At 39.9% G+C, this 57,671-nt stretch carries 37 protein-coding genes and 6 pseudogenes; 20 read left to right on the forward strand and 23 right to left on the reverse strand.

The window, feature by feature from the left end; all coding sequences use genetic code 11:
* The first annotated feature begins 166 nt into the window (after positions 1-166).
* From LOC50_RS15450 to LOC50_RS15460, 3 genes are all read left to right on the forward strand, one after another.
* Positions 167-910, forward strand: coding sequence for a ferredoxin--NADP reductase (locus LOC50_RS15450; RefSeq protein ID WP_036983620.1), 744 nt, complete (start codon positions 167-169; stop codon positions 908-910).
* Positions 911-1,000: 90 nt separating this feature from the next.
* Positions 1,001-1,702, forward strand: a complete 702-nt coding sequence (locus LOC50_RS15455) for a nuclear transport factor 2 family protein (RefSeq protein WP_036983623.1) — start codon at positions 1,001-1,003, stop codon at positions 1,700-1,702.
* 9 nt (positions 1,703-1,711) lie between these two features.
* Complete coding sequence (locus LOC50_RS15460) at positions 1,712-2,032, forward strand: hypothetical protein (RefSeq protein WP_036983624.1); 321 nt, start codon at positions 1,712-1,714, stop codon at positions 2,030-2,032.
* A 199-nt stretch (positions 2,033-2,231) separates the two neighbouring features.
* Here LOC50_RS15460 and LOC50_RS15465 read toward each other — a convergent pair whose 3' ends face one another.
* Entirely contained in the window at positions 2,232-3,116 is an 885-nt protein-coding gene (locus tag LOC50_RS15465; protein ID WP_008467888.1) for a tetratricopeptide repeat protein, read from the reverse strand.
* Between the two features lie 632 nt (positions 3,117-3,748).
* Between LOC50_RS15465 and katG the strand changes: the two genes are divergently transcribed.
* Positions 3,749-5,929, forward strand: a complete 2,181-nt coding sequence (gene katG, locus LOC50_RS15470) for a catalase/peroxidase HPI (protein WP_250654132.1) — start codon at positions 3,749-3,751, stop codon at positions 5,927-5,929.
* Positions 5,930-7,079: 1,150 nt separating this feature from the next.
* Here the strand turns inward: katG and LOC50_RS15475 are convergent.
* Positions 7,080-8,682, reverse strand: a pseudogene (locus LOC50_RS15475) (ABC-F family ATPase).
* 883 nt (positions 8,683-9,565) lie between these two features.
* Between LOC50_RS15475 and mntA the strand changes: the two are divergent.
* Complete coding sequence (mntA, locus tag LOC50_RS15480; protein WP_036983630.1) at positions 9,566-9,955, forward strand: type VII toxin-antitoxin system MntA family adenylyltransferase antitoxin; 390 nt, start codon at positions 9,566-9,568, stop codon at positions 9,953-9,955.
* On the forward strand, positions 9,948-10,367 hold the full coding sequence (hepT, locus tag LOC50_RS15485; protein WP_036983632.1) for a type VII toxin-antitoxin system HepT family RNase toxin: 420 nt from the start codon (positions 9,948-9,950) through the stop codon (positions 10,365-10,367). Before mntA ends, hepT begins: the two co-directional genes overlap by 8 nt.
* Positions 10,368-10,528: 161 nt before the next feature.
* Here hepT and LOC50_RS15490 read toward each other — a convergent pair whose 3' ends face one another.
* Together LOC50_RS15490 and LOC50_RS15495 are read right to left on the reverse strand one after the other, a co-directional pair.
* Positions 10,529-10,759: a transporter substrate-binding domain-containing protein gene (locus LOC50_RS15490; protein ID WP_250654133.1), complete on the reverse strand. Its 231-nt coding sequence runs from the start codon at positions 10,757-10,759 to the stop codon at positions 10,529-10,531.
* 56 nt (positions 10,760-10,815) lie between these two features.
* Complete coding sequence (locus tag LOC50_RS15495; protein WP_250654134.1) at positions 10,816-11,259, reverse strand: substrate-binding periplasmic protein; 444 nt, start codon at positions 11,257-11,259, stop codon at positions 10,816-10,818.
* Between the two features lie 728 nt (positions 11,260-11,987).
* Here LOC50_RS15495 and dptF point away from each other — a divergent pair.
* Genes dptF through LOC50_RS15520 form a run of 5 tightly spaced genes read left to right on the forward strand, consistent with a single transcriptional unit; the run spans position 11,988 to position 21,694 of the window.
* On the forward strand, positions 11,988-13,580 hold the full coding sequence (dptF, locus tag LOC50_RS15500) for a DNA phosphorothioation-dependent restriction protein DptF (protein ID WP_250654135.1): 1,593 nt from the start codon (positions 11,988-11,990) through the stop codon (positions 13,578-13,580).
* Position 13,581: 1 nt separating this feature from the next.
* A complete protein-coding gene (gene dptG / locus LOC50_RS15505; RefSeq protein ID WP_250654136.1) occupies positions 13,582-14,892 on the forward strand; it encodes a DNA phosphorothioation-dependent restriction protein DptG in 1,311 nt (436 codons plus the stop codon).
* Positions 14,864-19,942 (forward strand): DNA phosphorothioation-dependent restriction protein DptH, encoded by a 5,079-nt coding sequence (dptH, locus tag LOC50_RS15510; RefSeq protein WP_250654137.1) that lies wholly within the window; start codon positions 14,864-14,866, stop codon positions 19,940-19,942. Before dptG ends, dptH begins: the two co-directional genes overlap by 29 nt.
* Positions 19,943-19,979: 37 nt before the next feature.
* Positions 19,980-20,630, forward strand: a complete 651-nt coding sequence (locus tag LOC50_RS15515; RefSeq protein ID WP_250654138.1) for a hypothetical protein — start codon at positions 19,980-19,982, stop codon at positions 20,628-20,630.
* Positions 20,627-21,694 (forward strand): DGQHR domain-containing protein, encoded by a 1,068-nt coding sequence (locus LOC50_RS15520; protein ID WP_250654139.1) that lies wholly within the window; start codon positions 20,627-20,629, stop codon positions 21,692-21,694. The genes LOC50_RS15515 and LOC50_RS15520 overlap by 4 nt, the downstream gene beginning before the upstream one ends.
* A gap of 31 nt (positions 21,695-21,725) precedes the next feature.
* Here LOC50_RS15520 and dndE read toward each other — a convergent pair whose 3' ends face one another.
* The 4 genes from dndE to dndB are packed head-to-tail and all read right to left on the reverse strand — an operon-like array spanning position 21,726 to position 26,775.
* Complete coding sequence (gene dndE / locus LOC50_RS15525; protein ID WP_250654140.1) at positions 21,726-22,079, reverse strand: DNA sulfur modification protein DndE; 354 nt, start codon at positions 22,077-22,079, stop codon at positions 21,726-21,728.
* On the reverse strand, positions 22,079-24,037 hold the full coding sequence (gene dndD, locus LOC50_RS15530) for a DNA sulfur modification protein DndD (RefSeq protein ID WP_250654141.1): 1,959 nt from the start codon (positions 24,035-24,037) through the stop codon (positions 22,079-22,081). Before dndD ends, dndE begins: the two co-directional genes overlap by 1 nt.
* Positions 24,027-25,694 carry a DNA phosphorothioation system sulfurtransferase DndC gene (gene dndC / locus LOC50_RS15535; RefSeq protein ID WP_250654142.1) on the reverse strand — a complete coding sequence of 556 codons (1,668 nt, stop codon included), beginning with the start codon at positions 25,692-25,694 and terminating at the stop codon, positions 24,027-24,029. The genes dndD and dndC overlap by 11 nt, the downstream gene beginning before the upstream one ends.
* A complete protein-coding gene (dndB, locus tag LOC50_RS15540; RefSeq protein WP_250654143.1) occupies positions 25,684-26,775 on the reverse strand; it encodes a DNA sulfur modification protein DndB in 1,092 nt (363 codons plus the stop codon). The genes dndC and dndB overlap by 11 nt, the downstream gene beginning before the upstream one ends.
* Before the next feature lie 136 nt (positions 26,776-26,911).
* Here dndB and dndA point away from each other — a divergent pair, with 136 nt between their 5' ends.
* Positions 26,912-28,039 (forward strand): cysteine desulfurase DndA, encoded by a 1,128-nt coding sequence (gene dndA, locus LOC50_RS15545; RefSeq protein WP_250654144.1) that lies wholly within the window; start codon positions 26,912-26,914, stop codon positions 28,037-28,039.
* A gap of 265 nt (positions 28,040-28,304) precedes the next feature.
* On the opposite strand, the gene LOC50_RS15550 is transcribed toward dndA, so the two are convergent.
* Complete coding sequence (locus LOC50_RS15550; protein WP_250654145.1) at positions 28,305-30,362, reverse strand: DNA phosphorothioation-associated putative methyltransferase; 2,058 nt, start codon at positions 30,360-30,362, stop codon at positions 28,305-28,307.
* Between the two features lie 603 nt (positions 30,363-30,965).
* Between LOC50_RS15550 and LOC50_RS15555 the strand changes: the two genes are divergently transcribed.
* On the forward strand, positions 30,966-32,063 hold the full coding sequence (locus LOC50_RS15555) for a Fic family protein (RefSeq protein ID WP_250654146.1): 1,098 nt from the start codon (positions 30,966-30,968) through the stop codon (positions 32,061-32,063).
* Between the two features lie 1,586 nt (positions 32,064-33,649).
* Here the strand turns inward: LOC50_RS15555 and LOC50_RS15560 are convergent.
* The 3 genes from LOC50_RS15560 to dgt all read right to left on the reverse strand — a co-directional run bounded on the left by LOC50_RS15560 (position 33,650) and on the right by dgt (position 37,998).
* Positions 33,650-34,498, reverse strand: a complete 849-nt coding sequence (locus LOC50_RS15560; protein WP_250654147.1) for a substrate-binding periplasmic protein — start codon at positions 34,496-34,498, stop codon at positions 33,650-33,652.
* A 162-nt stretch (positions 34,499-34,660) separates the two neighbouring features.
* On the reverse strand, positions 34,661-36,142 hold the full coding sequence (locus tag LOC50_RS15565; RefSeq protein ID WP_250654148.1) for a hypothetical protein: 1,482 nt from the start codon (positions 36,140-36,142) through the stop codon (positions 34,661-34,663).
* Between the two features lie 392 nt (positions 36,143-36,534).
* Positions 36,535-37,998 (reverse strand): dGTPase, encoded by a 1,464-nt coding sequence (dgt, locus tag LOC50_RS15570; protein ID WP_250654149.1) that lies wholly within the window; start codon positions 37,996-37,998, stop codon positions 36,535-36,537.
* A 150-nt stretch (positions 37,999-38,148) separates the two neighbouring features.
* Here dgt and LOC50_RS15575 point away from each other — a divergent pair.
* Positions 38,149-39,370, forward strand: a pseudogene (locus tag LOC50_RS15575) (alkaline phosphatase family protein).
* 83 nt (positions 39,371-39,453) lie between these two features.
* Here LOC50_RS15575 and tnpA read toward each other — a convergent pair.
* Positions 39,454-39,882, reverse strand: coding sequence for an IS200/IS605 family transposase (tnpA, locus tag LOC50_RS15580; protein ID WP_250654151.1), 429 nt, complete (start codon positions 39,880-39,882; stop codon positions 39,454-39,456).
* Positions 39,883-39,938: 56 nt separating this feature from the next.
* Between tnpA and LOC50_RS15585 the strand changes: the two genes are divergently transcribed.
* Complete coding sequence (locus tag LOC50_RS15585) at positions 39,939-41,081, forward strand: RNA-guided endonuclease TnpB family protein (protein ID WP_250654152.1); 1,143 nt, start codon at positions 39,939-39,941, stop codon at positions 41,079-41,081.
* Positions 41,082-41,170: 89 nt separating this feature from the next.
* Here the strand turns inward: LOC50_RS15585 and LOC50_RS15590 are convergent, their stop codons facing one another.
* The 5 genes and pseudogenes from LOC50_RS15590 to LOC50_RS15610 form a co-directional block, all read right to left on the reverse strand.
* Positions 41,171-42,499 (reverse strand): HAMP domain-containing sensor histidine kinase, encoded by a 1,329-nt coding sequence (locus tag LOC50_RS15590; RefSeq protein WP_051498255.1) that lies wholly within the window; start codon positions 42,497-42,499, stop codon positions 41,171-41,173.
* Positions 42,492-43,181, reverse strand: a complete 690-nt coding sequence (locus LOC50_RS15595; RefSeq protein ID WP_036983655.1) for a response regulator transcription factor — start codon at positions 43,179-43,181, stop codon at positions 42,492-42,494. Before LOC50_RS15595 ends, LOC50_RS15590 begins: the two co-directional genes overlap by 8 nt.
* Positions 43,181-43,714: a PepSY domain-containing protein gene (locus LOC50_RS15600; RefSeq protein WP_036983656.1), complete on the reverse strand. Its 534-nt coding sequence runs from the start codon at positions 43,712-43,714 to the stop codon at positions 43,181-43,183. The genes LOC50_RS15595 and LOC50_RS15600 overlap by 1 nt, the downstream gene beginning before the upstream one ends.
* Before the next feature lie 141 nt (positions 43,715-43,855).
* Positions 43,856-45,172, reverse strand: coding sequence for a DUF5666 domain-containing protein (locus LOC50_RS15605; RefSeq protein WP_250654153.1), 1,317 nt, complete (start codon positions 45,170-45,172; stop codon positions 43,856-43,858).
* Between the two features lie 177 nt (positions 45,173-45,349).
* Positions 45,350-45,721 (reverse strand): annotated as a pseudogene (locus tag LOC50_RS15610) (M12 family metallo-peptidase); the annotation flags it as partial.
* Between the two features lie 318 nt (positions 45,722-46,039).
* Between LOC50_RS15610 and LOC50_RS15615 the strand changes: the two are divergent.
* Positions 46,040-47,197: a benzoate/H(+) symporter BenE family transporter gene (locus tag LOC50_RS15615; RefSeq protein ID WP_250654154.1), complete on the forward strand. Its 1,158-nt coding sequence runs from the start codon at positions 46,040-46,042 to the stop codon at positions 47,195-47,197.
* A 158-nt stretch (positions 47,198-47,355) separates the two neighbouring features.
* Here LOC50_RS15615 and hemH read toward each other — a convergent pair whose 3' ends face one another.
* Both hemH and LOC50_RS15625 read right to left on the reverse strand, forming a co-directional pair.
* On the reverse strand, positions 47,356-48,375 hold the full coding sequence (gene hemH / locus LOC50_RS15620) for a ferrochelatase (RefSeq protein WP_036983660.1): 1,020 nt from the start codon (positions 48,373-48,375) through the stop codon (positions 47,356-47,358).
* Positions 48,376-48,453: 78 nt separating this feature from the next.
* Positions 48,454-48,847 (reverse strand): annotated as a pseudogene (locus LOC50_RS15625) (HD domain-containing phosphohydrolase); the annotation flags it as partial.
* On the opposite strand from LOC50_RS15625, the pseudogene LOC50_RS15630 reads away from it, so the two are divergent.
* From LOC50_RS15630 to arfA, 3 genes and pseudogenes are all read left to right on the forward strand, one after another.
* A pseudogene (locus LOC50_RS15630) lies at positions 48,843-49,277 on the forward strand (IS982 family transposase); the annotation flags it as partial. The pseudogenes LOC50_RS15625 and LOC50_RS15630 overlap by 5 nt on opposite strands.
* Positions 49,278-49,547: 270 nt before the next feature.
* On the forward strand, positions 49,548-52,076 hold the full coding sequence (locus tag LOC50_RS15635) for a TonB-dependent receptor plug domain-containing protein (RefSeq protein ID WP_250654155.1): 2,529 nt from the start codon (positions 49,548-49,550) through the stop codon (positions 52,074-52,076).
* 373 nt (positions 52,077-52,449) lie between these two features.
* The gene (gene arfA / locus LOC50_RS15640) at positions 52,450-52,650 is read left to right on the forward strand and encodes an alternative ribosome rescue factor ArfA (protein ID WP_013462885.1); all 201 of its coding nucleotides are present in this window, start codon (positions 52,450-52,452) and stop codon (positions 52,648-52,650) included.
* A gap of 456 nt (positions 52,651-53,106) precedes the next feature.
* Here the strand turns inward: arfA and LOC50_RS15645 are convergent, their stop codons facing one another.
* The gene (locus LOC50_RS15645; protein ID WP_036983666.1) at positions 53,107-53,832 is read right to left on the reverse strand and encodes a MauE/DoxX family redox-associated membrane protein; all 726 of its coding nucleotides are present in this window, start codon (positions 53,830-53,832) and stop codon (positions 53,107-53,109) included.
* Between the two features lie 428 nt (positions 53,833-54,260).
* On the opposite strand from LOC50_RS15645, the pseudogene LOC50_RS15650 reads away from it, so the two are divergent.
* Positions 54,261-54,525: pseudogene (locus LOC50_RS15650) on the forward strand (glucose/galactose MFS transporter); the annotation flags it as partial.
* Positions 54,526-54,580: 55 nt separating this feature from the next.
* Here LOC50_RS15650 and LOC50_RS15655 read toward each other — a convergent pair.
* Both LOC50_RS15655 and LOC50_RS15660 read right to left on the reverse strand, forming a co-directional pair.
* Complete coding sequence (locus tag LOC50_RS15655) at positions 54,581-56,080, reverse strand: phospholipase effector Tle1 domain-containing protein (protein ID WP_036983668.1); 1,500 nt, start codon at positions 56,078-56,080, stop codon at positions 54,581-54,583.
* Between the two features lie 94 nt (positions 56,081-56,174).
* On the reverse strand, positions 56,175-57,479 hold the full coding sequence (locus LOC50_RS15660) for an NAD(P)/FAD-dependent oxidoreductase (protein WP_214552363.1): 1,305 nt from the start codon (positions 57,477-57,479) through the stop codon (positions 56,175-56,177).
* Between the last annotated feature and the right edge of the window lie 192 nt (positions 57,480-57,671).

The raw sequence follows: 57,671 nt of genomic DNA on the forward strand, positions 1-57,671 counted from the left end.
AAAACTTGCTTTTAAAATGAACCACTTTAAAGTTTTAGCTGATAGCTGATAGCTGATAGCTGATAGCTGATAGCTGATAGCTGATAGCTGATAGCTGATAGCTGATAGCTGATAGCTGATAGCTGATAGCTGATAGCTAAAACACGTTTTACACTCTGGAGTAATTATGTCTAATTGGATTGATGCCACAGTAAAGTCAGTTAAATGGTGGAATGAATCGTTATTTAGCTTAACGGTTAACGCCGATGTAGAACCGTTTAAAGCAGGGCAATTTACAAAGCTCTCTATTATGGACGGTGAAAAACGCATTGCTCGTGCTTACTCGTATGTTAACGCACCAGATGATCCAAATTTAGAATTTTATTTAATTAATGTAGTCGATGGCCAATTGTCATCGCATTTAGCACAACTTACCCCAGGTGACACTGTACTAATGGAGCGTCGTGCTAGCGGTTTTTTTACCCTTGACGAAGTGCCAGCGAGTGAACAACTTTGGATGCTTAGCACCGGCACCGCCATTGGCCCGTTTTTATCTATATTGCAGCAAAGTGAGGTATGGCAAAAATACAAACATATCAACTTAGTGCATGGGGTACGGCAAAATAGCGATTTAAGCTATCAGGAGCTTATTAACAAACTAATAAAATCACACCCTAGTCAACTGAACTATATTCCGGTTGTTAGCCGTGAGATGCCTTTACAAGGCTTAGCAGGCAGAATTACCACTGTGATTGAAAACAACGCTTTATATGAGCACGTGGGGTTATACGCTACACCAAATAACGCCCAATTTATGCTGTGTGGTAATCCGCAAATGGTTAAAGACACTACAGAGTTATTATTGGCTCAAAATTATAAGCGTAATCGTCGAAAAGAGCCGGGACATATCACGGTTGAGCAGTATTGGTAGCGAGCTATAACGTTATAATAACTATCTCATGAGGGTAAAATTTGCTATGTTGCGCTTTAATTGTATTTAGTCTTCGTACTTAGGAAATCCATGAAATCTTTATTTATTATTTGTGCCTGTTTATTGGCCGCTTTCACATTTAACAGTCATGCTATAGAGCAATCAACATCGCTGAACGAGACTAAACAAACACAGCAAAAAAATGCAGCGCAACAGCAAGACGCGCTTGATACATTAAGCCAAGAGGCTAATACACCAAAAAAGCCAGTTGTTGAGAAAGTTAAAGCCGATGACTCTCAAGTACTTGGCAGCGAATCAACAAAGCCGGTTCAGCAGCCTAAAAGTAAAGTAGATAAAGCACAAGCTGTTGCGCAAGCTGAGCAAGCGGTTACACAAGCAAAAGAAGCACTCACAGCAAGGCAACAAGCCAAAGCAAAACAGTCGCGCGAGTCACTGGCTGTTGTTGAGCAATTAGTAAATGCTTACAACGCACGTAACATTGAAGAATTTATTCGTATGTATGATGAAGATGTTGAGTTTTATATTTTCCCGAATGAGCTATTATTTAAAGGCAAAGAAAAACTAATAGCGCGTTATGGCATTATGTTTAAAAAGCTAAAGTGTCTTCACTCATCACCTATTAAGCGTATTGTGCATGGTGACATTGTGATTGACCATGAGCTATCAGAAACCTGCTCTAACGATCCGAACGTGATAGATAAACGTTCAGAGCTTATTTCAAGCTATCAAATTAAAGATGGCAAAGTGGTTAGGGTATTATTTTTTAGGTAATTCTTAATTATGCAGCTAAGTGACGAGAAAAAAATTCGTGTAATGTATCGTGTAGAGCCCGGCTGTTTAGGCCCTGAGGGCGCAGGCCACATTGAAGACTTTTGTCGCTTTGCGAACAAGCATATTAAGTCGCCTTATTATGCGCAGTTATTATTTTTACCTCGATACGACAAGCAAAAAGATGAGCGGCAATACAGCGTTAAAAACCGCAACTTATCTCAAGTGCAGGCTAAAGCGTATTTAAATCATTTTGAAATCAACATAGAAGACTTTGAAGAGCAGCTCGACGAGCTGCTTACTAAAGCAATAGATTTGTACTTTAAACGCTAAGCTCTATTGACCTTTGTAGATTGATATTTATTTAATCTAGAGGCAGTTTAATTGCGGCTCGAGGCTCTAACCTAGTGGGGTCGATAACTGCGCCTAAGTGATTCTACTGGCTTACATCCTTGTAATAATAAGTAAAAACTGAGCAAAACTTTTGCGTTCTGCTCACGCTTTTTACCACCCTCCCTGTAGGCTACGAAGTTTAGGCTTCGTTTGAAACTATCGCATTAAAGCTATCGTTATCATGCAGGCTGGCAAAGGCACTTTCATGAAGTAGCTCGTTTCGTAAGTTGGGTGAGTATTCAAGCGACATTTTTATATCGGCTAGAGCATCTGCATGCTCATGCGTTAAAGCATACGCACAGGCGCGCTGCCAGTATGCGTAACCATAGTCGCTATCTATATCAATTGCTTGATTACACAGCTCAATAGCTTGCTCAGTCTCATTTAATTCTAGTAAAGCATCCGCTTTGTAGGCAATGGCTTCTACATCTTCTGGTTTACGTTTTAAAATTTCATCGAATATTTCAATTTTATTCGCAATATCACTTTCAAGGTTGGCTCGCATCCATAACGAATGAACTTCATTAGTGATTGATATGCGTTCTTGGTTACTGAGTATTTCTTCAGAGCGTACTCGCAGTTTTTCTTCTAATATTTTCAAGCGATCTTCATATTCATCAGTAATAACACTCACTCGGGTGTTTACTATATCTTCTACTTTGTTCTTTACATCACGTAACGAGTTCCAACCTACTAAAACCAAAATAGACGCGGTGGCGGTAATAATAAAAAATACATTATTAATGGTATCTGTGGTGTAGGTAAGCGCCCGATCGGCGGTGTCTAACTGTGCATGCGTAACTTGTTTGGTCACGTCTTCACGCAGTTTTTGTTGATCTTGGCGTACTGACTTTAATTCGTCGAGAATATAACGTTCAAGTAATGGCTTGTACAAAGGGGCTTCTAGCTGTGCTAATTCACGCTGTTGTTGCTCGTTGAGTGCTGCGGTGTTTTTATCAGCAGCTTGCACCGCAGATGAAAAAACACCAATAAATACAATAAATAGTAAAAAATAAAAACGCATTGATATGCCTAGTTAAAAAATTAGTTAATCGCTTTGTTAACTTTAACATGCGCACATCATTGGTACTAGGGTGAGGATAGGGAAGCTGGAATTAACTCAAAATCTTTTATTACAGGCAAAAAAAATCCAGCCCAAGGTGGGCTGGAAAAAACTACATCAACATATCAAGGGAATAATAGGAGATAGGTGCTATTGTATGTTTGCCTACCTGAATTTTTACTTAACTAAATTCAAATAGATAAAAATTAGAAAGAAATAAAGGTGCATAAGTAACTTATACACCTTTTATAACTATAATTTCATGGCGAAGGGGGGTATTCCACTGTGCACTTAAGAAAACCTAAGTCACTTTCAAACCCTTCAGCGGACATTACGTGGCTATTTTTAATAACGATCATCTATTTTATAAAAAGTTTTAATATTAAGCACACCGCTGGCAGCATCATCATATTTATAAATGAGATTAATCGTTTTAAAGCATTACTTTTCCCTAGCGTATCAAATCAGCTACACGTATATTGAATAAGCAGAAACCATAAACGTCATTCATTAAAATAATAGCGCTCCCAATTGGTGAATGCCAAAAGCAGTAAGCATGGGCGTTTTTACTTATATTTAAAAAGGAGCTCAATATGGATAATCATAAAGCGGGTAAATGCCCGGTTATGCACGGCAGTAATACTACAACCGAAAACACCAATACAGATTGGTGGCCAAACTCACTTAATTTAGACATTCTTCATCAGCACGATAGCAAAACCAGCCCCTACGACAGCGACTTTAATTACGCCGACGCTTTTAATTCACTCGACCTAGAAGCACTTAAAACCGATTTAAAAGATTTAATGACTCAAAGCCAACCTTGGTGGCCAGCTGATTGGGGGCACTATGGAGGCCTGATGATCCGCATGGCATGGCACTCTGCGGGCTCGTACCGTTTAGCTGATGGCCGAGGCGGTGGTGGTACCGGTAATCAACGCTTTGCACCACTTAATTCGTGGCCCGATAATGCCAACCTAGATAAAGCGCGCCGTTTATTATGGCCAATTAAAAAGAAATATGGCAACAAGCTTTCATGGGCCGATTTAATTATTTTAGCCGGTAATATGGCGTACGAATCAATGGGATTAAAAACCTTTGGTTTTGCCGGTGGCCGTGAAGATATTTGGCATCCAGAAAAAGACGTTTATTGGGGCGCAGAAAAAGAATGGCTTGCGCCAAGTGATGAGCGATATACCCAAGTTGATAAACCCGATACCATGGAAAACCCATTAGCGGCAGTGCAAATGGGTTTAATTTACGTAAACCCAGAAGGGGTAAATGGTAAACCTGACCCACTTAAAACCGCAGAACAAGTGCGCGAAACCTTTGCACGTATGGCAATGAACGATGAGGAAACCGCAGCGCTAACGGTCGGTGGCCATACAGTAGGTAAAACGCATGGTAACGGCAAAGAAGAAAACTTAGGCCCAGAGCCAGAAGCTGCCGATGTGCACGAGCAAGGCCTTGGCTGGAATAACCATAAAACCCGTGGCATTGGCCGCGATACCATGACCTCAGGTATTGAAGGCGCATGGACAACCTACCCAACTAAATGGGACAACGGTTATTGTAAACTGCTGCTTAATTACGAGTGGGAGCTAACCAAAAGCCCTGCTGGTGCTCATCAGTGGGAGCCGGTTAATATTAAAGAAGAAGATAAACCCGTCGATGTGGAAGACCCATCGATTCGTTTAAACCCAATAATGACCGATGCCGACATGGCAATGAAGCTCGACCCAGCGTACCGTAAAATTATTGAGCGTTTTAATGACGATTTTGAGTACTTTACTGACGTATTTGCCCGCGCATGGTTTAAGTTAACCCACCGTGATTTAGGGCCAAAATCACGTTATTTGGGCGCCGATGTACCCAGTGAAGATTTAATTTGGCAAGATCCTATTCCTGCAGTTAATTACACCCTAAGCGACGCTGAAATAACCGATTTAAAAGCGAAGCTACTTAATTGTGGATTAAGTGAAACCGACTTAATTAATACCGCATGGGATAGCGCACGTACTTATAGAGGCTCCGATCACCGTGGTGGTGCAAATGGCGCCCGTATTCGCCTTGCTCCGCAAAATAACTGGCAAGGTAACGAGCCTGCACGTTTAGCTAAAGTACTTAGCGCACTTGAAACACTGCAAGCGAGTTTAACTAAGCCTGTTAGTATGGCCGATTTAATTGTACTTGGCGGCACCGCTGCTGTTGAGCAAGCGGCTAAAAAGGCAGGAGTAGATATAACCGTACCGTTTGCCCCTGGGCGTGGCGATGCTAGTGATGATATGACCGACGCAGAGTCATTCGATCCATTAGAACCCATTCATGACGGTTTTAGAAATTGGCTGAAAAAAGACTATGCTGTATCCGCCGAGGAGCTATTACTAGAGCGCAGCCAATTGATGGGGCTAACCGCACCAGAAATGAGCGTATTACTGGGCGGTATGCGCGTACTAGGTACTAACTATGGCAATAGTGAACATGGCGTATTTACCGATAACGTAGGCGTACTCAGTAACGACTTTTTTGTTAATTTAACCGACATGAACAACCGCTGGGAGCCTGCAGCTAAAGGCGAGTACAATATAGTCGACCGCGCTAGTGGTAAAACTAAGTACACGGCTACGCGGGTTGATTTAGTATTTGGTTCAAACTCAATACTCCGTGCACTGGCAGAGTTTTATGCTCAAGACGATAACAAAACTCGTTTTGTACACGACTTTGTCGCCGCGTGGGTAAAAGTGATGAACGCCGACCGGTTTGATATTAAATAAACCTAAGTAAAATTTAAAAAGGAGCAGCAATGCTCCTTTTTTTATATTACTTAAAGGTTAAAGGTTAAAGGTTAAAGGTTACGAGCTGCGAGGCGCGGGTATAGTTTAATGACCTAGGTCTGACGCGATATAAAATCGCTGCTACCAAGAATTATCACCACGTAGCAGCGGGTTTACCCCGCGTTTTTGTGTTTAATGACCGAGGCCTAAGTAAAATTTAAAAAGGAGCAGCAATGCTCCTTTTTTTATATTATTTGAAAGTTACGAGCCGCGGGCAACGGGCTGAGAGACGCGGGTATAGTTCAATAACCTTGGCCTGACGCGATATAAAATCGCTGCTACCAAGAATTATCACCACGTAGCAGCGGGTTTACCCCGCGTTTTTGTGTTTAATAACCTAGGCCTAAGTAAAATTTAAAAAGTAGCAGCAATGCTCCTTTTTTTATATTATTTAAAGGTTAAAGGTTAAAGGTTAAAGGTTAAAGGTTAAAGGTTACGAGCTGCGAGGTGCGAGGTGCGAGGCGCGGGTATAGTTCAATGACCTTGGCCTGACGCGATATAAAATCGCTGCTACCAAGAGTTATCACCACGTAGCAGCGGGTTTACCCCGCGTTTTTGTGTTTAATGACCTAGGCCTAAGTAAAATTTAAAAAGGAGCAGCAATGCTCCTTTTTTTATATTATTTGAAAGTTACGAGCTGCGGGCAACGGGCAACGGGCTGAGAGACGCGGGTAAAATGCAGCGCCTCATAACCTTCAGTGGTAAATAAATCTCTTAAAAGTTATTTGCACAAAGAGCAAAGAATGAGTGCAAATGAGCAAAAAAACACAGCCTTTCTTTGCTTTTTTATAAATAAATTACTAATTGCGTTTTAATTAATACTAAGCATAATTTTGGCGAACCCCGAACCCCGAACCCCGAACCCCGAACCCCGAACCCCGAACCCCGAACCCCGAACCCCGAACCCCGAACCCCGAACCCCGAACCCCGAACCCCGAACCCCGAACCCCGAACCCCGAACCCCGAACCCCGAACCCCGAACCCCGAACCCCGAACCCCGAAATACAGGCACAAAAAAACGGCGCTTAAACAAGCCCCGCTTTTAAATGGTTTAGGCTATTTCTTCAACCTTTAACCTTTAACCTAGCACTTAAGCTACTTTTTTCTCTTCTATGCTCGCAAGGTATTCATCAAACGTGCCTTGGAAGTCAATTATCTGCTTGTCTTTAATATCAACAATACGGGTTGCCAGTGACGATACAAACTCACGGTCGTGACTTACAAAAATAAGCGTGCCTTTAAAGTCTTTTAGCGCATTGTTTAGCGCTTCAATGGCTTCCATATCCATGTGGTTAGTTGGTTCATCCATTATCAGTACGTTAACGTCTTGCATCATTAATTTACCAAATAACAAACGGTTTTTTTCACCACCTGAACAGTTACGGGCTTTTTTATTTGCATCGTCTGCGGTAAACAATAAGCGGCCCTAACATACCACGTACCATTAAATCGTTGTGCTTAGCGGTACGCCATTGCGACATCCAATCAAATAAGGTTAAATCGTTATCAAAATCTTTGGTGCTGTCTTGTGGGCAATAACCAAACGTGGCGTTTTCTGACCACTTAACTTCGCCCTCATTGCTTTTAAGCTCGTTAACTAAACAGCGTAAAAAGGTGGTTTTACCCACGCCGTTTTCGCCGATAACCGCCAATTTAGCACCGGCTTCGAGTAGTAAATCGCCACCGGTAAATAACGTTTCGCCATCAAATCCATGGCCAAGCTTGGTTAGCTCAAGCGCTTGGCGATACATTTTTTTGCCCTCATCAAAGCTCAGTGATGGGCTCATACGACTCGATGCTTTAACGTCATCAAGCTTAATTTTTTCCATTTTTTTAGCACGCGAACTGGCTTGTTTTGCCTTTGACGCGTTAGCCCCAAAACGGTTAACAAAGTCTTGAAGCTCGTCTATTTCAGCGCTTTTTTTAGCGTTTTCGGCTAGTAGCTGCTCGCGTTGTAAGCCTGAAGCTTCAAGGTATTTTTCGTAGTTACCTGGGTAAATACGCAGCTCACCGTAATCAATATCGGCCATGTGGGTACATACCGAGTTTAAAAAGTGACGGTCATGGGAAATAATGATCATGGTACATTTACGTTGGTTAAGCTCATTCGCAAGCCACGTAATAGTATGAATGTCTAAGTTATTGGTAGGCTCATCAAGTAGCAATATGTCTGGGTTTGCAAACAAAGCTTGCGCTAACAGCACACGTAGTTTCCAACCTGGGGCTACGTTTGCCATTAAGCCATAATGAAACTCTTTATCGATACCCGCATCAAGCAGAATTTCTTCTGCGCGGCTTTCTGCTGTGTAACCGTCCATTTCAGCAAAAACGCTTTCAAGCTCGGCCACTTTCATGCCGTCTTCTTCGCTCATTTCAGGCAAAGAGTAAATACGGTCGCGCTCTTGCTTTACTTTCCAAAGCTCAACGTCGCCCATAATTACCGCATCAACCACGCTGTATTGCTCAAATGCAAATTGGTCTTGGCTTAGGTTACCCACTTTAAGCCCCGGCGTAATCGACACATTACCCGAGGTAGGTGCCAATGCCCCGCTTAAAATTTTCATAAAGGTCGACTTACCACAGCCGTTAGCGCCAATTAAACCATAACGGTTACCGTTGCCAAATTTAGCTGAAATGTTTTCAAACAACGGCTCTGCGCCAAACTGCATCGTAATATTTGCGGTGGAGATCAAAAAAAGGTGTCCTAGAAAAATACTGACAGGGTTATGGGCGCAGCAGGTGCGAAAATAGACCAGGCAATAGGTGTAAATAAGGCGGCAAATTATACAGGCCAAGTATACTAAAGGCTAGCCTATTTAAACGCTAACATACGTGATTGTTTTTAAGTGCGACTTTATTGTGGTAAAAATATCAAAAAAGAGTGAGTTATGTCGCCTACAAAAATTCGCAGTGAAGTTATAAAACTTAGTAAGTTAAGTGTAAAGCAGCCAGACTATGACTTCATTCAGGGTTACTTTTTTAAGATTAGGCTTACTGCCCGACATAATAATGCCCACTAAATGCAGCTTGTTTTGGCTGAGAAAAAGTAAATGAAAATGAAAAAGTGAAAGGTTGAAATGAAAGGTTACGAGCGGCGGGCTTCGAGCGACGAGTAGCGAACACAGCCTAGCGCCTTTGGCTTTCTCATTCAGCGCAGCGCCTCTTTTTCCTCTGTGGTGAATAAATAAATTAAAACATAAACTGGTAGCAGCGGGTTTACCCCGCGTCCCTATGCTTAATGACCTAAATCTGACGCGATATAAAATCGCTGCTACAGGATAATATTTGGCTTTTTTATTTCCTCTTTCAGCGCAGCGCCTCTTCGCTCTCTTTGTAGAAAGTTCACTTGAGAGCAAATTGCACAAAGAGAAATAAATGATGGTAAACGAGATGAAAAAAGCAGGGGCTTTGGGTAACGGGTCTGCGTAAACAACCTAGCGTCTTTTATCTAGCGCTTCTTTAGTGAATACATCATTTAAAATCAACTTCCACAAATAAGCATGCATTATCGGTTTTAGTGTCAGTATAAAATAGATAAGTTATGATTATCTTAGTTTTTACTAATGGTTTTTTGTTTTGAGCAATAATGTTTTTCAACAAATAGTTAATTACTTGCAGAAAAATAGCGACATTGAAGTGGTGTGGCTGTATGGCTCTCACGCCAAAGGTACAGCGCAACCTCATAGTGATATTGATCTGGCGATCGCTTTTAAAAATTTTGACCTTAGCTCTTTTGATAAACGACTAAGGCCAAAAGAGCTCGAATTAGAAATCAGTAATGAACTTAGTTTAAACGAACAGCTTATTTCAATCGTTGATATAAACTTAATCCCCAGTTACCTTGCATTCAATATCGTGGAATACGGGGAGGCAATTTTAGGTAAAAATAGCCTTAGAGCGATGAGAGAGCAGCAGCGTATTTATAGCCAGTTTGAATTTGAGATGATAGCGAGTAACCATGACTGATACAGGAATAGCGCTTTATATAAGAGAAGTAACACGACATATTGATGAATATATGCAAGAGCTCGACGAATTAAGCCAAGTAGATCAACTTAATAATAGAGACTATCGTGCCGCAGAGCGTTTGCTACAGTTAATGACAGAAGTATGTATTAGCTTATCTAAACATTGGCTTAAAAAGTATAAAAATACGACAAGCAGTAACGCCTACCAAACATTTAGCGAACTAACTCAACTCGGTGCTTTAACTGATAATGAGTTGCTTTCATGGCGTAAAATAATCGGTTTACGAAATGCGCTTGTGCATGATTATTTGAATATAGATCAGGAAATTGTGAAGACGATTATTAAAAACCAACATTATGTAACTATGCACTTGTTTAGCCAAAAAGCGATGGCCGAATTAGCAAGCTAATTTAGATTAAAGGTGGAAGAGTAAAAGTTCACGAGCGGTGGGTATGAGGTTTTCTATTGCTTATTCTCTTTGTGAAACTTGTAAGCTTAGAGCTTGCTCGCGCGAAAGGACTTAACGTTTGAATGTTGGGTTATAAATAAACAGTAAGGGTAAGCCGCAATTTAATCGAGGCTATAAATGCGTTTAATTGCAGCCTTGTTATTTTTAATCAGGCGATTAATTACCGCGACTTCGTCAAGCGTTATCGTTTTTTTACTCATCATAAAATGTACGCCATTAACATTAATAGCTGGCGCTGTTTTTACCGGTAAAATTGTGTTGTAGCGTTTAGCAAAATATTTTGCAACAACAGAGTCGTCAATCACGTAATCAACGCGCTTTTTGTTAAGCATGCCAAAGCGGGTATACGCTTCGCTAGTAAGTACTATTTGGTTGGGGTAGTGTTTTCTTATTTTTCAAACTCAGCGCCAAAAAAGCTGCCACGGTTAATCGCAACCGTGGCGCCATTTTCAAAAAGAGTGACCAAATCAACCACATTTTTAGCGTTTTTATGCTTATAAAGCAGCATAATTTCATCGCGATAAACATCAGTAAAATAGGAGTACTCGGCGCGCGCTTTTGTATAACTTGCCGCAAAGGTAATATCAATATGGCCAGTTTTTAGCTCTTGCTGAACCCGCGATAAGCTCGGAAAATAAACCCACTCAATACAAAAAAGCGAATTTTTAAAAACAGCGTTAACCGTATCCACCTCTGCGCCTACAAAGGTATTACCCTGCTTAATTAAATAAGGTGCCCAGTTGTTTTCATTTGTGCCTACTTTAAGCGTTTTAAAGCAAGCAAATACGTCACAGCTGCTAAGCAGTAATACAACAAAAGCGACTTTAAGCATTTTATTACTCTAAAAAATGACTACAGCTAAGTATATACACTAGCTGGCAGATTTATCCCGCTTGTAATAAATTAAGAGCGCGCAGTGCAGCAATAAATGACTAGGTTGTTGGTAGCTCAGTAAAAACAAATACGGGGGCTTAAGAGCCGACACTAACTTTTAAACGCTGGTAAGCTTATAAGCTTGAATAAGCCTTTATCAAGCCGTTAGACTGTAGGGTAAATAACAGCCATTTTTTTAGTGTGGGCTAAGGTAAGAGTTTGATTATCGCATTGGCGATGGCAACCAAAAAGCGAATAAGCTGCAAATAAACTAATTCATTTATGAATTTAGGAATCCGTCAGCACACCCCATATGGTGTAGATACTCAGCTACAAAAGCCAGTCATACCAATAATTACTCATCAATTACTCAATCAAAGTTGTAGTTTTTTTCTATTGAGCAATGAAAAGCGCTTTATGGACCTTATTTTTATAACCTAAATACTTTCAAGAGCATAGAGCTATTAGGTAAAAGTGTAAATAACATGATTTTATAACATTAAACTGTGCTTTTTTATAATAAAAACATACTGCTTAGGGCGTATATATATTGCCGTAGCTCTATATTTTTAAATGTTGATACTGTAGATTAGTTATAAATGAATACCAGATTAATAGCTCGCGCTGTTAATAAATAAACCAAGGAGCGGTTTTATTAAACCGCACTACGTTGGATAAAGGTCAATTATGCGGTTAAAAGAAGCCCTCAGCGTTTTATCAAAATCATCACCCTATGCTGTGTCTACAGAACGAGACAGCAAAAATAAAAGTCAGCTTGATGATGTAAAAGAATATTTGTACATCAAAATGCCAATAGCTATTGATGTAGAGAAGAAGATATCAAGCTTTTCATCAAGTAGGCCTGAAGTATTGTTTTTATGTGGTAGTAGTGGTGATGGTAAATCAGAAATATTGACTGACTGTAAAAAGCGTTTTAGCAATCGCGCTCACTTTCATTTAGATGCAACACATAGCTTTGATCCTCGCGAAAATGCAATTCAAACTTTAGATAAAGTATTTGACCAATTTGAGTCAGATACTATTCCGCTTATCGTTGGTATTAACACCGGAATGCTAGGAAATTATGCTGAAGAGGGCTCAAACGAAAAATTCAAACATGTAATAAAAAGTTACTTATCAAACAATCTCTTAACTGAAGAAATAACCTTTATAAATTTTGAAGATTATCCTAAGTTTTTTATAGATAAAGAGGGATATACTTCTGAGTTTGCGCAAAAATTACTGCAAAAACTAACAGCAAATGATGACAATATTATTCGTCAGATTTTCGATAAAGAAAAATCAGAACAAACGAGCCAAGCAAGTAAAAGACTCCAAGCTAATTATGAACTTTTAAGTATTCCAGAAGTACAAAAAACGATAATTGAATTACTGTTTAAAGCGCGCTTAATGCGTGACCAATTCTTAACTGCTCGTGCATTACTTGATTTTATTTTCATGCTACTGGCTGGTCCAGGTCACCTCTTCGATAACCTTTTTTCAGGTGGTGATAATGAGCTTGCAAATAAAATAATTGAGTTCGACCCTGCGCATTTAAGAACAAAAAAAATAGATCGTTTTATATTAGCAAATGATCTACATCTACCAGATCAAGAGTTTACTGAATTTAAAGAGTTTTTAAAAAGCTTAGGAATAGAGACGCTAGAAAGTAGTCTTTCTTACTTGCGTTTATTCTACACCCTTAAAGGAGGTCATTTCTCTAATGATTATCATGTTAAATTCGAACAAGATTTCAATGAATCCCTTATAGAACAGTACATAAATGTGTATCAATTACACAGAGATTTTGACAATAGCCCGGAGCATAAAAGACAAATTAAAGATTTTTATAATAATACACTTCGCACAGCTATACGAAAATATAATAACCGCAACGCGCCAAATTTAGATAAAAGTCATTATTTAATATCTGAGCTAAACGGCTTTCAGTTAGTTTCAGAGTTAGAAATCAAAGCTGATTTAAAGAGTATTTCAAACTTCTCACCAAAGTCATCTGCAAGTTTTACGGCTTTTATTAAAGTACAAGAACGCTCACTAGCAATCCCAGTAAACATTAACTTATTACGGTTAATGAAAAGAATTGCTGATGGTTACCGACCTAATAAGCACGATAAAAATACCGTTGTACTATTAGATGAATTTATAGATGAAATTGCGCAAGTCGCAAATCAAGTTTCAACGTTACATATAATCAAAGAAAATAAACACTTTACTATCAAAAATATTGATGACGAAGAGTTTGAAGTGAGTGGGCTATAAAATGATTAAAGAAACTTTAACACCACCAAACAATAATGCATTTAATACATTTTTACCTTTAAGAACAAAAGACAAACACTATAAGTTTTGCTGGGATACCGTACTAGGCTATTTTGTACATATTTTATATGCAAAGTCATTGGTAAATGGTGACATAGAGCATTTCAAAGATTTATGTGAAAAGCGTTTTTCAACAAAATTAGACGAACCTGAATTTTGGACGGTGCTGGAAAAAATGTATTTTGATAATGAGCAGTTATTTAAAATATCCCCAGAGCTCCTCATATTTAAAGCGCTAAAAAATGAAGTCGATACTAATAGCAAAAAGTTGGGTGACATGTTCGTTGGGCTATTAAATGGTTTAACTCTCGATAGCTCTTCAGTTAACGATTTAAATTTTTTAGAAAAAGAAATAAAAGCTGAATTTGATAGTTTTTTTGTATCAGGTAAATCAAAAACGGCGCTTAAAACAGAGCCCGCCTATTTGCCATTTTTAAGTGAATTGTTTAAACAAGATTTACAATTTTTAAATAAAAGACCTCACTACTTACTCAACAACTTTAATTCTGTTATTCGTTTATATGGGTTTTTATATATCTCGCAAATGGCGCTGAATATAAAAAATTGGGCAAATGGGGCTCCATCAAGCAAGCCCTGCTTTTTTATTATTGATAACGAAAAGGCAAGCGACGAACGCTCACAAGTTAAAAACTTTGGTTATAGCCAGCTTCATGAATACTTAGAATACCTATTCCCTTACTTATTTATGAATGAAGCTATACAAATCAAAGGTGAGGTTAAACCCCTTTGGCAGCTATTTGAATCTATCAACGAAAGTGAAGTTGCTAAGCTAAATCAATTTGGTCGTGATTTTGTAGGAGATCGTACTCAACGCAAATGGTACAACACCGAGCAAAATTGGTTAGATACAAGCGATAAAAAAGAAGTCCTACAGCAATTACTTAGCTTATCCCATGCGCAGTTCGATAACAAAAAAGGGCGCTTAACTGAATATAACGACACCGTGGTCAAAGGCACGTTGGGTAATATTTTAGACCCATTTATTCAGCGACGAGGCCGTGCAGGTCAAGTACTTACGTTTAACCAAGATTACATAGTGCTACTAACAAACCTAGCCATTGGCGAGCGCGATAAATTACGTTTTCACGAAATTATTAAAGAATTTGAAGCAAGAGGCGTGTTTTTTGATAAACAAAGCCAGCAATCTTTAATCGATTTTTATGAGCGAATGGGTAACGTAGAAAGAATGAGTGATAGCGGAGATGCAGTATATGTTAGAAAAACAGTTTGAAGAATTTTTAGTTAGCCACTTTAATGTTTGGGCAGCTGAAGAATTAAAAGTTGGTTTTCGTTATCAGTTCACAAGTCCTGATAGTGATAAAGGCTTTGCACTTTATCAAGCCTTTATGAAAATTGCAGACAATAGCGTAACTGTAAAAGGCATTGAGTTAAAAACGGTGCAGTACGGTGATGTCGAATTAATTCCTGTGTACGAAGGTGAAAACTTTACAGAAAACTACATAGCGCATTTACGTGATGTTGTTTCAGCTATGGAAGGTGAAACAAAAGGCACAGCTTTATTAATCATCCATAACTCTATGCTAGATACGTTAAAAAACTCGACAGAAGACGTAGCGCAGCCTGGCGTTGTTTGGGACCCAAAAAACATAAAATTATTGCTGCATAAAGAAATAGATCAAACTGATGAAAAAGCGAAAGTTTCTGAATGTTTACTCGACTATCACTTTGATGAAATAGTTGAAGACGAAGCCACTATGTTTGGCTTTGAAAAACTATATTACGCAATTGCAGATGGTGACTTACAGTTCCATGAACTTGGTTTATTAAACGATGACCAACTTTCGCAAGAAGGCTGGGAAGGCGAGCAAATTAGCTTGCGCTTAAAAGAAAATAAAGAGCTAAGCGATAAACTCGACTTCATCACTCATCATTTTCCAAACGAACTGCAAGACAAATTAGCCGCTTTAGATTTTAGTGAAAAATTTATTAAAGAGCATTTTCCTGAGGGGAATGTAGAAAAGTACAAAGAAAGCCTCGACATAGGTGAATGCTTTACAGAACAGCAAAAAAATAGAACTAATTTGTTAGAGCTTGAAAGCGAAAAGGCCCCATACATTGAACTACTTGCAAAGGCAAAGTCAGAAAAAGGAGCTGGTGTAAGAGAGCGTCACTTAATATTAGTTTTAGAGCCAGAACAACACACATTCGAATTAGAGCTTTGCTTTATCAATCAAAAGTTAAAAGATAGCTTTTGTAAAATTCAGCAAGCTAAAGAACTGCCAAATGTTGATATAACAATTAAAAACCCAGGCGGAATAAGAAGTAGGGCAGTGCTTACGAGTAGTTTTGACGGACAAGCTCGCTACTTTAACTTTCGTGTTAAAACCGACAAACCAAAAGAAACACATAATTTCAAAGTACTAGTTATTAGTAAAAATGACTTTTACATTGACGGTTTTAAGCACACTTACTTAGTTGATCCCGCAAAACAATGGTTAACGCTGCAAACTGATGAGCAATCATTACAAATAAGCGATTTAACAAATGCCAGTGTTCTTGCAGAAAACAGCCAAATATTTGATTCAAATGCAGTAGGCATTGTTGATTTTAAAAAGCTAGCAACTGAATCTGATGAAATAAACTTCACCGTGCAAGGTGCGATTAGCCAATTAACATTTAATGTTGAAGGGGAAGTATCAACCGATACTTTATCGTTACCTTTATTATTAGACCAAGGCCGCTTTAATCACTTATTTAACGATGAATACTACGGGCAATTCAATCGTAGTAAAAACAAAGTACTTATTGACGGAAAGGAAGTAGCACCTAAAGCCAAGCGGCTCACGTTATTACAAAACGAAGCTGAGTTACTTGATAGCTCAACCTTAGCTAAGCTTGCTAATGGCAATGATATTAAACTACAAGACTTAGAATCACATTATGCTGATTTATACTTTGCTTATCGCGATTTATTTGATTATTTAGCGCATACAAAATCGTTGTTGAGCTTATCGGGCTGGGGCGAAAAACTTAGAGCGCTTGCCACTCAGGTTGTGGATACTTATCAGGCTGCTATTGATGAAATACCCTACCACGCACCACTTTTAGAACAGCACAAGTTACTTGTAAATATAGGCTTTGCAGATTTTGATGAGCAAACTTATATTGCGCCATATCACCCGCTGGTACTTGCTTATAATTGCAATTTGGCAGGTGTATTAAGTAAAGATAAAAAGGCAACAGGCAGCTTTAAAAAGCTACCACCAGTTACTATTCAGCGCTTAACCGTACAAGGGCTTTTACCTTTTGTATACGACCCTATGCATGACTTTTCATATAATCACGCCGAAAAAGAAAATGTATTCTGGTCCAAACTTGTTCCACAACAAGAAAGTAGCTATGACTTTGTGCGCACGCTCGTAAAAGACAAAGTAGGCAAATTTACCACAGCCTTTAAACATTTATTTGTAGCAGGTAGTAAAACAACGCTGATTATTAACTCTGTCAATAATCAGCAAAATAAAGAGTTGTTTTTAGGCTTAATTGACTACATCAAACTCAAAAAAAATAAAGTTACCAATATTCATGTAAATTTATATGACGAAGCGCAGTGTTATACCTGGTTCGACAAGTTTGCTGACATGGCAAGCTATGATGACTTAAAAGAACTTTGTGAGTTAAACAAAGGGGCTGCTCGCGAGCAAGCTGATAGCATAATCGATTTGCTAAGAACACGTTTAACTTACAGTAAATTTGAGCACGAAAAAGGCCAAAAAGAGCAGCACTACGCTCACATGTCGTTTTTTAAAAATAACGAACGTGTGCAGGCGACTGACGTTGATTTATTAAAACAAGAAACGGGGGTTGTTTGTCATGGCTTAATGCCAGGTGAGTCTGCATCAAATAAAAATGGCAGCTATTACACATCGTTTGGTCTTAAAGGCATTGATGTTGACAGTGCACCACAATTAAAGCTAGTTGCTAAATATAGTGGATTAATCAAGCCTGCCAAGCGCCACCATGAAGAGTACAGCGAGTCTAAATCTCAAGCTCTTGTAGTTACAGAAAACTTTAAAACGTTATTAGAGCGCTCTTACGAGAACTCAATTTGGACCACAATAATCGATCCTAAAGTAACCTTAGAGTTTTTTGAAAATCAAAAGAATATGGTGCTTATTCATTATTCTGATAACTACACAAACTCAGTTAATTACGATGCAATAACCGTAACTAAACAAACCGATCTATACCACAAAGTACTCGAAAACGACGAGGGCGGTATAATCGAGGAGTTTAATGCGTTTAATGGTGAATGGTTGCTAAACCTAGTCACGGCCAACGATAACGAACGAAAAGAAAAGCGCGGCATTATCTGCGCTTATAAATACATTAACTGCTTAGTGGCAGACTCTGATATTACGTGGGTGCCCCTTTCTATTGCAGAAGTCATTCGCGTGGCTGGTAACTTAGGCTTAAACATGGCTGATAGCGATTTATCGCGCCATGCACAAGGCTTTAAAAAAGGTGTTATCTCAGACGATATTTTATTTGTAGGCTTTAAAGGCCAACAAATGATTTTACTGCCAGTTGAAGTTAAAACAGGTAAGCGCCAAACCCACAGCAAAGGTGTTGAGCAAGCCAAAGAGCTGAAGCAATATTTTGAAGCACTCCTTGGGCAGCAAACCCTTGCAGGGCATTTATACCGAGGCTTATTTATGCGCCAAGTATTAATGCAAATTGATAAGTACAAACTTTATAAAGTGTATAAAGAGGGTTACTTCAATAGCATTGAGCAACGCAGTGCACAGTGGCTACAAGGTGATTATGAACTTGCAGAACTTGTTGACTATCCGGCAGGGTTCTTATTTGTAAATGTAGAAGATGATAACTTTACTAAAGCATCATTCTTAAAAGTGCACAACATACTAAAAATAGAGCTACCAGCGGGTAATTTATCTCACTGGGTTAAAACACCTATGCAGAACTTATTAGCCGACTTAACCCCTGCTAAATTACACCATATTGATGCGCAATATATTTTAACTAAGAGCGCAACAACGCAAAAAGTAGTACTTGAACAAAATGCCAAAGCTGACGAGCAAACTGAGCTTACAAAAACGCAAGGTACAAAAATTACAGCGTTAGATGATATATCACCACCTAGTAACAATAGTAAAAGTGCAGAGCAAACAAACCCTACAGAGGTTAAAGAGGCCAATACAAATAACTTAGATATGGCTGCAGCATCGGCTCGCAAAAAAATGAGTGAGAGTGATTTAAGTGCAATCTATCAGCAAATTATTGATTGTTACTACAGCCATAACATTACGTTACTCAAACCAGATAATGTTGAACCTTTTATTGAAGGGCCTGCCTCTATTTTATTCCGAGTTGGCTTAAATTTAGGTGACAAGCCTGAAAGCGTATTTGCCAAATCGCAATCACTTAAGCTCGCGTTAAAACTTGAGCAAGAACAAGATGTAGGCTTTGGCATAGATAAAGGCTGCATTACGATTGATGTGCCAAAAAGCCAAGAGCAACGTTACTTTGTAGACCAAAATGATATCTGGCCAAATTGGCAGCGGCCACAAAATGCGCTTGAGGTACCGCTAGGTGAAGACCGTTTTGGTGAAGTAATTAAACTTAACTTCTCATCTTCAAATTGCCCACACCTACTTATTGGTGGAACAACCGGTAGCGGTAAATCAGAAGCGCTAAATACTATTTTATATGGCATGGTTGAGCATTACACGCCAAGTGAATTAAAGCTGATGCTAATAGATCCTAAAGGCACCGAGCTTAATGATTTTGAGCGCTATCCACACTTAATCGGGCGCATTGGGTTTGATGATGAAGATGCGCTAGAACTGTTAACCCAAGCGGTTTCTGAAATGCAATCGCGCTATGTGCAATTTAAAGCGCAAGGTGTACGCTCTCTGCCAGACTATAACGCCAAAGTAACACCAGAAGAGCGTATTCCGTGGTGGGTATTGGTGCTTGATGAATATGCCGATTTAACATCAGATAAAGACATGAAAAAGGATATTGAATCTGAGCTAAAGCGCTTAGCGCAAAAGGCCCGTGCTGCCGGTATTCATTTAATTATTGCTACACAAAAACCAAGTGGCGATGTAATCAGCACAAATTTACGTTCTAATCTCCCAGCACAGCTCGCACTGCGAGTTAAAAATGGTACTGAAAGCCGTGTAATACTCGATGAGCAAGGCGCAGAAGTACTCAACGGTAAAGGGGATGCTTATCTTAAATCAGAAGGTAAGTTGGTTAGGATACAGTGTGCAAGAGTTGCGCTTGAAAGTTGATTTTTTGAAAATTAGTTATTTAGAAGGAAAATAAAAGTTGGAAACTTTAAAAATTTATAGCAGGAGGCGTGAGTATTGGTTTGAGAGCTTAAAAGAGCACTGGATCATTTGGACTTGCGTCAGTACATTTATAGCAATCGCTTCGTTTTGGAAATTAGACGCATCTAAAGATGTACCTGGTTGGATTTTTTATTTATTGTTGTTCGTTTTCTTTTGTTATTTAACGTTATCAACAGTAGCGTTTAATACAGCTGTTAAAGCGGTCAAAGATTTTATAAATAAAAAAGAATATTCGCCTAGTTTTAGGGAGTTAAAACATGTTTCTTTGATTGAAGGAACGAATAATTATAGAGTTGTTGCTTTGCCTCCACTCGGTTTAAGAGTCCCAGTAAATACTCTTGTATGTATCTATAAGAGAGATCAATATCAGCAAGTAATAGGTCTTGGAAAAATTATTAAAGAGAATGAAGATGGAAGTGTGGAAACAACGGTTACTACCTCTGAAGCTACAAAATCAGTTTGGAATGATCTTCAAGAAAAACAAAAATTTGAAAAAATAATTATTTCGGTGCTCATACCTAAAGAAGTTATTCCGAAAATTGATGATTACTTAAATAGTGAAAATGTTGCAATCCAGCAGTTACTTACTACAAATGTCACTGATGATGGCGAGGACATTGATTTATGATAAAATGCAATTATATAAAATTTGAACAACCTGCAGGTACGTTCTATTTAAGTAAGATGACACCTAAAGAAATAAAATCTATTTCAAAGGTAGAAACTAGAGCACATTCTGGAGGCCCGCAGCGTGAAGCTTCTACTAAACGCAAGGCTGAAATAGCTAATTATTGTAAAGACCCAGACGCAACTTTTCCTACGCCGATTATTTTATCTATTAATTCAGAGTATATTAAAAATTTTAATGCCACATCTTTCGAAATACAGAAATCTGAAGAGATCGCTTCAATTTTAGATGGGCAGCACAGGGTTGCAGGTATACTTGCATCTGAGCACATCGATGATTTCGAATTGCCTGTTGTTATAGTTATGGATTTAACAGAGGAGGAGAAAGCTTATATATTCTCTATTATTAATAGTAAGCAAACAAAAGTGCCGCCTTCTTTAATCTACGACTTGTTTGATGTTTCTACGTACCGTTCACCACAAAGGACGTGCCACGAAATTGCAAGGTCATTTAACTCTGATAGTGATTCACCTTTCTATGAAAGACTTAAGATGCTTGGTAAAGGTGGTGGGGAATTGGCATCTATTTCTCAAGGCTCATTTATAAAGTCATTATTAAAATTAATTACAAATAAGCCTGAAATCTATGCTATAAATATTAAAAATAATGTCGAATTAATCCCTGAAAATAGGCCTTTTAACAAATATTTCAGGGAGGAAAAGGATGATGTAATCCGTAAAATATTAATGAATTTATTTAATGCAGTTAGAAAAGTATTCCCTGTAGAGTGGGAGCAGCCTGACAAGTATATTCTTTCTAAATCAATAGGTTGTGGCGCTTTATTGAAGGCATACCCAAAAATACACGAACTAGGTCAAAAGAATAAAACCCTTTCTTTAGACTTTTTTACGGAGATAATGAAAAAGCTTAAAGTTGAATTGGAATTAAATAATTTGGAGTTAACATCACGCCACTTTTCCTCTAATGAGCAATCGATTAATAGGTTGGCACAACTTATTAAAACCGTTGTTGAAAGAGAGTTGGGGAGCATGCAAGAAACCTAGCTTCTGCATGCAAAAGAAAATTAAATGTTAATTAATCTAGTTTTGTGTAGTAAAAACTAATCCCTCGATTCAAATGCAATTTAACAAAGTCACCAAAGTGCACACCTACTAGGTGTGCATTTTGTTTTTGATACGCTTCACGTAACACTGCTAAGTACACATCAGCATACTCACCAGCAAACACTTTCCAGCTCATTTCTACGTTGCTGTCTGATGGGATTTCCTCGACCGGGGGGATTGAATCTTCAGCGAGCGACATACACAGTGCCCAGCGGCATAATACATTCCAGTTTTCGATGCCTGTTTTACTTTTTAGGCGAACGAGCTGCTGTTTTTGTTTTTCAGAGAGCTTAATAGAGTCAATTGTATGGAGTGTTGTATTCATTAAAAGTACCCCTCAGTAAAGGTTGAGGTTTGTTCTTGCTCGTTATAACTAATGTGATACTCACGACAAATAGCAGGTTTTAATTGCGTGTAATATTGTCCTGTAATTTCTTCGTCAGTTGATAGCAATATCACTTGGCTTGACGCTTTAGGGAAGTAGTTATTAATTAGCTTAGTACGGTGTTTACCATCTAATCGCCCAAGTGGTGTATCGATCACGGTTGGAATTTCTTTGCCTGATGCTTCAGCTAATCCCCATAAAATAGCGATGGCGAGTAATTGTCTCTCACCAGCTGATAATCGGCTTGGCGACATAGGGTTTTTATTGGTATCGAGTAACGTAAGTTTGAATGAATCTGGGCAAATTTTAACGCCGGTAATTAAGTTGTTTTTACGAGAAAGATCAAAAAACTTAGCAGTAATGTGTTCTTCAAGCCCTGTTACATTTTCACGTATTAACTCATCGGCAAATGACTTCATGGTATTTTTAAGTTTACCAATATGCTCAGCCACTTGAATTGCACGTTTTTGCTCGAACGTATCTTTGCTTTGCTGAGTTAGCAAGTTTGCGTAGCGAGTGTTTAATACTTCGTCACGCGCTTGCGCTTGCTGTAATAACTGCTGTTTTTGTTTTATTAAAACAAAGTCGTTTTTAAGCTCGGCTTCAAGTCCTGCAAGTTCACTCAATAAATGTTGCACAGTTTCATAGTCAGGGATCGACTCTAACTTTTTATCAAAAAGTGCTTGCTGCTCTAGGAGGTCTTCGCGCGCTTTTAGTAAGTTTTCACGCTCTGACTTATCTTGCGTAATTTTTTCATCAAGGCCATTAAAAATGGCTACATTACTGCCAATGTAGCACGCTGTACTTGCGAGCTCTTCACGCTCTTGAGCCAAACTAGCCATTTTATTATTAAGTGCTTTAAGTGCGCTTTGTGGCACATTTTCGTTAATTAGCGTTTGTGTAATTGTGGTTTCGTACTCAGTAATAGCACTTTGAATAACATTAGCTTGGACTGCTTGCTCTTCTTTTTTAATTTGTGCTTGTGTGCTTGCAATTAAATTAGGTATTAAACTAAGCGGTCCGCACCCGGCATCCAATTTTACGCGCTCGGCTAAATTGGCTTTGAGCTTTTCTTCAATAGCACCGAGTTCAAATTTAATAGAGTCGCGCTCTTCAATTAAGTGAGCGCCCGCAGAGCGTACCTTTTGACGGGCTTTATTAATGCTTAAATTAGTATCGCTAGCGCGTTTTTCGATGCCTGCTATTTCTGTTTTAAGATTTGAAACAAGTGTTGATTGGTCGCCAATTTCAGCCTCTAAGGCTTCAACTTTGGCAATTACGCTGCTTTCTAAATTATCGCTTTTACGCTTACGCTCAACGTTATTTAAATCGATATGCAGTTGCGAAAGAAGGTCTAGTCCAAGTAAGTTTTCAATACCTGTTTTTATTAAATCGGCGCTTCTGTCTGGGTGTGCCAGATTTTCGATTTTTTCGCCATCAAAAAAGAATAAGTCAGACAGGCTAAGTGGAATAAACTCATTCACAAACTCATCCCAGTATTGGCTTAAATGGCTATCTTCTTCTTTGTTACAGTAAACCGTTACTTTGTCTTTAACGTCTTTTGTGTTGGTTTTCCAATTACGTACAACAACAAACTCTTTGGTTGTGGTATCGGTTGTGTGTGTAAACGTAAGTGAAATCTCAACGGTGTCGTGATCGCCAACATAACGGTTTTTGGTGCTGCTTAAAAAGCTGCTATAAGACTGATGCCCACGGTTAGAACACTTTGCATGTTTACCATAAAGCACGAGTTGCAATGCATCTAAAAAGGTTGTTTTACCGCCGCCGTTTAAACCACCAAATAAAATAATAGGTTTATTTTTTGCGGTGGTTAAATCAACTTCGTGTCGCCCCTGATAAATACCAAAGTTTTCAAGGGTAAGTTGTTTAATTATCATCGTGTACCTCTTCAAAATCGATAAGTAGTGAGCTGTAGCCTTGTTCTTTTATCGACTTAGTTACCATGATGATTTTCTCTTGAATTGCAGCTTTATCATCTTCAGTTAAATTAGGAGAATTATTTAGTTGTATTTGTAAGCGATGGCGCTCGCGCTCTAATGCAAATTGCTTTGCTTCGAATAAATTATTAAATGCGCCTTTATCGAGGCTTTGTGCAAGCTCGTCAGAGAGTTTTGCTCTACGTAATTGGTTTTTATGCTTATTAGCAATGCTCATTACTGAGCGCATTTGTTGATATAGTAAGCCGTCTTCGTCGCCTTGCTCTTGGCAATGCGCTTTTAATTTATTAAGTACGTCTAAATTAAGAATAGGGTGGTGTGCGCGTTGCTTACCCGGGTATTCTTTTTTAAGTACTTTTTGGTAAATTTTTGGCACGCTGTCTTCTGCCTCGTGCTTTTCTTCTAGCCAAATTCGGCGAATTTCTTCAAGGTCTTCTAGTGGCAGTAGTTCAAGATCTTTAACTTCTTCTGGCCCAAGCTGTTGTACAGCCTGTTGCGCTTCTAATACTTTGCCAAGTAAATGCTCTCTAAAAGATTGAATATAAGGGCCTGGAACTAAATCTGCACCGTGTTTAGATACATGCACGGTTAGGTTGCCGTTCATACGTCTAAAGTCGCGATTAGCTTTATCGCGAGTTAATTTTTCAATTTTTTTAGCGCGGTTGGCATCGTTTACTTCAATTTCGTTGCGAAGTGCTACAAGTGGATACATCCACTCTTTTTCTTCATCGTTTGAGATCATGGCATTCATTGATTTATCTTCAGATACCATAGTGCACACGTAACATCCAAAACGGCTATCGCCACAACTTTGCGTTGATTTATCAACAACAAGAGGGCATTCCCCACCTTCTGTAGCGCCTTGGTACATCCCCATTAAGTCATGATTTGGGAAGTTCCATGGGTTATCTACACTATTTAAATACACCCAAACATCGTCGTTACTCCAGCTAGCAATAGGGGTATAAACCCACACGCGCTCAAGCGATCCGTTTTCAGTTAAACCAAGCGCCTTACGTGTATTGGTAGTTGAGCTTTCGAAACGTTCCATACTTGCCGCACGCGCTGTACTTTCGGCTTTACGCGTACCAAGTACTAAAATAGCTTCGCCGTTTTTATCAGCCATGTTTTGTATAAATGTATTCGATGGCGATATTTTTAAACGATCTGTACACCAGCGAAATTTATAACGAGGGGCTGGGTAACCTTTACCTATTAGGTTAACCCAAAAACGGTCTTTAACTGCTGGAGTTAAGCGGTGCGGAACGATAGGTAAACCTTGCTTGTCTGCTTGCTCTTTCATGCGTTGCAGAGACTTACCTACCCACATTGCTACAATTGGGTTTTCTACAAGGGTATCTGTACTGATTACATGTACTTTTTTTTCGCATTTACCTTCTTGCGCTAACTCTTGCAGGGCATACCAAGTTAATTGAAGTATTGCCGTTGAGTCTTTACCGCCGCTGTAACCAATTACCCATGGGATGGAGTCACTTTGGTAAAGCATTTTTATATGATCGATGCTTTGGCGAATAGAGCTTTTTAAGCCAGTTTCGCCAAAGGCCGAATGGAACTGTACATCGTTATCAGTAGCCATTTCGTTCCTCTATGAATGATTTTTCTACCGACTTTTCTTTGTCGGTAAGGGGTATTTTTAAATAAGTTTTAATTTGAATACAGGTGAGCTCAGCTGCTTTTCGATTATTTGTCATCGATTTGTTATTTACGCAGCGGCGGTTCCAATCAGGGTTTTGGCGACTCCAGTTTATTTTTTGTAAGCCTTTTAGTTTATTGTGCCATTTGGGCTCGTTGTTAAGTAAATAAAACCCTAATAGCCCGAGGGCATGAAAAGTTACTGCGTGGGCGTGTATTGACTCGTCGCGTAGCTCTCCACCTGATGCTTTGTCATCGCATATAAGTTGCCAGGCCGGCATATTTTTGAGTACCTCATGCCAGTATTCACTGGCTATAGGTATTAGGGATTCGTAGTTACTTTTGGTTATTGTACCAAGTAAGTATTTACTCGCTTTATTTACTGCGCTATGGCTAATTAGTTTTTTAGAGCGAGGTCCTAAATTACTTTTTTCCATATGCACTAATTTTGTAAATGAATCACTTCTGAAAATTACAGTTTTAGATAAAATTGCATCTGGTTTGTCGTCGTAAGTAATACTCAATGAACTATCGGTTTTAACTGGATAAAGGTTGAGATCTTTAAAGATCCTTTGACGTTCTTCTAATGATTTATGAGTGAAAAAAACCACCGAAATAGTTTCATCAGCAAGTGTTGGATCTGCTTTTAAAGCTTCTAATATTGCTGCATTTCGATGTTGCCCATCAGTAATATAAATCTCGGCGTCTTCATCAATAACAAGAGTACCGATTTTTTGTTCGTGCTTAGATTCACCTATTGCTACAAACTCACTTAATCCATCTATACATGCTGTTAGAGCAGAAAAAACATAGTTATCTCTACTATCTAGTATGTAGTTTGCAATATCAGGAATACGCTCTTCGTTGATAATACGTTGGGCGCGTTGATCTACAGGTAATTGCCCCTCATCTAAAGTAAATATCTTACTAAGTCTTTTTAGTGGGCACATTACAATGTAATATTCTGTTTTTGCTTGCATTCCCTTTATTGCAGGGAATGAAGTTCCTGACACTATTTGGTTCATATCTTTCGTAATTAAGTTATAGTTTAATCTGTTCGTGACTTTTGTTGCTTTGTTCGTACGAACATTGTGGCGGGCTATTTTACATGAATTACTTAACACTGTCTCGCATAGAATATGAGTTTATTTTGGGGATTTGATGACAACTTATTTAGATATGAATGCTACTTCGCCAGTACTTGTTGAGGTAGCTGATTTAGTTAGAAAAATGTTTTTAGAGGAGTATGGCAATGCTGGCAGCCGTACTCATGAATTTGGTGCAAGTGCAAAAAAGGCTGTTGAAAATGCCCGCAAACAAGTTGCTGACGTAGTTGATGCAGACAAGTCTGAAGTGATTTTTACCAGTGGCGCAACCGAAAGCAACAATATTGCAATTTTAGGTTTAAAAGAGTTTGGTGAAGCAAATAATAAAAAGCACATCATTACAACTCGAATAGAGCATAAAGCTGTTTTAGAGCCAATTGAGCACTTAGAGAAAAACGGTTTTACTATAAGTTATTTAGAAGTTGATGAAAGTGGAGTAGTAAACCCTGCACAACTTAAGAACCTTCTTCGAGAAGACACCTTGCTAGTATCAATAATGCACGTAAATAATGAAACAGGTTCAATTCAACCAGTTAAAGAGATTTGTGATTCGCTTGAACTTCATGAGGCTTACTTACACATCGATGCAGCGCAAAGCTTTGGTAAGTTAAGTGATGATTTAAAAAATGACCGAGTAGACTTAATAAGTGCAAGTGGGCATAAAGTATATGCTCCCAAAGGTATTGGTGCGTTAATAATTAGAAAGCGTGGCTTTTTAAAGCCACCACTTAAACCAATTATGTTTGGTGGCGGGCAAGAGAAAGGGTTGCGGCCTGGAACTTTAGCCGTTCCACTTATTGCGGGTTTTGGTTTAGCGTGCGAGATTGCACAAAAAAATGCAGTCTTATGGCAACAGCACGCACAAAACTTAAAAGATGAATTGATTCAGGCATTGAACACACTTGATACGCAATACAACGGTGAAAATACATCTCCTTTTGTACTTAATTTTTCAGTTCCAGGTATAAACTCTGAGGCTGCTATGGTTATGCTGAAGGGGATTGCAGCTGTATCTAATGGCTCAGCTTGTACATCATCAAGTTATACGCCTTCTCATGTTTTAACTGCAATGAAGCTAGATGAAAAGCGAATTGCAGGTGCAATAAGAGTTTCATGGGGGCATATGACAGAGTCATTACCTATTCCTGAAATAATTGAGAAGTTAGCTCAGCTAAAGTTGTGATATTGATTTAGTCGATTACTAGCTCCATAGCTAAGATAATTCCCCTTCAACTTCACCTGCGAAACAGATAATTAATGAGTAATTACCTCGTATGGATGCGAGAAAAGCGATGCATGCACATGGATGTGCTTTCATCGTGTTTACGCTCATATTAATTATTTGTTTAAAGGAAAGTGAAGTTTTGGGGCGCCGTGGGGTTCCAAGGGGCGGACGGCGGTATTCGCCCTTTGGTTGCCGCCAGCAAGCTGGCCTTTTAAAAATATTTTTATTTTTTAAAAAATCTACCCTCCTTAAATTCCACTCCCCAATAATCAAACACCTTTTGTAATATGGGCCAGTTGGGCCACTCTGCTTTGGCTACGCCTTTGAGCATATCAGCTAACTTTTTGTTAAAACGTTGCTGGCTTTTGTACTCGCTACTGCCTTTTTGTAAATAATCTATTTTGTTATAAAAGGGCTGATATGGGTAAATATCGCCGTAGTAAAAATAGTCTATATCTTGCTCTAGCATTTTTACTTTTATGCGCTCAGTGAGCAGTGGAAGCTTTTTATTAAAGTCATCGTATTTTAAAAACGTTACTTTGCCTGATCGCATGTGTATTTTTACTAAATCTACGTCGTCTATATCGCCGTACAACTGCACCGCACAGCCTATATAAACACGCAATATTGCTGGGAGTTGATTTAAGTAACGAGTGGGTAATATATACGAGTGGTTATCGTGTAATTCACCGAGCTGAATTTGCTCGTAAGCTTGGTAACAGGCATTACCAATATTAGCGGGCTCTGCAATCGAGAAAAGCTGTTGTTTTGCTTGTTCTAATGCTTGGTTGTAATCACTAAAATGTACTTTTAAGTCTCGCGTTAGCCTTGCAGGCATGTGGCTTTTAGCTTGGCGTTTACCAAATAGGCTAAGTGCAAAATAAACCAGTAAATCGTGTTTTCGTTTTTGTTGCGCTTGCTCAAATTCACTTTGTTCATAGTAATTTTGCAGCAGAGTAAATACTTTGTTATGGCTGGCAAAATATTTGCGCAGTGTTGTACTTTGCTCAAACTCATCGTTTGCTGGTAAGCGGCCAAAGTGCAGGCAATGTTGCCAAAAGTCCTCAAGCAGTGTTTGGTGTTTTTCAAACAGGGTTTTTTGCTGAGCTTTGGGAAGTGCTTTTTGCTGTGGCCTTTGGGTAATATGTTGCCAGTTATAATTTTGGAATTGCAGCTCTAAATGATGGGCTTCTTCTAATTGTGGGCATTTAAAAATAGCGATAATGCCTTGCCCAAACGCCATAGTTTTAGCGTTTAGGGTTTGTTCTATGTAAGCCCTTATTTGGGCTTGGCTATAGTATTTTTGAAAGGTATTCCATTTAGTAATTACGCCGTCTTTATATTGTTTAAAGTGTTCTTGTTTGGCTTCGTTGGCGAGCATTACAGATACTAAAAGCAACTTTTTAGTGTGTTTATAAGCCGCTTTTAAAGTGTCTTTTCGCTCTTGTTGATCTTCAATAACATTGAGTACAAAGCCCAAATTAACAATATCACTCGTTTGTTTGTTCCCGTTTGGCCTGTGTACTGGATCCCATGCGTTAATATTTAATCCGTGGGCCTCAAGCTCGGTTGCGTCATCTGCTAGGCCGCAGCCATAATCTAGTATTGAGTAATCACCATTTAAGTAGCCATACTTTGCAAGCTTTTGAAAAGGAGCAGAAAGTCTATCGCGATTTATTGCGGTTAAATGGCGCTGTATTGCTTGTGGTTTATGTTCAATTTCAGGTTTTGGTATTTCTGCTACTTTATGCAGCCGTCCTTGCTCATCAAGCTTATAGCCTTTGCGTTTAATTAAGTTATGCCATTGTTGTTTAAAACCAATACTTTTGGTGTTTTGGTACAGGCCTATTTGCTCACCTTCCTCGGTAATATCTTTAAATAATTGGTATTGAGGGTAACTTGGCAGAACAAAGGTTTCTTTACGGTGCAAAATAGGCGGATTATTTGAGCTACTGTAGTTAGTTGTTTTTATAGTTAGCTCATCAACATCAACTGTATAGCTGGTGTGAAGTACAGGGTATGCATATTCATCAAAGTCAGGGTAGTTGAGTAGCGTAAATTTTAAATCACGTTTATAAAGCTTTATTAAGTTCCAAGATTCTTTTACATCAAGTTTGTTTATCGTGCTTGTTATAAAGTTGAATAACTCAGGTGGTAGGGCTGCTTGTAATGAGCTTTTATGTAAATAGATAGCTGTTGGTAATGATTTACCATGTTTGAGCTTTTTTACTAAATCACGGTATTGAGTGAAGTTTAGCGTTGAAGGTAAGTTAGCAGCCATTAAAATTACTCAAGCAGTTAAGATAACTTAATATACATAATGCTTTTAATAACAACAAATTTGGAGGCGAGTGCTGAGTTAAACCCCTCGTGATAACACCCGAAATTGAATGAATGATGAATAATAGCAGCGCATGGCGGAATTCTGTTCCCGACAAATTCCAAGTACCTAAATCCCTTTAGGCAATGCGCGTTAAGCGATGCTTACACACGGACGTGTTTCATCGCGTTTACGTTCATATTATTAATTTAAATTAAGGAAGTAGTGTGATCCTCGAGGCGCCGTAGGGTTCCAAGGGGGCGGTCGGCGGTATCCGCCCCTTGGTTGCCGTCGCCAACGCGACATATATTAATAAAGGCGACGAGCATCGAGTTGCGGGCATCGAGCTTAAATATTAAAAGCGGCGCTTTTCGCATCGTTCGTTGCTCGTCGCTTGCTGCTCGAAACCGAAATTGGCGTTTAAAATAATCACAGCTAAAACTGGTTTCTACGATTTCAACTTACCAATTAACACAATAAGGCAATTAAGCTCATTATTCGCCTCATTGTGTGAGGCGAATAAATCATATAGACTAAAGCTAATTAACTTAAGGGCACACGCTTATGTGGATATGGCAACAACAAGATTGGCCGAACTTTACGTGGGATGAAAAACAGCTTGCGCCGTTGTTGAGAAAGCTTTGTTTTAACCAAGGTGTGCTGGTTGGTCGCATGGATGGGCAAAGTACGCAGCAAAAACAGCAAGCACTTGATACTTTATTGGCTAATATTATTCATTCAAGCGCAATTGAAGGTGAAAAACTCAATGCGTTTTCGGTACGTTCGTCACTAGCTAAAAAACTCCACATTGATGAGCAGCCTTATCCAACCACAGTGCAAAGCGATAATCTTGCAGAGATCATGTTGGATGCAATTAATAACACCGATACACCGCTTGATTTAGAACGTGTGTTGAATTGGCATCGTTTATTGTTTACAGGTGAACAAGGATTATTTACTCAAATAGCGGGCGGTCAATTACGTGGCAACGAGCCAATGCAAATTGTATCAGGGCGATTAGATAGACCCGTATTACATTTTACTGCTCCACCAAGAGATGTTATCGAAAACGAACTCGCTGTTTTTTTTAATTGGTTTAATGCAGGTTATAATGATCGACACGAAGACCCTTTTATTCGTGCTGCTATCGCTCATTTGTGGTTTGTAACCTTACACCCATTTGAAGATGGTAACGGGCGTATTACGCGTCTTATTACAGATTTAGCGCTTGCTCAAGAGCATAAAGAGTCGATACGGTTCTATGCGATGTCGGTGGCAATTTTAGAAGATAGAAAAGGCTATTACGAGGTCTTAGAGGCAACACAGCGTGGTGATTTGTGCATTACACAGTGGATTACCTGGTTTTTAAATACGCTCAATAAAGCCGTTGAATCTACCCTGAAGAATATTGAGCAAACTGTCGCTAAAACTAATTATTGGTTTAAAAAAGATCAAACTAGACTAAATGAACAGCAAGTAAAAGTGCTTAATAAATTACTTGATGGCCAATTTGAGCAGGGCATCAGTGCGAGTCAGTATCAAAAAGTGGCTAAGGTAAGTCGTGCGACGGCAACGCGCCACTTATCAGATTTACAAACACTGGATTATATAAAGAAAACCGCAGCGGGTGGTCGCAGTACTCGTTATAAAATAGCCAAATGATTTTAAAAAGCCTAAAGCTTTTATCTATAATTCAAAGCCCTACTATTTCAAACACGATGACACTAAGGTGAGGCAATTAAGCATGCTATTTGCCTCATTTTTTGAGGCAAATAATGGCGTAAAAGTAACCTAATTTAAAAGCGGTATTTTTCGCGTCAGCAAGCTTAACGCCTACGTTGATAAAGGCCGCGGGCTTCGAGCAGCGAGTTTTACAAACAGCCTGATATCAGCCCTGAACCTAGAGTCTACTCTTTTAGCGCAGCGTCTCTTTGCCTTCTTTGTGAATAATTTACTAAACCCTATTTGAACACAGAGAAGAAAATAAGGAGTAAATGAGAAAGTGGAACATCAAACTGGTAGCAGCGGGTTTACCCCGCGTTTTTGTGTTTAATAACCTAGGTCTAAGTAAAATTTAAAAAGGTTAAAGGTTAAAGGTTAAAGGTTAAGGGTTAAGGGTTAAAGGTTACGAGCTGCGAGGCGCGGGTATAGTTCAATGACCTAGGCCTGACGCGATATAAAATCGCTGCTACGAAGGGCGTTTACTGCTATAAAAATTTTTGCACCACAGAGGTTCTCGAGGCGCTTTGCGCTGCAAGGAGATGTTGCGGTATTTTTTAAGCATTTCTCTGTGAACTCTGTGTTCTCGGTGGTAAATACATATTTAGGTTTAACACTGACGCGATATAAAATCGCTGCTACCAAGAGTTATCACCACGTAGCAGCGGGTTTACCCCGCGTTTTGTGTTTAATAACCTAGGCCTGACGCGATATAAAATCGCTGCTACCAAGAATTATCACCACGTAGCAGCGGGTTTACCCCGCGTTTTTGTGTTTAATAACCTAGGCCTGACGCGATATAAAATCGCTACTACCAAGAATTATCACCACGTAGCAGCGGGTTTACCCCGCGTTTTTGTGTTTAATGACCTAGGCCTGACGCGATATAAAATCGCTGCTACCAAGAGTTATCACCACGTAGCAGCGGGTTTACCCCGCGTTTTTGTGTTTAATAACCTAGGCCTGACGCGATATAAAATCGCTGCTACCAAGAATTATCACCACGTAGCAGCGGGTTTACCCCGCGTTTTTGTGTTTAATGACCTAGGCCTGACGCGATATAAAATCGCTGCTACCAAGAATTATCACCACGTAGCAGCGGGTTTACCCCGCGTTTTTGTGTTTAATAACCTAGGCCTAAGTAAAATTTAAAAAGGAGCAGCAATGCTCCTTTTTAAATTATTTAAAGGTTAAAGGTTAAAGGTTAAAGGTTAAAGGTTAAAGGTTAAAGGTTAAAGGTTACGAGCTGCGAGGTGCGAGGCGCGGGTATAGTTCAATGACCTTGGCCTGACGCGATATAAAATCGCTGCTACAGGATAGTAGTTGGCTTGTTTTTCCTCTTTTAGCGCAGCGTCTCTTTGCCCTCTTTGTGAATAAATCACTTAAAACATGTTTGCACAAAGAGAAGACAATGAGGGGGAATGAGAAAATATAAAAACAGGGGTTAGGTTTTACCATCCCCCCGTAGCTCGTAGCCCGAAACCCGCGTTCCAAACATAAAACGCGCTGCATAAAGCCGCGCCTGCAGGTCAGTCATCCAGAGCACTATTTGTGGGTTGATAAGCGCCATTATCTAACGCATCAAAGTAGGCTTGATAACGGCCGCTTTGTTTAAATTTAAGTAATTGCTGGTTAAATATTTTAAGCCGCTGTTCACTGAGTGGGTTATTTTTAGGGAACATGACAAAGCTTTTATTGATTAATAGTGGCCTTGGGTGATGCACAATGGCATTTTTTATTGTAGGTAGTTGACCTGCCAATATGTGATAGCCTACGCTTTTTTCCTCGGCAAAGGCGTCTATTCTGCCCATAGCTAAGCGTTTAAAGTTTTGCTCTGTGGTACTTACTCGCGACATATCAAATAGACCCGCTTGTAGTGCTTTATCAAACTCTTCGCCATAGCTGTAAGCAAGCCCACCACCGAGTAATAAGCCTTTTAAATCGTTTAGATTTTGCCAATCAAAAGGGCGTTGTTTATGATAAAAAAATACAAAACGCTCGTTTAACACTGGCTCACTGTAAAAATAATCCTCAGCACGTTGTTGTTCAAACATCCATACGGCAGTGGCTGCGTATTTATCATTAATGGTGTCGTGGTAAGCACGCGGCCACGGTAAAAAGGTAAAGTTAACTTTAATGTTAGCTTGTGCAAATATATCGGTAATTAAATGCGCAACCACGCCTTTGTGAGGCAGCGATTCGCTTAAAAAAGGCGGCCATTCGCCTGTACTTATATTTAAAGCAGCATGGTGATTAGCCGCTTTGCTTGAGGGTTGTATTGCTTCAATTGCGTGCGTGTAATGACTGGTAAAAGCCATCAGCAAGAAAGATGCGATATAAATACGGTATCTTAATTTAGCTGATAACATAACATTCATGTGTATAAGTCTCTCCTTTTATTAAATATACCCTTTTTGGATATAAAGCGGCTTTGAATGCTGCTTAAAAAATAAACTATTTTAAAGGCTTTAACTGAATCTAAGCTTAAGGGCTATACCGTCGCTTTACAGACTTATTTTAAGTATTTTTATGTTACCGCGTTATTCTTTTGTTTGCATTTTTTTTGCGCGTTCTTCTGCATCGATGAGTGCTTGTGATTTAGGCGCGCGTTTTTTTTCTTCTATTTTTGGTTTTTGTGGTGAATTTGGATCCCAGCTTTCATCAAGCGATAAATTAGCAAATGGATTGCTGCTTTGTGGTGAGTTATCGCGCGTACTTGGCTCTTCAGGGGCAACCTTTACTTGCCCTGCCGTTACCGGTGTTTTTTTAGTAGGTAGTGGCGCGTCGGGATCGAAAGTGCGTACTTCTGGCTCTTTAAAGTCGTGTTCAGTGGTTGAGCTTAATGATGAACGCTGCGTTTTTGCAGGATGGAAATCAGCTTGTGGCTGATGGGGTGCAATGGGTTCAGGTGCGCTGTGTGAAGGCTTTATAGGCGCTTCATGTTGACCCTTTTTGATTGGCTGATTTATAGGATTACGCTGTATTTTGCTTTGTTTGGCTTCGGGGTCAAAATCTCTTACTTGTGGCTCGGCAAACTCTGTTGCATTTTTTATCCGCTCTAAGGTTGCTTTAGCAGCTGCTTCAAACTCTGCCGTGTTAGGCTCCGACTTTATTTTCACTGTATTAACTCGACGAGAATCAGGCTCTTTACCCTTGCTTTCGACGGCTGGGTTTTGCAGATCAGAGCCAGTCACCATCGGCTCAGTAACAACACTGTGAGTTTGATCATTGTCGTGACTTGGGGGCATTTGCAATGGTATGCCAGTATCAGCCACTTGTTTATTTTGCTTAATATTGCGCAGGCGCATTAATACCACAACCGTAATTACCACAATTAACAATAGTGCCACACTTGGTAATACTAGCGAGATTATATTAGCCTCTTTGGGAATAGAAGAGGCAATAACGGCTGTTTGCTCGCTGGTATTTATAGTGATAGGTACGGCGGTTTGTGCAGGCTCAACGGTGGCTTTTTTTACCTTTGGTTGCGTATTTTCCTCAGTGTTTGATAATTCACTGGCCGGTATTTTGCTGGGCTGTGCATTTTTTTCAGAAGCGCCGCTTTGTGCAGTCGCAGCTGTTACATTGACTTGTGACTCATCAGGTGCTGTTGTGGTTGATGCTACTGGGGCATTTTTTTTAGCTTGCTCTATAGTTTGAGTGGCGCTTTGTTCGATTACATTATTTTGGGGTGCAGTTGCACTTTGCTCAGTTGCAGCGTCTGGCAACGTTGGCTGTAAAGTGGGTTCTATTTGTTGTGGTTTTACAACCTCCGGGGTCGATTGTTCAATAACCGGCTGCGGTTTAGGCTTTGCTACTGGCAAAGTGCGTGCCGCTTGCGGAACACTGCAGTTTTTTTCAAAGTCTCGCGCAGCATTACGGTATTTACGGCTGGCTTTATTATTGCTGTGTTGCTGCATTTCTTGTTTTATAAGAATACACATAGCTTCGTTATAAGCGGCACTGCTGGCACTATAAAACAAAGCAAAACAAAAAAGTAAGCAACTCAGTAACGGTTTCATAAAACTCAAAAGTGGTTAAGCATCAATGCCCTAATCTTAAGCGTAAAGTGAAAAATTATCTAGAAGCGCCTAGCGTTAATTAGGGTTTGTTGACCTTTGCGGATTACAATTTGTTCAAACTAGGGGCGGTTTAATCGCGGCGCGAGGTTTGTAACCTAGTGGACTAAGTAAAAACCGAGCAAAGCTTACGCGTCCTGCTCACGCCCCTTACCTACATCCATGTAGGCAACAAAGAGTAAATCGCTCCTAGGCAGAACCCGAAGGGCAGCGCCTGTTTGGCATTGATGCTGCGTTATCGCCTATTTATGGGGAAAAACCACACCACATAGGCTCTGCCTTGCCTAAATACCAAACAGACTGCTGCAAATTTAACCTTGAAAGGTCAACAGACCCTAGTCAATTACCATTAAGCTTTGGTACTCGTCGTAAGCAAATTGGTCGGTCATACCGCTAATGTAGTCTTGAATTAACCGACAACGATAATAAAATTCATAGGCGGCAAAATGATCGGGCTCTTCTTGCATCGCATTTATGGCATGCTGATAGCTACTTAAATGCTTTTTAGAGAGCTTTTTAACGAGTCTCGATTCTATTAATAAGCGGTTGTCGCCATGCAATGCACGTTTAAAGTCATCGCTACTCAAAAGCAGCAAAGGTTTATAGCAATCGAGTAGGCCATTAATAATACGGTAGCCTTGCAGTTCGAGTTTTTCGACTTCTTTGTGCGAAAATACATGCTCAAGCGCGACTTGTTTGAGCGCTTGGGTTGCTGCATGCAGGTAGCTGCGATCTTCTAATAATGCATGGTTAAAGTCGCCATGATAAATTGGCTCTATGTTTTCAATAAAGCGCTTTGCGGCATGGTTTACTAGCGGGTGCAGTAATGACACACGTAAATAAATAAAAAACTCACTATTAAAATTAAAGGGCTGTGCTTGTGCCCGTTCTATGGCGTAGTTTATGGCGTCGTCCACAAAGCTTTGGTGTTGAGTGTCGTTAAGAGCAAGGTTAATTAATGCTTTTTGATACTGCTTATTTAGTTGCTCGCATAATAACTGTATGGTGATAATGTCTTTTTCTACGGCGTCTTCTATGTCGGCAAGGCAATAAGAAATATCGTCAGCGGCTTCCATAATATAACTGGCAGGGTGACGGCAATAGGGCTCCATTTTCAGCTCAGTTTGCAGTGCTTCAATAAAGCTTTTTTCACTGTAGTAATACCCCACTTTTTTCATAATGTAGTTTTTATTTTGAGGAATATCTTGCTTCGCTAAACTTGCTGGACGGGTGTACTTTAAAATAGCGGCAGTTTGGCTATAGGTTAAATTTAGGCTGAGCAATGAGTGAATAATGCGTATGCCTTGAGCGTTGCCTTCAAAGCTGCAAATATCTTGGGCTAAATGTTTAAAAATAACGCCAATGCTGCTGTTTGTGATTTGGCAACGCTCAGGCGTAATGCTGGCTAAATTAGCATTAAACCAATTATTAATAGCCGCTTCGCCAAAGTGACCAAACGGCGGGTTACCTATATCGTGCATTAGGCAGGCCATTTCTACTAGGGTTTCTAGTGGGCGCTCTAAACCCGACAAACCATATTCTTTTTGTTGCTGGTAATTTAAATTGGCAAAAATGCGCTGCACAATAAAGCGGCCAACTTGCTGAACTTCTAATGAGTGGGTCAGGCGCGAACGCACAGCCGCGTTGCGCTCCAGCGGAAATACTTGGGTTTTTTGCTGCAGCCGACGAATGGCTGCACTATTAATAATTCGGCCACGATCGCTCTCAAGCGCCATTTGTAAATTGGCAGTGGTGCGCTGCATACGTGCAGGGGTTACTTTGCTACTGAAGTTGATCATGGTAATCCTTTTTTATGTGAATTAAGCACTTATTAAACGCACGATTATTTATTTTTAATAGTTTGCTTTAATTTATCAACATGTATCATAAAGTAACAACTTGCTTTAGTATTATTTTTTATAAAATTAACATACATCTAGGTATTTAAAATGAAGTTGTGGATCACTAAGGTAATGTGTTTTTGCCTTTTATTGGGTGTGAATAGTGCGTTTGCCGCTAAAGAGCAAACGGTTGTTATGATCTCTATTGATGGCTTGCGTTGGGATTACATTGAAAAGCACGGTGCGCCTAATTTAAAAGCAATGGGTGAGCAAGGCGTAAGAGCGCAAAAAATGCAGCCTGTTTATCCTACTAAAACGTTTCCAAATCATATTTCGGTGATCACCGGTTTACTGCCTGTTAACCATGGCATTGTAGATAATAAGTTTTGTGACAAAGCGCGCAATAATGAGTGCTACAGCATGGGGAAAGGACAAAAAGACAGTACCTGGGTACGCGGCACACCACTGTGGAATTTAGTTAAAATGCATGGGCTTAAATCGGCGGTATACTTTTGGCCTGAGTCGGATGCGCGCTTTAATGGTATGACGCCTGACTATTATTTTCACTACTCTAAACAAGGTGACTACCAAGACCGAATTGATCAAATCATTCAATGGTTAAGCTTACCTAAAGCACAGCGCCCACGTTTTGTGGCGAGTTATTTTTCGTTAGTGGATAGCATGGGGCATGAATATGGCCCCGATGCGGTGCAAACGCGTGATGCCGTTAAACAGCTAGATGCGCTGATGGGGCAATTAAAAACCCGCTTGAGTAAGTTAGAGCAAGAGGTAAATCTGGTGATTGTGTCTGATCATGGTATGGCACAAGTTGAGCCTGAGCAGAGCATTGTTGTGAGCAGCTTACCTAAAGATGATAACTTTATGATTGTTAATACCGGTCCTCGATTACTTATTTATACTAAAAGCGATGCTAAAAATGCAGATATTGAGGCTTATAAAGCCCGTTTACACCATGCAGCAAAAGGACGCTACACGGTACTAACAGAGGAGCAGCTTGCAGGATATCACTATAATAAAGGCACTCGTGTGGGCGATATTGTAGTACAAACGACAGCGCCTGCGGTATTTAGCAATAGTGCGAAAGTGCCGTACTTAGGAACGCATGGCTATGCCTATACCGATGATATGGCAGCAACATTTATTGCTACCGGGCCGGCGTTTAAAAAAGGGGTGAGCATTGAACGAGTGAATAATTTAGATATTTACCCTGTGCTTGCTAAGGTGATGGGTTTAAAGCTAATGAGTAAAGTGGATAGCGATGGCAAAGCGTTAATGCCTGCTATTAAATAAAAAAATAGCAGTGCATTAATTAGCTGCGCATTTTTAGCAGTTTCGCCGTAAACCCTCGCCCGATCTGAGGGCGGGGATATAAGGCGTAAAGTTCGAAGAACTTTAATCTGGTGTTGATTGGCTATCAACATAAGCTCGAAGCGTTTCAATCGTTGCTCCACCCGCACTGCAAGCAAAGTAAGACCTAGACCACAAAGCAGCACTCTTACTTTGTCTTGTTAAATGCGTATTTTGTAATCTCAGCATCCGTGATGAAACGGCTTTAAGATTATTCACCATTACACTAATTGAAAGTTTTGGCGGGTACGCTACAAGTAGATGTATGTGGTCTTGTTCTCCGTCCATCTCAATAAGTTCACATTCTAATTTTCCGCAAGCTGACTCAAGTGCATCCCTTAACTGTTCGATCATTACGCCAGTAAGTAACTTACGCCTGTACTTCGTTGTGAAAACTAAATGCACTACCAACTTGCTTACGCTGTGGCGCTTTCTCAGGTAATTACTCAATAGCTCATCATTGTGCGCACTCACTTTACAAATCCAGTTTAACTTAATAATATATAGATATTATACAGGTGAGCACTAAAATGTTAAGAGCAACAAAGGTACGTATTTACCCAACGCAAGAACAGGCTGAGTTTTTAATCTCTCAGTTTGGCGCTGTGCGTTTTGCGTATAACAAAGCTCTTCATTTAAAATCTCACATGTACCGCAAGTATGGTGTCACTCTGAATCCTAAAAAGGATATAAAGCCACTACTTGCAGTTGCCAAGAAATCACGAAAATACCACTGGTTGAAGCAATACGACTCCATCGCTTTGCAGCAATCGGTAATTAACCTTCATCAAGCCTTTGATAACTTTTTCAATCCGAAGTTAAAAGCTAAATACCCGCAATTCAAGCGTAGACAGGGCAAACAATCTAGTTACCACTGCGTAGGTGTTAAGATGCTTGATGGCGCAATCAAGCTCCCAAAGATGAAGCCTGTTAAAGCGAATATCCATCGTGAAATTATTGGCTCAGTTAAAAGTATCACGGTAAGCCTAAGCAAAACGGGTAAGTTTTACGCCTCGCTCCTTGTTGATGATGGAGTTGAAGCGCCAGTACTGCTTCACACGGTAAGTAAGGTTACAGGTATCGATCTAGGTTTATCTCATTTTGCTATTCAATCTAATGGCAGAAAAACCGCCAACCCAAGATTTGTAAAACGTGCTGAGAAAAACCTCAGACGCAAACAGCGTCAGTTATCCAGAAAAGCAAAAGGCAGCGCAAACAGGGCAAAAGCACGTTTGCTGGTAGCCAAATGCCATGAAAAAGTAGCGAATGCTCGCGCTGACTTTCAACACAAATTCTCTCGAACTCTCGTTGACGAAAACCAAGCGGTGATAGTTGAGACATTGAAATCAGCCAATATGATGAAAAACCGCAAACTGGCGAAACACATAGCGGATGCCTCATGGCATGGCTTTGTCGTTAAGTTGGAGTACAAACTGAAAGAGCAAGGTAAGCACCTAGTGAAGCTCGACCAGTGGTATGCAAGCTCTAAAACTTGTCATTGTTGCGGTCATAAAATGGATGAAATCCCCTTATCAGTTCGCAAGTGGGATTGTCCATCTTGCGGCACTACAGGTATAGATCGCGACTTAAATGCCGCCCTCAATATCCGTGATAAAGGTATTCAGGAATTAAAGGCGGCTGGACAGTCGTCTCTGCTTATGGAAGCTGCGTAAGTCTCGATACTACCGAGCAACGGCTAACGAAATAAGAAGCATCGCCTGATAAGGCGGTGAGTAGTCACGCTTTTAACTTACTCCATTTGTTAATGACTAATAGTGCTGCTAAATCCGTTTTCATCACTTTGCAGGGTAAGTGTAAAGTGGTGACGATCGCAAATAGCTTTTACAGTGGCAAGGCCTAATCCAAAGCCGTCTTTTTGCCTTGCAAGGTCGCTTCTGTAAAAGCGTTTGGTTAACTGGCTTAGCTGTTGTTTATTTACCCCTTTACCGTTATCGCTAATTTTTATACTGCTTTTAGAAAGCGTTATTGTAATTTTAGCGTGGTTACCTGCATATTTAATGGCGTTTTGTAGCAAGTTATAACATGCTTGAAACAGTAAGTTTTTGTCTCCTTCAAAAATAGGCTCGTGGTTTTTATGCAGTATTATGTGCTGCTGGTTTTGCTCTGCTGTGGGTTCAAGAATATCTATTATGTCGCTCATTAAAGTAAAGCCATTAACGGGCTCTAATTTTAGTGGAAATTGCCCATGTTCTAAACGTGTTAGCTTTAGCATGGCATCAAAGGTATGTAATACGCTTTCTAATTGCTCTATTGCTATGCCTAGGCTTGGCTGCTTAATGGCTTCCTTTTCTAAATGTAAACGCAAGCGGGTTAGCGGGTTTTTTAAATCGTGGGCAATGTTGTCGGTAATCCCTTGTACTAAAGCAAAGTTTTCTTCAATGCTTTGTAGCATGGTATTGATATGCTTGGCTAAAGTAACAAATTCATCACCTTTTTGTTTATGCACTACTCGCGCCGATAAATCGCCTTTTTGTACTTGCTCGGCCACGTTATTAAAATAATTTACGCGGCGTAAATGTCGTCTAGCAAATATATAACCAAATACACATGTGAGTACTAAACTAAGTAAACACGCCCATGTAGCAATGGTTTTAAACTCTGTAATTAAGCGACTTAAATGCTCAGTAGCTGTAGCAATAACTACTTTGCCGTGTTTTGTTTTTACTATGCCTGTGGTTAATAAGCGTATTTGGCCGCGCTGCGTATCGAGTACTGGAAACTCAACGGTTTTTGGTAGTTTAGGTATATCGCTTGGGAAAAAACTCAACCCTTGGCTTTGAGTTTCGTCGTTTTGCCAAAAAATTAAAATATCGCCTTCGTTTCTAAAAACATTAAGTTGCTTAAAAAACGAGGCTTTATCAAATTTATTAGCTAGCCCCTCTATACGCACTTGCTCGGCGTTTAACTGCCTTTCTACTTGGCGTGTTTGCTCTCCAAGTAATAACTGATAAATAAGCACAATACATAAAACCAATACCACAGAGGTAATGGTCGCAAAGGCGAGGGTTAAGCGCCAAACCGAGCTTACCCGTGGGTTAAATTGCCACCATAATGAATGCTTGTTATTCATTGGCGTGCGCTTTTTGTAAGCGGTAGCCTACACCTCGAATAGTTTCAATGTTTACATGGGCGTTATGCTGTAAAAGTTTTTTACGAAGCCTAGCAATATGTACATCAATTACGTTGGTGCCTGGGTCAAAATGGTATTCCCACACTGATTCAAACAATAAGGTACGAGTAACTAATTTACTTTGATGTTCTAACAAAAAGTGTAATAACTTAAATTCTTTTGGTTGTAAGTTTAGCGGTTTTCCATTTACTTGAGCTTTGTAGTGGCGAAAATCTAGGCTTACATTTTCAAATTCTACGGTGGTTGTTTTTTGCGTGGATTGCGAAGGACGTTTTATGAGTTTTTCTACTCTTATTGCAAGCTCAGAAAACGCAAAAGGTTTGGTAAGGTAATCATCTCCACCGGCTTTTAAACCTGTAACTCTTTCATCTACTTTATCAAGTGCTGAAAGTATAAGTACGGGAGTGTTTTTACCGGTTGCTCTAAGTGCTGCTAGTACTTGTAGTCCATCGAGTTTTGGTAACATACGGTCAAGTATTATTATGTCGTGTTCTTCGCAGGTAGCCATAAGCAATGCTTGTTGGCCGTCGGCTGCAGTATCTACAGTGTAGCCTTGTTCGTTAAATGCTTTATATAAAAATTCGCGATTTTGTTTATCATCTTCGACTAAAAGCAGCTTCATTAATTACCCCATTGCAGCAGAGGTAAGTTTTTACCTGTGGCTAAATCAATGGCTTTTTTGTGTCTGCCTTTTTCTGTAATAAATGTAGCAACTAGATAGGTTATGCCAGTATCTTGCTCTAATTGCGACTCTAATAAGTAATATGGTGGGGCTGGGCTTATTGATTTTACCAGTTGATGCATGCGGTAGTTTTTTTGCTTCATTAACTTGGCTGCGGCTACTTCGTCTTCTTCGTCAAGTTCTGGCTGTTCGTATTCTTGTTCAATTACTTTACCTTGTGCGTTAACGATTAACTCAATAAAGCGTTTATTTTGCTCATCAAATAAAGTCACTTCGTAAACTGTAATGCCTTTTTCAAACTCAAGTTCAAATTCCACAATTACACCTTGATTGGCATACTTGGTTTCTATTTTATTTAAAATGCTTTGAGCCGAAGGATCTTTAGCTGTATTAAGCTTATTAAATATGGCAGGGTTACTTGCTTGGCAAAATGCGCTAACAAAAAGGGTCGCGCTTAATAAAATATATTTCATAAATAGGCTCTTGTGGCTTGAACGTTATTTTAATGCAAATTAGTTTATCAAATAAACTTAAGGACATGTTTAACTTTAGTAGGGCATGTTACCGCGAAAAGCAAACAGGCCCTTTGCAAAGTCAAATATAACTTATTGTATTTAATCGTCTAGTACGCAGGCTCTTACTTGGTTAGTGTTTACCCACTGGCACTCAAGTTCTACGTATTGGTTTGTAAATTGCGATAGAGAGCTATCTTCACTTATGTAGCCCCATATTTCAGCTTGGTTATTTGTATTTAATGTAACATTGCCTTTTAAGTCTAGCGTGCTGGTGTTTTCTTCAATTTCGGCCTCAGTAATAAGAGCTTGGCTGTTGTTGTAAGTGCCTTCAAGCTCCAACCATTGCCCGTTTAGAGTTTGTGCAGTTAAGCCATCTTCGTAACGTGTTTGATTAGTAAGCGTAAAGTTATTGCCATTTATAGTAGCGATGTTGTCGCTAACCGACACCTGCCCTGATACTGAAAACGTATAATTTGTTACGGTAGACTCGGTGTTACTACTGTCAAATTCAATATTTGTGGCTAACAATTGGTTGTTATTTTGTTGCCACTGAGCGTCTACTTCAACCCATTGGCCGGTGATTAAATTAGTGGCTGTGCCATCTTCAAATTGAGTTTGATCATTAATAGCAACTTGCCATTTTGAGTTGATAGTTATTAGTGTTTCATCGTTATTTACAAAGGTGATTACGCCTTCAAGCTCTGTTTGCGTGTCATCATTAAAATTAAGGTTTTGCTCGGCATCTACCTCTGTTGCAATAATATGCCCTTCATTTAAAACACCTTCTACCTCTACAAACTGGCCGTTATTTAACGCACCTTCTACCTCGGCTTGTTGGTAGTTAATGAGTAGGTTACCTAAATTAAAAGTGCCAGATTGTGTGTTTAAATTACTTATATTTCCTAGTAATTCAAGTTCTTCTTGACTGTTACTAATTACTGCTTGGTAAGTCACTGCAATGCTATTCGTTGAGTCGATGTATCCGCTTACTTCAAGTAATTCACCTTGGCTAAAGTTTGTGTTTTGAGCATTATTTAAAGTAATGCCTGCAATGCTTAGGGTATCGCCATCAATATACACTGGGCCTTTTAATAGCGGATCGTATTCTATTTCAGTTGCTTGCGAGCCGTTGGTTTCTACTTCAATGTACATACCTACTTTTATGTCTGAAAGGCTGGCGTTGTTGCCATCTAGCTCTACCTTGGCAGAGCTTGCAGGCACTGTGTGGCTGTTTATGGTAATTGCATTACTTGTGACTTCAGATACTTGGCCAATAATAACGCTTGGAAAGTTATTAACCTTAGAAATGACATTGGTTTTATTACTTGATGAGCTGCTGCCACATGCACACAACGCAAGTGAAATTGCAGATAAAGAAATGAGTTTAACAGTACTTTTAATTAGTGAATTATTCATAGCTTACTCCTAGTTATTTATATAGGGTAAGTGTACTTATTACCAAATATTGTAAAGGTGGACGTAACATTAAATTTTGTTAATGTTTAAATTAAATAAAAAAGAGCGCAAATACGCTCTAAGGGGAAATAATTAAAAAATAGGCTGTAGGCTCACTTTAGTTACTGTTTGCGTTACTTATTTAAAGTTAGTAATACTTATTTTTGTATCGGTTACAGTACGAATACCATATGCTTGGTTGGTCACACCAAATGGAATGCCGTTTACGCTTCAATTTGGGTTTGAGAAATAATCGTACTGAGTTGCACTACCAAACACATGTGGGGAGGCCATAATACTGGCAAATTCATTTTGTACACCGTGGCCCATGCCATCAACATATACGCCACCGCTTGTATCGCCTTGCTTAAGAGAATGCGCTAAACCTTGGTTATGACCCAGTTCATGTACGAACGTTGTTGCTCCACAATCAACGGCTGTTATTGAATACATACGGTTGCTCATTGAGCTGTATAAATTGCCATTCGTACCTTGACCAACCCATGCTAGTAATTGTTAATTTTTATCTTAAAAAAGAATTAGATCAAATTTAAATTGCAACCATAAAGTGGCAATTGCTTTTTTATAACTTATTGTAAGTATTTACTTTACCTTTTTTAGGTATTTTTTGGGTTTAATAGGATGGTTTTTTTGTAGTAATGGCGCACCCTGTGGCATGTTTTTTAAATCACACCGATTTTGACAAGTAAAACTGACCAATAAAATTTTTTAGTAACGTGCTCATTTTTCATTATTCAAAGGGCTAATTGCAAAGTATAAATAGGCAAAGTATGTTGTATCGTTAAACACCTATTAAAAGAGGGAATTATGGCAGGGACTGATCAGTTACTTAGTCGAATTATGGCAGGACTTGTTGCGGTCATTATTGGTTTTTCAAGTTCTATTGCATTGATTTATCAAGTGGTGATCACCTTAGGTGGTACACCTGAACTTGTGGCAAGCTGGATATTAATGCTGGGGCTAGTAATGGGCGGTACCTCTATTGTGCTGTCGTTTTATTATAAGGTGCCCATTTTAATTGCATGGTCGACCACCGGTGCAGCATTACTGATCTCAAGTGCCCAGGGCTACAACTTACATGAAGCGATAGGCGCATTTATGCTATCAGCCTTATTGGTGCTGGTGTCTGGCATTACCGGTTGGTTTGAAAAAATCATGAACCGTATTCCCAGTGAACTGGCCTGTGCTATGTTAGCGGGGGTATTAGTCACATTTGGTATTGATGTATTTAATTTTATGAACGACATGCCATTGGTGATTGGTTTAATGGTGGTGGTGTACTTTATTGGCAAGCGCTTTTTTGCTCGTTTTGCAATGCTAAGTGTATTGTTAGCGGGTATATTTTTAGCCTGGTATATGGGAAATATCGATACCAGCACCGTGCAGTGGCAGGCAAGCAGCTTTGCTTATATTGCACCAAGCTTTAATTTGCAGGCATTTATAAGTATTAGTATTCCTTTGTATATAGTCACTATGACTTCACAAAACTTACCCGGTTTCGCTATTTTAAAAGCACATAACTATAAAGCGCCAATATCATCGTCATTAACTGTGACCGGGTTGATAAATTTAGTAACCGCGCCATTTGGCACTTATTCAATTAATTTAGCGGCCATTACGGCTGCTATTTGTATGAGCGAAGAGGCCGATAAAAACCCCGATAAGCGCTATTGGGCGAGTATTGCTGGTGGGGTGTTTTACATTATTATGGCGCTGTGTGCTGCAATGCTAGTGGCGATTGTAGCAAGCCTGCCGCAAGTACTGGTATTGGCGTTAGCGGGTATTGCTTTGTTTGGCACCATCGCTAATAGTTTGCAGCAGTCTTTGCACAGTCCTGAATATACAGAGGCGGCCATTATTACCTTTTTAGTTACGGCTTCTGATTTAACATTATGGTCAGTTGGCTCTGCATGCTGGGGGATAATAGCAGGCGCACTCACGTTAATGGTGACACCTAAGCGCTAAGAGCAGATTTTAGGTGTTAGGTGCGGGGAACAGGTGTCGAGCAACGGGTTTGGTACTGTGCGCGCGAGGTAAACTCACACCTACAGTCGAACACCGTACTTGGCTAATCTCTTGCTGATCGCTGACAGCTAAAACCTAACCGCTGCTCTTTGCTGCCTTTAAAGCATAGGTTTTAACACATCAAACATGGCGTCGATGTGATCGTCACGATCGTTAAGCGCTGCTATATAACGGTATTTTTCGCCGCCGGCTTCTTCAAAAATCTCTCGGTTTTCACCTTCTAATTCTTCAAGTGTTTCTAGGCAGTCGGCGCTAAAGGCAGGGCTGATAATAGCCACATCTTTAATTCCTTTGCTAGGTAAGCTCTCAAGAGTTGCATCTGTGTAAGGTTTTAACCATTCAGCTTTACCAAAACGGCTTTGGAAAGTAGTGATCACTTTGTCTTTATCTAGGCCTAGCTTTTCTACCACTAAACGCGTGGTTTGTTGGCATAGGCAGTAATAGGGGTCGCCATTATCTAAAAACTGTTTAGGCATACCATGATATGAAAACACCATTTTTTGTGGCATGCCGTGTTTTTCTAAATCTTCGCTAATGCTGTTAGCAAGCGACTCTAGGTAGGTTAGGTTTTTGTGATACCCATTTACAAAGTGTAGCTCTGGCACCCAGCGCCATTTTTTTAATACATTTGCCACGGCATCAAATGTTGAGCCTGTGGTTGGACTTGAATATTGTGGGTAAAGTGGTAACACAATAATACGGGTTAAGCCTTTATCTCTGAGCTCTTCAAGGCCCGCTTCGATTGATGGATTACCATAGCGCATCGCCATAACCACTTCGGTGTTGGTATAGCCGTGCTGTTTTAATAAGGCATTTAATTTAATGCTTTGTTGGCGTGTAATGTGGGTCAGTGGCGAGCCATTTTCGGTCCATATGCTTTTATACAATTTAGCTGAGCGTTTTGGGCGAATACGCAAAATGATGCCATGGAGAATTATCATCCACACTATACGTGGTATTTCTACAATACGCGGATCTGACAAAAACTCACGTAAGTAAACACGTAACGCGCTTGCTGTGGGGGCATCGGGGCTACCTAAGTTGGTTAATAAAATACCTGTTTTTTGGTTAAAACGCCCGTCGTGGGGATTATCGGTAACGGCAGAAAATCGCGACACTGTGTGCTCCTTCAAGCAATATATTTGAAAGTAACTATTATGGCTTAGTATAACGAATAAAAGAGTATTTTAGATCAATCATTTAGCCGTTTTAACCATAATTCTAAACGGAGTTGGCTTTTTGGCTTCGAGTTGTTGTAGCTTAACAATCGATTTCGTATTGAAAATATGTCCTTTAGGCAAAAGCATAATACCCGTATGGCTGTGCAGTGAGTTTGCCAATGTCATATTTTCTTTGAGTTCTTGTGCGCTCATAACCTTTATTGAACCAATAGAGCTGTCAGAGGCGATGAGTTTAGCGTGGCTGGCTTCAAGTGCATCGACAATACGCGGATGATATAAGCAGCCACTGTTTGATTTAATACTATTGAGTGCAAATTGATGGCGTTGTTTTGTTGTAAGTAACGGCTCACTTTGCTCGTAACTCTCCCCAATAGTCACGAGCAACACTAAGCACCATAGCACCAATGGGCTGGTTTTATGGCTTTAAACTTCACCTCATCATGAATGATGAAGGGGGTTTATTAGCTGTAAAAGTGACAGCTGGGAATGTTGATGATAGACAGCCGATATTAGATATGGTCGATAAGGTTACAGGTAGTTTATACGCTGATAAAGGTTATGTATCTGCAAACCTAAAAGCGGAACTTGCTGAGCAAGGGATTGATTTTATTACAGGTCAACGATGTAATATGAAACGTCAGCCAATATCATCTTGGGATAGAGCGATGTTATCAACGCGTTTCATCATCGAAACAGTGTTCGACCAGCTGAAAAATATGGCTCAAATAGACCACACAAGGCACCGCAGCGGCATCTCATTTATGGTTAATTTAATGGCTGGATTAATTGCCTATACTTTTCAGACTAAAAAGCTGAGTATAAAAGTGACTCGGCTTTAATTCTTATGCAGATCTGAGGTTAATTATGCATAAAATCTCAATGTTAACATTTTATTAATCTTGGGTGGTGTGATATTAAATTGCTACTTTGGTTGTATTTTGAGCTTTTATAGGTGTTATTTTCCTGTTTTTAAAGCTATTTGCATTCTTATGCTAATTTTATCAAATTTCTGTTTCTTTTTGTTTGTGTATGTTGCTAGGATGTTAGCAATGGGATGCAGGAATATACCCCACACACATTATAAGAATACACAAAACAGGGTCATCATTATGTCAACATATCGTTTAAACACCTTGGCAGTAGCGGTTGCTTTTGCTTTCAGTGCACCAAGTGTGGTTAATGCACAAGAAGCGCCTGCTAAAGCTGAAAAGAATATCGAGCAAATATCTGTGTTAGGGTCGCGAGTTTCTAACCGAACAGCAACAGAGTCGTCATCACCTATTGATTTAATTGACGCGGATGATTTAAACAAAGGCGGCTTTACCGAGCTTGGGCAAAGCTTGCAAGCGACAGCGCCATCGTTTAACTTTTCTCGTACACAAGTTTCTGACGGTTCCGATTTATTTCGCCCAGCAACATTACGCGGTTTACAGCCAGATCAAACGCTGGTTTTAGTCAACGGTAAGCGCCGCCATAATCAATCTATTTTTGGTTTAACTAGTACCGTGGGCGGTGGCTCTGCGGGGACTGATATGAATGCGATCCCGCTTATTGCCTTAAAAGGGGTTGAGGTTTTACGTGATGGTGCGGCGGCGCAGTACGGCTCAGATGCGATTGCGGGGGTTATCAATTTATCACTTAATAACTCAACAGATTTAACCACAGGTTATGTGCAATACGGTGAAACGGCAGAAGGCGATGGGGAAACAATTTCTGCAGGTTTAAATCGTGGTTTTGAACTAGGCAACGAAGGTGGTTTTATTAATTTATCGCTTGAGTACCGCGATGCAGATAAAACCAATCGTGCCGAGCGAGATACTGGAGGTTCGCTTAATGTCGCACCAGGTACTTTATCGGACGAAGTTCGTTGGGGACAAGGTAATGCAGAGAGTGAATTTACTTCGGTATTTTACAATATGACATTGCCAATAAGTGAGGGTGAGCTTTATTCATTTGGTGGTTATTCCGAGCGTACTGCACTAGGTAACGGCTTTTATCGTAACTTTAATGAAGCATCTAAAAACGTAATTCAAGTCTATAGCGATGGATTTTTACCGCAAATAGACAATGAAGCACAGGATATCTCTGTTTCAATTGGTTTTAGAGGCGATATTAACCCTGATTGGAATTACGATGTATCGGCGGTATATGGTGAAAACCAATACGACTTTACATCACGCAATACATTAAATGCCTCTTATGCTGCTGAGTATTTATTTAATAACCCAGGTGCAAGTGATGCCGATATTGCTGCAAATGCAGGACCAACTGAGGGGTATTCGGGTGGCTTTAGGTTTGACCAAACAACATTCAACGCGGATGTGAACGGGATTGTTGATATTGGCCGCAGTGAGCCTGTATACGTGTCAATTGGTGCTGAATACCGTAAAGAAAACTATGAAATTGTACCCGGTGAAGAAGCCTCATACGCGTGTGGCGCTGCTAACACAGATACTTCATACCCATCAGTGAACGATCCGAATCAATTTGCACAATGTGGTTTTCAAGCCTACAACGGCCTTCGCCCTGAAGCATCAAATAAAAGTGATCGCGATAGCTACGCCGTTTATATTGACGCAGAAACCATGGTTACCGATGCGTGGAATGTTAGCGGAGCACTTCGTTACGAAGATTTCTCTAATGCGGGTGACGACATAATTGGTAAAGTAGCCACGCGTTATGAATTTAACGATGATTTTGCGGTACGTGGTGCGTTATCAACAGGTTTTAGAGCGCCATCATTACAGCAAAGCGGTTACACTGCGTTTACCACTAACTTAGGTTCTGACGGCACGTTAAGCCAGTCGTTTACAGCAACAACAGGCTCTGCCTTTCCAGCTGCATTAGGCGTTGATAACTTAAAGCTTGAAACATCAACGAACTACAGTGCAGGCTTTGTTTATGATGTAACGAGCGATTTATCGTTAACTGTGGATTTTTACCGTGTAGAAATTGAAGACCGTATTACACTGGGCAGCTTGTTATCGGCTGATGATGTGGCATTTAGTCCTGATGCAGTTGCCGCGCTACAGGCAACGGGTGCAGTACAAGCGAACTACTTTTCAAACTCAGTGAATTCAACAACGCAGGGTGTTGACATTATTGCGTCCTATCGTACCGATTTATATGGCGGTAATTTCTCTGCTACGTTTGCTGGTAATTTAAATGAAACTAAAATTGACAGTGTTAATGCAGCACCGGGTATTCCTGAAAATGTAGCACTTGATGATATTCAAAGTAGTTTTTTAACTGATGGGCAGCCGGGCGAACGTGCAACGCTAACGTTTGATTATGAGCGTGACGCGTATAGCTCAATGATCCGCTTTAATTACTTTGGCGAAACCGATGTGAAGTACTTTGGTAATGACCATATTGAACTTGCAACAGATGGCTCATTTAAAGCAACCAGTACGGTAGAATCAGCCGTATTAGTGGATTTAAATGTAAGTTATCAAATTAACGATATGTTTGCGTTATCGGTAGGTGCAGACAATGTATTTGATGAAACACCGGATGAATTAGGCGATGATGAAGTATTAAACGCTATTTCAAATGGGGCATTTAAATACCCGTTACGTGCCGTACCCTACGGCTTTGATGGTCGCACTTACTACGCAAAAGTAAGCTTTAGTTTTTAATTTTATAAGCTAAATAGGCGCCGTTATAAACGGCGCTTTTTTTATGGCTAAAATATATTTAACCTGAACTCTGGATAATAAATCTATCTCAAGCAGCTATTTACAGCGCTAACTACGTTGAATTTACTTGCAATAGGCGAGCTATTGACGCGTAATTTCGCCTTGTTTTCACTGGAAATCTCTGGCTAGAGAAAATAAACATAAATATCAATTTTGATTCAATACGTTAGTAAATCTCTTAACCAAAGTTCAGGTTATTTAAAACAGCATTAAAAATGATTGCATGCTTGAAAATTAAGCATACAATCGCCATCAATAACATGGTGGGGTATGTATCCCTCGTTATACTCATTTTATTAATAGGAAAAAATAAATGGCGAAAAAAAGCAAAGCAAAAGCGGTTAACAAATCCGCAGTAGACACTGGGCGCGGCGTGATAAAACACAACGCATTGGCAGCACTGGTAACCTCTAAAGTATTTAAACCGCAAGTGGTTAAAGCTAAAAAAGGCAAAGGCTCGTTTAAACGCAGTAACAAACATGCAGGACAAGAGTCCTATTTAATCGCGGCTTAAATAGCACCGATCAAATAGGGCTTTTGTTGCGAGTTGGCTAAGTGTTTGCTGAAATAAGGCGGGCTTTGGGCTTTGGGCTACGGGCTTCGGGCTACGAGTCACGAGCAGCGAACACAACCTAGCGCCTTTAGCCTCCTCTTTCAGCGCTGCGTCTCATAACTTTTTTGTAAAAGTTTTATTAAAACCTATTTGAACACAGAGAAGACAACGGGCTTCGAGCGACGAGTAGCGAGCTTTACAAACAGCCTGATATCAGCCCTGAACCTAGAGCCTGCTCTTTTAGCGCTGCGTCTCTTTGCCCTCTTTGTGAATAATTTACTAAACCCTATTTGAACACAGAGAAGAAAATGAGGAGTAATGAGAAAATATAAAAACAGGAATGCTTCCCCCTTAGCTCGTAGCCCGCTATCAAAACATGAAGGGCGCGGTAGGTTTTAAACCTATCGCGCCTTTTTATTATTTAACTAGCATCCAAATACCGGCTGCTATCATAAATAGGTTTTCGGTTAGTGAGATAAAGCCAAGCGGTACATTGCTATCGCCGCCAACACAGGCACATTTAAGTTCGCGTTTGTCTATATACACGGCTTTAATCACGGATATTGCCCCGACACTACCAATAAACAAAGAGATAGGTGCAACCAAGTAAACTGGAAGTGCTGCAATCATGGCCACGCCAACAAAAGCTTCTAAAAATGGGTAAACATAGGCATAGGGGATCACTTTCATGGCGAGTAAATCGTAAGTGATAAAGGAATTCGAAAAACTGTTTAAATCTTGCAGCTTTTGAATGGCAAGTACCGCCATGGTTAACGCAACAAATAACTCAAGCGTATACATGCTTAATCCTGCACCGCTCAACGAAAAGGCTAAACTTAGCAACAAGGTAACCGCGAAAATAGCAATGACCGGCGTATACGTTGTGCCTTGTTGGCCTGCAGGGGATTTATTAAAGTATTCTCTGAGTTCATCATAACCACCGATACGCTCATCATCTATAAATGTTTGTGGTGTTGTTTTTACACCGTATTTTTGTTTGAAGGTATCGGTATCGGCTCTTGAGGTGAGTAAATGATCGTCTACTTCAACGCCTTGACGTTCAAGTAAATCTTTAGATTTTAAACCAAATGGGCAAATATGTTCATCGGTTGCCATTCTATACAATTGGGCTGACTTGGCCATATTTTACTCCTGTATATTTATACCAATTTGCAATAATACTTAATCATTTTGAGGGGGTAGAACAGACGTTAAAAACGTCTCATTTAGAACAACTCAATAACGAAATTTTTGCCTTGCTATCGACACGATTTTCCTCCCTCAAAATAGCTCAGTTAATTAAGCGAATTGGTATTAGAGAGGTTAACTGAGTTATATAACCTTGAAAGATCAACAGACCCTAAGTGTAAAATTTACAACATGTGCCGTTTTATTGTTAATAAACTCAGTGGTACAGGCTATGCGTTCAAAAATTAGGCCGCTTTTACTGCTTTAAGCGCTGAAGGGGGACTTGCAGCGCGTGCCAGCTAATTAATTATAAAGCTATAGGAGGGGCTGTTGAATCTCTGACTACCAGTTCTGGTGTGTATAGTTTAATAATATCGCGGTCATTGGTGCCTTTAGGCGGCGCTAATTTGCCTGATGTTTTACTGCTGATTGCCTTTTTAGGCTTTGCAAACGCGATTGTTTGGCCTGCGTTGTTCCCACTAGCGTTATCAGGATTGGGTAAACTTACTAGTACTGGTTCTGCGCTTTTAATTATGGGGGCCACTGGGTGGCTTTACCTCGTTACAAACAGGCTACTCGGTGTTGTTACCTTGTTATCTATTCATATTATTTTATGCCGTGAAAGGCCATAAAATGAAAAAGCAATAACCTCCACCAGCTATCCCTAGCTCAGTGCACTTTGCAGTATAAAGTGCACTGATTATCAGCCCAATCGCGTTACTTTAAGTTTAATCCTACCGGCATTCGCACCATAAAAACGACTTAAATCATTAGCAAATGGGCAAAATTCTCCTGATTTTTTAATGGTTATTTCAACGCCTTCGGCAATTTCAAAGGCGTGTTCATCGCTTTGACCAATCGTGCCGATTAAACTAAACCACTGCGCTGTAGCTAAACGTCTAAATGGCTCAAGTAATGCCATGGGAATTTCTTTAACGCCGAGCTGCACGTTATCGCGATGCCACCCAGAAGGAGAGCACTTTATACCATCGTCATACCAATATTGATTAGGATAAGGTGTAAAACGGTAGGTCGCACCTTGGGCAAGCATTAAGCCGGTGGCGTTGTAGGCTTCACTGGCATATACCATCACATCTTGGCTTTGGTTTATGCTAAGTAAACTCATATTTTGGTTGCCTAGCATTATATGGGCACTGAGTCCCATAAAGTTTAACGTGCTGTCGTCGCTGTAAATCATTTTATAATGTAAGTTTTTTAATGATTCAGGACGATAGCTGGTTAGTTTATTAATTCGCTGTGCAACACTGTGATGTATTAATGGGGCGGCGTGGCTGATTTCATCGTCAATTAATACACAGCACTGCCTATCAACAAGTTTAAAAAATGGGTTTAGCCAAAAGTAATTTTGCTGATGACTTAACGCCAGGGGATCGGGAATAACAGTCACATCGTCTTGGGCAACCAAGTTACTCTCAGGTAAAAGGTTTTCGTAATCGATGTCATGACTGGTTAGCAATGAAACTGACAGTGGCTGAGCAATGAGCCACTCAAGTGCATAACGCAAGCAAATATCGGCAAGTCCATCGCGATAGTAGCCGCCTCCCACATCGGAATGGGCTCCTGCAAACCACAGCTCGGTAATGTTAGCTTGCTGGTTCATTAAGGTCGGTTCAAAGGCGCGACGTTTTTCATCAAGCGCTACACAGTGCAGCGCCTCAGAGACATTACTGGCAATGGTGTGATTTTCAAAAATAACATGCTCTGCACCCCAAGTGGCTTTACTCACCTTTGACATGCCAATTGAGGCCACTGTATCAAACACACATAAATACACCTTTTCATGTATGAGTGGCTCTAAGCACTTTGCAAATCGCCGCGCTAATGCAGCGCCTCGGCTAAAACCGGTAAGTAACACAGTATCGCCGCTTTGATAATGCTGTTTAAAATCATTAATAGCTTGATTTAAAATGCTGGCTACATCGTCTGAACGTGGGGCGAGTGCTTGATTTAAAATTCGTTTTAAACGACTACCTTTAGTGCCTATGCCTTGGTAATAAAAACTTAACTGTTTGGAAAATGGGGTGGTGGGAGAATCATCAAGTTTACCACCGAGCAATAAGTGTAGTTTTAAAATATTAGAAATACTGGCGTCTTCTTTAAAATGCTCTGTACTAAACTGATCTGCGTCTCGGGGTTCACTGCCGGTACCATCAAAATTAAAAATAAGCGTTTTATCCGACATAGGCTGTTTCCTTAAAATTTTTGTGTACTTTATATAGCTAATATTAAAAATTAAAGACAGTGGTAATTTAAATTACCACTGTCTTTAATTTTGGCTAGTGCAGCTTCATTTTAGGACGCACAACACGCAGCACTTTTTCGCTGAGCCACAAAGCAAAGGTTTTGGCACTGCCATGAATAGCGCGCTGATGCATTCTATATAATGAAATATACATAAAGCGGGCAATTTTACCTTCAATAAAAAAGCTATTACTGGTTAGGTTACCCATTAAGCTGCCTACTGTGCTGTAGCGCGATAAATTAACCAGTGAGCCATGGTCGTTATACTCGAATTTTTTAAGGGGCTGCTCACGTAATGTGGCGATTAAGTTTTTTTCAACGCATTGTGCCATTTGATGTGCCGATTGTGCGCGTGGCGGCACTTGCGTACCATCATCTTGCGTAAACGCGCAGCAATCACCGAGCACATATATTTGTGGGTCAAGGTTGCTTTGTAAGTACTCGTTTACTTTTATTTGGTTATTACGAGTCAGCTCAAAAATACCCAGCTCTTTAATAAAGTCAGGTGCTTTTACGCCCGCCGCCCACACCATAATATCCGCATTTATTTGCTCATCATCATTGGTGATAAAGCCATGTTCGGTTGCTTGTTTAACTTGGGTGTTTTCTCGTACGGTGACGCCTAATCTTAATAACTCACGCTTGGCCGAACTGGCAATTCGCTCAGACAGCGCCGGAAGAATCCTGGGACCCGCTTCAATCAGATGAATATGTAAACGCTTAGCCGACATATTGGTTAAACCGTATATTTTTAGTAAATCAGAAACATGATACAGCTCAGCCGAGAGCTCAACCCCAGTTGCTCCACCGCCAACAATGGCGATATTTAATGAGTGTAATGGGTCGTCGTCTTGATGAAGGCGAGTAAAGTTATCCAGCAGCGCGTGTTGAAAGCGCTCTGCTTGTTGGTTTGAATCGAGGTAAAAACAATGCTCTTTAATGCCTGGCGTATTAAAGTCGTTACTCACACTGCCAATGGCAATAACTAGGTAGTCGAAATGAACGGTGCGTTTGGGTAAAATTTGATGCCCTAATTCATCGAATAATGGGCTTAAGGTGATGGTTTTATTGTTGTTATCGAGATTGCAAAAGGTACCAAGTTGAAAGTTATAGTGATGTTTGGCAGCATGCGCGGAGTAAACAACCCCATCTAAATCGGCATCAATAGAGCCAGTTGCAACCTCGTGCAATAACGGTTTCCATATATGAGTGCGATTTTTATCGATGAGTAATATATTTGCGTGTTGCTTCTTTCCTAATTTGTGCCCTAATTGAGTTGCTAGCTCCAGCCCACCAGCGCCACCGCCGATGATGACGATTTTTGGTATGGTTATATCCATGACAATGCCCTTAAAAATAATATACCGAAGCAATTTCTGTACGTTGATTTTTAAAATGACTTGGGTATCAAAAAATTATTTTGGCAAAGCACGTTTTTATGGGGCTATAGTGTGCGCCTAATTAAAGGATATGTCAGCAATAAATCACGTCATTTAATGTATACTGATATGCAAATATTTCATCTACTGCGC

Source organism: Pseudoalteromonas sp. SCSIO 43095, assembly GCF_023650455.1.
In the GTDB taxonomy this organism is placed as follows: Bacteria; Pseudomonadota; Gammaproteobacteria; order Enterobacterales; family Alteromonadaceae; genus Pseudoalteromonas; species Pseudoalteromonas tetraodonis.

What these genes read in the sequence shown, in the direction of transcription:
- dndC (WP_250654142.1), bottom strand. Translation starts at nt 25,694, where the DNA reads ATGGCTACTGATAACGATGTACAGTTCCATTCGGCCTTTGGCGAAACT.
- LOC50_RS15460 (WP_036983624.1), top strand. Translation starts at nt 1,712, where the DNA reads ATGCAGCTAAGTGACGAGAAAAAAATTCGTGTAATGTATCGTGTAGAG.
- dptG (WP_250654136.1), top strand. Translation starts at nt 13,582, where the DNA reads ATGATTAAAGAAACTTTAACACCACCAAACAATAATGCATTTAATACA.
- LOC50_RS15655 (WP_036983668.1), bottom strand. Translation starts at nt 56,080, where the DNA reads ATGTCGGATAAAACGCTTATTTTTAATTTTGATGGTACCGGCAGTGAA.
- LOC50_RS15615 (WP_250654154.1), top strand. Translation starts at nt 46,040, where the DNA reads ATGGCAGGGACTGATCAGTTACTTAGTCGAATTATGGCAGGACTTGTT.
- katG (WP_250654132.1), top strand. Translation starts at nt 3,749, where the DNA reads ATGGATAATCATAAAGCGGGTAAATGCCCGGTTATGCACGGCAGTAAT.
- dndB (WP_250654143.1), bottom strand. Translation starts at nt 26,775, where the DNA reads ATGAACCAAATAGTGTCAGGAACTTCATTCCCTGCAATAAAGGGAATG.
- LOC50_RS15660 (WP_214552363.1), bottom strand. Translation starts at nt 57,479, where the DNA reads ATGGATATAACCATACCAAAAATCGTCATCATCGGCGGTGGCGCTGGT.
- LOC50_RS15635 (WP_250654155.1), top strand. Translation starts at nt 49,548, where the DNA reads ATGTCAACATATCGTTTAAACACCTTGGCAGTAGCGGTTGCTTTTGCT.
- LOC50_RS15595 (WP_036983655.1), bottom strand. Translation starts at nt 43,181, where the DNA reads ATGAAGCTGCTTTTAGTCGAAGATGATAAACAAAATCGCGAATTTTTA.
- LOC50_RS15590 (WP_051498255.1), bottom strand. Translation starts at nt 42,499, where the DNA reads ATGAATAACAAGCATTCATTATGGTGGCAATTTAACCCACGGGTAAGC.
- dndD (WP_250654141.1), bottom strand. Translation starts at nt 24,037, where the DNA reads ATGATAATTAAACAACTTACCCTTGAAAACTTTGGTATTTATCAGGGG.
- LOC50_RS15490 (WP_250654133.1), bottom strand. Translation starts at nt 10,759, where the DNA reads ATGCTTAACAAAAAGCGCGTTGATTACGTGATTGACGACTCTGTTGTT.
- LOC50_RS15450 (WP_036983620.1), top strand. Translation starts at nt 167, where the DNA reads ATGTCTAATTGGATTGATGCCACAGTAAAGTCAGTTAAATGGTGGAAT.
- dptF (WP_250654135.1), top strand. Translation starts at nt 11,988, where the DNA reads ATGCGGTTAAAAGAAGCCCTCAGCGTTTTATCAAAATCATCACCCTAT.
- LOC50_RS15495 (WP_250654134.1), bottom strand. Translation starts at nt 11,259, where the DNA reads ATGCTTAAAGTCGCTTTTGTTGTATTACTGCTTAGCAGCTGTGACGTA.
- LOC50_RS15585 (WP_250654152.1), top strand. Translation starts at nt 39,939, where the DNA reads ATGTTAAGAGCAACAAAGGTACGTATTTACCCAACGCAAGAACAGGCT.
- LOC50_RS15555 (WP_250654146.1), top strand. Translation starts at nt 30,966, where the DNA reads ATGTGGATATGGCAACAACAAGATTGGCCGAACTTTACGTGGGATGAA.
- dndA (WP_250654144.1), top strand. Translation starts at nt 26,912, where the DNA reads ATGACAACTTATTTAGATATGAATGCTACTTCGCCAGTACTTGTTGAG.
- LOC50_RS15565 (WP_250654148.1), bottom strand. Translation starts at nt 36,142, where the DNA reads ATGAAACCGTTACTGAGTTGCTTACTTTTTTGTTTTGCTTTGTTTTAT.
- LOC50_RS15550 (WP_250654145.1), bottom strand. Translation starts at nt 30,362, where the DNA reads ATGGCTGCTAACTTACCTTCAACGCTAAACTTCACTCAATACCGTGAT.
- dndE (WP_250654140.1), bottom strand. Translation starts at nt 22,079, where the DNA reads ATGAATACAACACTCCATACAATTGACTCTATTAAGCTCTCTGAAAAA.
- dptH (WP_250654137.1), top strand. Translation starts at nt 14,864, where the DNA reads ATGCAGTATATGTTAGAAAAACAGTTTGAAGAATTTTTAGTTAGCCAC.
- LOC50_RS15455 (WP_036983623.1), top strand. Translation starts at nt 1,001, where the DNA reads ATGAAATCTTTATTTATTATTTGTGCCTGTTTATTGGCCGCTTTCACA.
- LOC50_RS15465 (WP_008467888.1), bottom strand. Translation starts at nt 3,116, where the DNA reads ATGCGTTTTTATTTTTTACTATTTATTGTATTTATTGGTGTTTTTTCA.
- dgt (WP_250654149.1), bottom strand. Translation starts at nt 37,998, where the DNA reads ATGATCAACTTCAGTAGCAAAGTAACCCCTGCACGTATGCAGCGCACC.
- hepT (WP_036983632.1), top strand. Translation starts at nt 9,948, where the DNA reads ATGACTGATACAGGAATAGCGCTTTATATAAGAGAAGTAACACGACAT.
- LOC50_RS15560 (WP_250654147.1), bottom strand. Translation starts at nt 34,498, where the DNA reads ATGAATGTTATGTTATCAGCTAAATTAAGATACCGTATTTATATCGCA.
- arfA (WP_013462885.1), top strand. Translation starts at nt 52,450, where the DNA reads ATGGCGAAAAAAAGCAAAGCAAAAGCGGTTAACAAATCCGCAGTAGAC.
- LOC50_RS15605 (WP_250654153.1), bottom strand. Translation starts at nt 45,172, where the DNA reads ATGAATAATTCACTAATTAAAAGTACTGTTAAACTCATTTCTTTATCT.
- LOC50_RS15600 (WP_036983656.1), bottom strand. Translation starts at nt 43,714, where the DNA reads ATGAAATATATTTTATTAAGCGCGACCCTTTTTGTTAGCGCATTTTGC.
- LOC50_RS15520 (WP_250654139.1), top strand. Translation starts at nt 20,627, where the DNA reads ATGATAAAATGCAATTATATAAAATTTGAACAACCTGCAGGTACGTTC.
- LOC50_RS15645 (WP_036983666.1), bottom strand. Translation starts at nt 53,832, where the DNA reads ATGGCCAAGTCAGCCCAATTGTATAGAATGGCAACCGATGAACATATT.